Here is a 56,768-nt window from a genome sequence, read left to right as displayed (position 1 = left end):
CACAGGGTGGTGGAGATCGAAGCGCCGATCGCACCGAAGGTGATCCGCACGAAGTTCGACAGGCCCGACGCCGCCGGGATTTTCTCCGGCGGCTGGCCGGACAGGATGATCGACGTGAGCGGGATGAAGAACATCGCCATGGCCGCGCCCTGGATCAGCGTGGGGATCATCAGCGTGCGCGTGTCCACCTGCGTGGTGAATTCCGAGCGCATCAGGCTCACGATGCCGAACGTGATGAACGCGGCCGTGGCGACCCAGCGGGCATCCATCTTGGGCAGGTTTCGCCCGATCACCGGTGACAGCAGGATCGCGAAGATCCCCACGGGCGCCATCACGATGCCGGCATCGGTGGCCGTGTAGCCCACGATGGTCTGCAGCCACAGCGGCAGGATCACCAAGTTGCCGAAGAACAGCCCGTATGCCACGGAGATCGCCACCACGCCGGAGCTGAAGTTGCGCCCCTTGAACAGCGTGATGTCGACGATCGGATGCTTCTCGTAGCTCTCCCACACCAGAAAGAACAGGAAGCCGAGCACGGCCACCAGCGTGAGCACGACAATCTCGGTCGAGTGGAACCAGTCGAGCTCCTTGCCCTTGTCGAGCATGAGCTGCATCGAGCCCACCCAGATCACCAGCAGCGCCAGCCCGATGCGGTCGATCGGCAGCACCTTGGTCGGGGTTTCACGGTCCTTGTAGATCGCCCATGTGGCGTATGCGGTCAGCAGGCCCACCGGCACGTTGATGTAGAAGATCCACGGCCAGGTCATGTTGTCCGAGATCCAGCCGCCCAGCAGCGGCCCCATGATCGGCGCCACCAGCGTGGTCATGCCCCACAGCGCGAGCGCCATCGTGCTCTTCTGCGGCGGGTAGCTCGACAGCAGCAGCGACTGCGACAGCGGGATCATCGGCCCGGCCACCGCGCCCTGCAGGATACGTGCAGCCAGCAGCGTCTCCAGGTTCGGCGCCACGCCGCACAGCCACGACGACAGCACGAACAGCAAAATCGACGTGATGAACAGGCGCACGGCGCCGAAGCGCGTGGTAAGCCAGCCCGTCAGCGGCACCGATATGGCGTTGGCCACCGCGAACGAGGTGATGACCCAGGTACCCTGGTTGGGCGCCACGCCGAGGTCGCCGGAAATGGCCGGAATCGACACGTTGGCGATCGACGAATCCAGCACGTTCATGAACGTGGCCAGCGACAGCGCAATGGTGCCGACCACCAGCTTGCCGCCGCTCAGCGGCTGCAGATGCGCCGGGCGCGCCGGCGGCCTTGGCGCGGCGCCGGCGCGTTCACCCACGGTCAGTGTGTCCGCCATGATCAGCCGCGGTTCGAAGGACGCGCCACGGCGGCGCTGGCCGCCGCGTCGTCGGCCGGAACATTGTTGACCGGTGCACCCTTGGCCGGTACGCCATTGGCCGGGGCAGCCGGGCGGCCGCCGTTGTTCATGGCGACGATGCGCGCGATCAGCTGGTCGGCGTCCTGCGCGACCTTGTCGTAGACGTCGGTCTGCATCGGCCTGGCCGCGGTGGTGCTGACCATGGCGGCGCCTTCTTCCTTGCGCACGTCGACGGTGACGTTCATCGACAGGCCGACGCGCAGCGGGTGGTCCTTGAGCTGCTGCGGATCAAGCGCGATGCGCACCGGCAGGCGCTGCACCACCTTGATCCAGTTGCCGGTGGCGTTCTGGGCCGGCAGCAGCGAAAAGGCGGAACCGGTACCGGCCGAGAAGCCTTCGACCTTGCCCGTGTACTTCACCTTCGAACCGTACACGTCGGCTTCCAGCGTCACAGGCTGGCCGATGCGCATATGCGTGATCTGCACTTCCTTGAAGTTGGCATCGACCCAGACCTGGTCCAGCGGCACCACGGCCATCAGCGGGGCGCCGGCGGCCACGCGCTGGCCGACCTGCACCGAGCGCTTGGCCACGTAGCCCGTCACCGGCGCCGGCAGCGTCGAGCGCGCGAACGACAGGTAGGCCGAACGCAGGTTGGCCGCCGCCCGCTGCACGCTCGGGTGCTTTTCGACGGTGGTCTGGTCGGTCAGCACCTTGTTCGAGGCAAGCTGCTCGCGCGCGGCGAGCAGCGCGGACTGCGCGCCCTGCAGCGCGGTCTGGGCGTGCGCGATTTCTTCGCTCGACACCGCACCCGAACCCGCAATCGCCTGGCGGCGGCGCAGGTCTTCACGCGCCTTGGCAACGTCGGCCTCGCGCAGCGCCACGTTGGCGGCGAGCGAGCCGTTGTTGACGTAGAGCGTGCGCACTTCGCGCACGGCCTGGGCGAGCTGGGCTTCGGCCTGTTCCAGTGCCACCTGCGTGTCGGCGCGGTCGAGCTGGATCAGCGGCTGGCCGGCCGTGACGAGCTGCGTGTCGTCCGCGGCGATCGAGACCACCGTGCCGCCCACGAGCGGCGTTACCTGGACGACGTTGCCGGCGACGTAGGCGTCGTCGGTGCTTTCGAAGTGGCGCGCGTAGAGGCCCCAGTACACGCCGTAGCCGACACCGGCCACGACGATGGCTGCGGTCAGGGAAAGCAGCAGGCGCTTGCGCTTGCCATTGTTGTTGACGGATGCCGCCGGGGTGCTGGGAGTGCCGGCTTGCTGGTTGTCGCTCATATTGGTCTCTCGTAAATCTGTTCTGCAATGACGGGCGCGCGGATCAGCCGCGTGCGCCAGCCTGGCTGGTTGCCTGGTTCGATGCCGCGGCGGCGGGGGCATGGCCTTCGCCGCCTTCCTGCGGTTCTTCGTAGCCGCCGCCGAGTGCCTTCATCAAGGCCATCTGCAGGTCCAGCCGGCGGGCCTGCAGGTCGGTGGCCAGGCGGCGTTGCTGCAGCACGTTGCTTTCGGCGTTGAGCACGGTCAGTTGCGTGCCGAGGCCTGCCTTGTAGCGCGTCGTGGCGAGCGAGTACGCATGTTCGGCCAGGTCCAGCGCTTCGCGCTGCGTCTTGATCTGGTTGTCCACGCTGCGGATGCTCGTCATCGTGTCGGCGGTCTCCTTCAGCGCATCGACGAGCGTCTGGTTGTAGCTCGCCACGGCAATGTCGTAGCGTGCGTACTTGCCCTTGAGGTTGGCGCGCAGCCGGCCCCCTTCGAAGATGGGCAGGTGCAGCGCCGGGCCGAAGCCCATGGTGCGGCTGATGCCCATGAACAGGTCTTCCGGACGCAGCGAGGCCAGGCCGGCGAAGCCGGTCAGGGTGATGTCGGGCAGGAATTCCGCCTTGGCGACCTTGATTTCCTTGCCGCTGGCTTCCACGCGCCAGCGCGCTGCCACCAGGTCGGGGCGGCGGCCCAGCAGGCCGATGGTGAGGTCGTCCGGCAACGTCGGCGTTGCGTGGGCAAGCAGGACCGGCTTCTGGATCGCCAGGCCGCGATCCGGACCCTTGCCCAGCAGGGCAGCGATCTGGTTGCGCGACAGCGCGATATCTTCGTCGATGCGCTGCAGGTCAGTGCGGGCGGCAGCCACCGTGCCGCGCGCCTGGGTGGTTTCCACCTGGGTGTCGAGGCCGGCGGCCAGGCGCTGCTGCGACAGGGTGGTCAGGTCCTGGCGCTGGGTAATGGCGCGTTCGGCCACGTCGCGCTGCGCGTAGAGCGCAGCCAGGCGGGCGTAGGCCCGGGCGACGGAGGTGGTCAGGATCAGGCGCGAGGCCTGGCTTTCGGCCTCGATGGCACGGTCGTCGGAGAGGGCGGCTTCCAGGGCCGAGCGGTTCTTGCCCCAGAAGTCGAATTCGTACGACAGGCTGGCCTGCAGGTGCGACTGGTTCCACCAGCGGCCGGCCAGCGGGGTGCCGGCGAACAGGTCAGTCTGCGAGAAGATCTCGCGTGTGATGTCCGCGCTAAAGCCAATGGTGGGGTAGAGCGCACTGCGGGTCACGTCGGCCATGGCACGCGACGCTTCCACGCGCGCAAAGGCGACCTGCAAGTTGGGGTTGTCCTTGACCGCTTCGTTGACTAGCGCGCGCAGTTGCGGGTCCTGGAACTGATCGATCCAATCCATGCCAGGCCATTGGCCATGTTCCGCCGGCAGGGTCTGGCTGCTGGCCAGGGCGCCGGGTTCGGTCATGGTCTGGGTGCTGTGCGAATCGCCGAAGGCAGCGCAGCCGGCGAGCACGGCCACGGCCATGACCGTCAGTGCCAGCGTGCCGGCGCGGCGCCCCAGGGCGCGCGTGCGCGACGGGCTGGAAGGAGAATTTGAGTGCGCTTGGTTCATTGTTGATGCATCGGGCGACGGAAGCCCTGCGTGGTATCTGGATCGAAATTCGTGACGCAACCGGAAGCGAGCCAATGCACTAACCGGAGTTGTTGCAGATCACCCGGCCCAGCATGCCGCGCAGCGTTTCGATCTCATCCGCCGTGAAGCCGCGGAAATGCTTTGCCATGACCTTGCAGAACACGGCGGGAAGTTGTGCAGCGAGTGCATGCCCCGCTGGCGTGAGCGACAGGTCGAGCACGCGGCGGTCGTCGTCGCGGCGCGTGCGCTCGATCAGTCCGCGCTTTTCCATGCGGCTCAGGAGCCGCGTGATGGAGCCCATGTCGGTATTCAGTTCGCGCCCGAGGTCGGTGACCGTGCTTGCGCGTCCGGAAGACAGCATGATCAGGCAGCTCGCCTGTGCATGCGTGATGTCCAGGCTGCTCACCTCCTGCTCGATGCTGTGGGCGAGCGTGTTCCTGGCACGTGACATCAGGTAGCCAACGCTCTCGCACATGACATAGCGGGCGGGGTCGAACAGGTCAGGAGAGTAAGGGGTTGGGCGGTCCGGCGGCATCATTTGCCTCTGCAATATTTGCTTCGACAAATATATGTAGGTGTTTAACTATCCGCAAGGATGGAAATTCGTCATTTCTATTTTGGAAATAGTTAAGGCATGGCGGAGGCGGGATCAGCGCAAGGCATGCCGCGCTGCAGCATGCTATAATGTTGGGTTACCTCAGATTTCCGCACAGCGAGACGCTGCAATGACCCGCGCCATCCGAAATATCGCCATCATCGCCCACGTCGATCATGGCAAGACCACCCTGGTTGATCAGCTCCTGCGCCAGGCAGGTACCTTCCGCGACAACCAGCAGGTTGCCGAACGGGTGATGGACTCGAACGACCTGGAAAAGGAACGCGGGATCACCATTCTCGCGAAGAACTGCGCCGTCGAGTACAACGGCACCCACATCAACATCGTCGACACCCCGGGACACGCCGACTTTGGCGGCGAAGTGGAGCGCGTGCTGTCGATGGTCGACGGCGTGCTTCTGCTGGTGGACGCCGTCGAGGGCCCGATGCCCCAGACCCGCTTCGTCACGCGCAAGGCGCTGGCGCTGGGCCTGAAGCCGATCGTGGTCATCAACAAGATCGACCGCCCGGGCGCACGTCCGGACTGGGTGATCAACCAGACCTTCGACCTGTTCGACAAGCTGGGTGCCACCGACGAGCAGCTGGACTTCCCGGTCATTTACGCGTCGGGCCTGAACGGCTACGCCGGCCTGACCGAAGACGTGCGCGACGGCGACATGAAGCCGCTGTTCGAAACCGTGCTGGACAAGGTGCCGGTGCGTGACGACGATCGGGACGGCCCCCTGCAACTGCAGATCATTTCCCTGGACTACTCCAGCTACGTCGGCAAGATCGGCGTGGGCCGCATCTCGCGTGGCCGCGCCAAGCCGCTGCAAGACGTGGTGGTCAAGTTCGGCCCCGAAGGCAATCCGATCAAGGGCCGCATCAACCAGGTGCTGAAGTTCAGCGGCCTGGAGCGTGAGATCGTGCCCGAGGCCGAAGCCGGCGACATCGTGCTGATCAACGGTATCGAAGAACTGGGTATCGGCTGCACCGTGTGCGCGCCGGACGCCCAGGACGCGCTGCCGATGCTGAAGGTCGATGAGCCGACGCTGACCATGAACTTCTGCGTGAACACCTCGCCGCTGGCCGGCCGCGAAGGCAAGTTCGTCACCAGCCGCCAGCTGCGCGAGCGCCTGGACCGCGAACTGAAGTCGAACGTGGCGCTGCGTGTGGCCGATACCGGCGACGACACCATTTTCGAAGTGTCCGGCCGCGGCGAACTGCACCTGACCATCCTGCTGGAAAACATGCGTCGCGAAGGCTACGAGCTGGCCGTGTCGCGTCCGCGCGTGGTGTTCAAGGAAATCGACGGCGTCAAGCACGAGCCGTACGAACTGCTGACCGTGGACGTCGAAGACAGCCACCAGGGCGGCGTGATGGAAGAGCTGGGCCGCCGCAAGGGCGAACTGCTCGACATGGCTTCGGACGGCAAGGGCCGCACGCGCCTGGAATACCGCATCCCGGCCCGCGGCCTGATCGGCTTCCAGGGCGAGTTCCTGACGCTGACGCGCGGCACCGGCCTGATCAGCCATATCTTCGACGACTACGCGCCGGTGCGCGAAGGCGGCCTGGGCGAGCGCCACAACGGCGTGCTGATCTCGCAGGACGATGGCGATGCCGTGGCCTACGCGCTGTGGAAGCTGCAGGATCGTGGCCGCATGTTCGTGAAGCCGGGCGATGCGCTGTATGAAGGCATGATCATCGGCATCCACAGTCGCGACAACGACCTGGTCGTGAACCCGATCAAGGGCAAGCAGCTGACCAACGTGCGCGCTTCGGGTACCGACGAAGCCGTGCGCCTGGTGCCGCCGATCCAGATGTCGCTGGAATACGCGGTGGAATTCATCGCCGACGACGAACTGGTTGAGCTCACGCCCAAGAGCATCCGCCTGCGCAAGCGCCATCTGAAGGAGCACGAGCGCAAGCGTGCCGCGCGCGAAGGCGTGTAAGGCATAGCGTCACCGCAGGAAACAAAAACCGCGCCTTGAGCGCGGTTTTTGTTTGTGGGCCTCCATCAGGTCCTTGCCCGTGCTCGCGGGCTGCGCCATTCGGGTGGCTTCCACAGATAGCGCAGGTCACGGTCACGCCAGGCATCGGCGAACATGTCACGCCGGCGCGACCAGTACCATGCCTCCCAGCCGATGGTCAGCAGGAATGCCGGCGCGAACGCCAGCAGGATCAGTCCGGGATCGAGCGATTCGGTGTGCATGCGGCTAGTGTGCACGGGCCCTACGGAATTGCCAGGAGGGATTCCTCCAGGTGCGCGAATTGCGGCTTCCAAATGGTGACAAAAAGTCAGTTCTGTCAGTCGTCTTGCGGGGGTCAAAGAACGATCGGGCACGCCGTAGATCAGCAGGACGGCCGGCTGGGCCGTTCCTTTTATCCCGGAGAGCCCATGTTTCGCAACACTACCATCGGAACCAGATTGTGGTTCCTGATTATCGTCACCAACATTTTGCTGTTGATTGTCGGTACGGTTGGCATGGCTGGCATGTCGCGCAGCAATGATGCCGCGCACGAAATCTATGAACATCAGTTGACCGCTGCCATGCATCTGGCTGAAGCGCGTTCCAACCAGTTGCTGGTGCGTGTCTTGCTGGACCAGGCGGCCTTTGCCAAAGAGCCGGCCGACGCGCGCGCACGCGCCGAGACCGCGCAGGGCTTCGCCAGGAATTCGGAGGCCGCGTGGAAGGCCTACCTGGCATTGCCGCGTACGCCAGAGGAGGTCAGGATGACACAGGACGTGTCGGCCAAACGCGATGCCCTGTTTGCGCAGGGCGTCGCGCCGATGGTTGCGGCGCTGAATGCAGGCAACCGCGAGGCGATGATGAAGGCCGTGCTCGAAACCATCCCAAAGCTCGACATCGCCTTTACCGCTGCCAATGCCGAACTCAATCGTGCGCAGATGGCCAGCGCGCGTCGGATCTACGAGGAATCGCAGCAGCGTTATAGCACGCTTCTTGCGGGGTCCGCAGCGGTGCTGGTTGCCGGGCTGGTATTCAGCACGGTGGTGGCATGGCGCTTGCGCCAGTCCATCGTCAGGCCGCTGGACATTGCCATCGCTCGCTTCGAGCGCATAGCAGGCGGCGACCTGAGCGGCACGGCCAGCGACGCGGGCGTCATTGCCGGTGAACAGGCACGCAGCGAAACCAGCCGCATGCTCGGCATGCTCGGTCGAATGCAGGCCAGCCTGGTTGCCATGGTCGGGCAGGTGAACGGTGGCGCGGATTCGATTGCCGCAGCCAGCCGCCAGATTGCGAGCGGCAATGCGGACTTGTCGCAGCGCACGGAACAGCAGGCAGCATCACTGGAAGAGACGGCGTCGAGCATGGAAGAACTGACCGGCACGGTCCGCCAGAATGCCGACAGCGCGCGCGAGGCGGCCACGCTGGCCAACGACGCCACGACACTCGCCGAGCGCGGCAGCGAAGCGGTGGCGCGCGTGGTGCATACCATGCAGTCCATCGACGCGAGTTCGGGCAAGATCGTCGACATCATCGATGTGATCGAGAAAATCGCCTTCCAGACCAACATCCTCGCCCTGAATGCCGCGGTGGAAGCCGCGCGTGCGGGTGAACATGGCCGCGGCTTCGCCGTGGTGGCGGGGGACGTACGCGACCTCGCACAGCGCTGCGCCGGTGCTTCCAAGGAAATCCGCAGGCTGATCGGCGCATCGGTGGCCAATGTGCGCGAGGGCACCGGCCTGGTCGATGACGCAGGCCGTGCCATGCAGGACATCGTCGATGCCGTGCGGCGGGTCGGTGCAATCATCCGCGACATCAGCGCTGCGTCCGACGAGCAGTCCAACGGCATCGAGCAGGTGAACCTGGCGGTGTCCCATATGGACGGCATGACCCAGCAGAACGCAGCGCTGGTGGAGGAGGCCGCAGCGGCGGCAGCATCGCTGCAGGAACAGGCGCAGCGACTGATGGGGCTGGTGTCGACGTTCAGGCTGGCGTAATGACGAGATGACGTGATGGCAGGAAGGCGTGTGCGGGTGCCGCACACGCGGGCATTCCTGCGCGGGTGATCGGCGTAGAATCGCGGGTTGCATTTGCGTAGGAGAGCATCATGACTGACTTCGTCACGACAGAGGTCCAGGGTGGCATCGGCTACCTGACGCTGAACCGGCCGCAGGCGCTCAATGCGCTGTCGCTGGAGATGATTCGTGCCATGACAACGGCATTGCAGGCATGGGCCAATGCGCCGGAAGTCGTGGCCGTCGTTGTGGCCGGGGCGGGCGGCAAGGCCTTCTGCGCCGGCGGCGACATCCGCTATTTCCACAAGGCCGCGCATGAGGGCAATCCGCTGCTCGACCAGTTCTTTGTCGAGGAGTATGCGCTCAACTTCCTGATCCACCGCTACGCCAAGCCGTATATCGCGCTGATGGATGGCGTGGTCATGGGCGGTGGCATGGGCATTTCGCAAGGTGCGCGCCTGCGCATCGTCACCGACCGCACCAGGATGGCCATGCCCGAAACCAACATCGGGCTGTTCCCGGACGTGGGTGGCGGCTGGTTCCTGGCTCGCACGCCGGGCCGCATCGGCGAATACCTGGGACTGACCGGCACGGTGATCAGCGCGGCCGATGCACTGTATGCCGGGTTGGCTGATGCCTATCTGCCGGCCAATGTGCTGGCCCAGGTGGCGAGCGATCTGCGCAAGCGGACGTTCCACAACGGCCAGGCCGTGCTTGACCACATCGTCACGTTCACGCAGCAGTATCGCGACGCATGCGTGCCGGCGCAAAGCCAGTTCGCGGGGCTGTCGGTGGGGATCGATCGCATCTTTGCCGGCAACACCATGGTGGACATCCTCACCGCCATCAGTGACGCGCCTGGCGACTGGGCCGCCCACACGGCCGCGATGCTGCGCAGCCGCTCGCCGCTGATGCTGCATGTGTCGCTGGAGCAGATCCGGCGCGCGCGCACCATGTCGCTGGACGACGAACTGCGCATGGAACTCGACATGATGCACTACGTGTTCCGCAAGGGCGACGGCGTGGAGGGCATTCGCGCACTGGCGATCGACAAGGATCACCAGCCGCGCTGGCAGGATGCGCGCATCGACGAAGTGAGCCGCGAGAAGGTGCTGTCGTTTTTCGACAGCCCGTGGCGTGCGGAAGACCATCCGCTGAGAGGCCTCGGCAAGTAAGGGGAGAGTCATGCGGCTCTCCGGACTCGGGTAGAGTGAAGGCTGGATCGGCGCCAGGCATGCCACCATCCATGGCGGCCAGCGCCGTTCCGCTTCACTCGAACCACACAGTTGAAGGAGTCGTGATGAGCAATCCTCGAGATGTCGCTGTACTGGTGGGAAGCCTGCGCAAGGAGTCGTTCAACCGGAAGCTGGCCAAGGCGCTGATCGCGCTGGCGCCGCAGTCGCTGAAGCTGGAGATCGTCGAGATCGGCAACCTGCAGTTGTACAACCAGGACCTGGACGCCAGCCCGCCACCCGAGTGGACCGCTTTCCGCGACCGTATCCGCCGTGCCGATGCAGTGCTCTTCGTCACACCCGAATACAACCGTTCGGTGCCCGCACCGCTGAAAAACGCCATTGACGTTGGCTCTCGGCCGTATGGCAGCAGCGCATGGGATGGCAAGCCCGGCGGTGTCATCAGCGCTTCGCCCGGTGCCATCGGCGGCTTTGGCGCCAATCATCACCTGCGGCAGTCGCTGGTGTTCCTGAACGTGCCTGCCCTGCAGCAGCCCGAAGCCTATATCGGCGGGGCCGACAAACTGTTCGACGAACAGGGCGGCATCGCGAACGAGTCGACGCGCGGGTTTCTCGGCAAATACCTGACGGCCTACGCTGCGTGGATCGAGCGTAACGCAGCCGCTCGCTAAGGCGGCAACTGTCTCGCGGGACACAGGAGCACGGGGTGCAGCGCAAACGCACGCCGTGGCCTATACTCTTGTCCTTTCCCGCGTAGACCCGATGCCGGTGCCCGCAGAGCTGCCTGGGCCGGCACATGGGCGAGTGCCGCGACCGCTTTGCCGGTTGCGACCGGCCCTGCAGACAAGTCATCATTCCATGAAGCCAAGCCCACGCCGCATCTCGGTTGCACCGATGATGGACTGGACCGATCGCCATTGCCGGATGTTCCATCGACAACTCAGCCGCCATACGTGGCTGTACACGGAGATGGTGACGACCGGCGCGCTGCTGCATGGAGACGTGCCTCGGCACCTGGATTTCGATGCCGCAGAGCATCCCGTGGCCCTGCAACTGGGCGGCAGCGAGCCGGTCGACCTTGCCGTTGCGGCACGCCTCGGCCAGCAGTGGGGCTACGCCGAGATCAACCTGAATTGCGGTTGCCCGTCCGAGCGGGTGCAGCGTGGTGCATTCGGCGCTTGCCTGATGGCCGAACCGCAACTCGTGGCGGACTGCGTGAAAGCCATGCGCGATGCCGTGTCGATTCCGGTGACCGTCAAACACCGCATTGGCATCGACAAGGTCGAGCACTACGATTTTGTCCGTGATTTTGTCGGCACAGTGGCGCAGGCCGGCTGCGAGACATTTGTCGTGCATGCGCGCAATGCGGTCCTGAAGGGCCTGAGCCCGAAGGAAAACCGCGAGATTCCGCCGCTGCGTTATGAAGTGGCCTACCAATTGAAGAAGGATTTCCCGCAACTGGAAATCCTGATCAACGGCGGCATCGTCAGCTATGACGAGATGGCGGCCCATCTCGAGCACGTCGACGGGGTGATGATTGGCCGGGAAGCTTATCACCAGCCTTATGTGCTCGCCGAAATGGACGGCCGCTTCTACGCCGACGCAGAGGCACCGGTCCGGTCGCGGCTGGAAGTGGAACTGGCCATGCAGCGCTATATCGGTGACCTGGTGGAGCGCGGTGGCTATATGGGGGCGGTGACTCGCCACATGCTGGGCCTCTACCGTGGCGTAGCTGGAGGTCGTGGCTGGCGGCGCGTACTGTCGGACTCCAGGCGGATGTCGGCAGCCCGGACGCATGCCGATGTAAATGCGCTGTTTGAAGAAGCGCGCTCGCACCTGTGCTCCACGGATCCGATGGAGCCGGAGCATCGCGCAGCCGCATAGGCGATTACCGTGGGCGGCGCCAGGAAAATCGCGGAGTAAACGCTCTAATTCCGAATCGCGAATCTATGCCTGCGGGCAATAGGGGTAGCGCGTGCCGCACATGTTGCGAACCATCGCCCGGAAACCCGCACCAGGAAAGGGATTCCCCTAATTCGCCGAAGGCAGGCACTTTCTTACACTGTGCCTGCCCTCGAATACAGGGCTTTCTTCAACTGATTATTCAGCCCGCTTTGCGGGCTGCTTTTTTTAGTTGCACGACTGCGACTTTCGGTTTACCCGAATGGCGCCAGTCCTGACTGCCAGTTACAGTACAAATGCCTTCAGGGCATTTGAGATCGCTAAAGTTAAGAGTCCGCGCTGCGGGCTCTTTTTTTTGATCGAGCGTGCCGGGCAAGCACGTTGGATGGAACTGTGACGATAAAGTTCCTCGCTGCGGCACTATTTGCTGGTATGGCTGATACCGACATCCACCGTGCCGTAGGTGGTAATTCCCGAGTCGCCGCCTGACACGCCAGCGCATCCTAGCAGCGCAAGGCCCATCAGGGCTGCCATTGCCATCCTTGATAACTGTCTCACAACTGAACTCCTTGTTGTTACGGCAGTTTGGCAGGAGGGCAGGCCCACGAGTTCCGTGACGTTCCGCTTGTGTTATCCGGAGCCGAGATCGAATACTGGTCTCATGCAGGCCCGACTGCATTTCGTTGCGCGGTCAGGCAAGCCTGTGACCGTGATACGATCATCCGCGGCGCGGCACCGCCGTGCTTTCGTCCGATGAATCGCTGGAATGAGGTGGTTGTGGTGGATGATCAGGCGCCGTTCGGCGTTGTGTTCGAGGACTTCCGGTTGATATGGGTGGCGGAGCGCCTGCAGGACGGCAAATGGACCGCCCGCTATTGCTGGCACGCTGGCACCACCGAGGCAGCGGGCAGGGCGCTTCAGGAAGACGTGCTCAACGGCAAGTCGCGCCGGCTGCTGGGCCAGTACGACTCCGAGGCAGAGACCATCGAGGCCATCAAGCAGGCGGTGCTGCTGGAGGCCAAGTGGTCTCCTCGAAAGGCATGATGCCGGGACCTCGAAAAAATTTGTGCGGGATACTAGCCATGTCGGAAAGTTGTTTGTATAATCTTGTTTTTCGTCGATCAGCGCTTCGCTGATGACCTCTACGGTGGCTGTAGCTCAGTTGGTAGAGTCCAGGATTGTGATTCCTGTCGTCGTGGGTTCGAGTCCCATCAGCCACCCCAAAATTCCTTTGTAAAACAGCCGCTTAAATAAGCGGCTGTTTTGCTTTGGGGCCTCTTGTTACGACTCTTGGAAGATGGGTTCCGATTTTTGGAAGAAAATCGGCGAGCCGCCTTCACTTTCCGCTGTCAGCGGCGGTCATAAATCTTCACCGCCATTTGGCTATCGGCGCGGCCGGTCGCGTCGGTAATACGGTCGTCTTCCTCGTCTATCCGGTTAGTCTCAGGGCACTAGCGGCCGTGCGCAGGCAATGCCTTGATGGTCATGGTGCCATCCTTCTGGACATCCGCGCGCGCGAGTGCGTCGAGCGAAATCGTCTTGGTAGGCATCCTCGGCACGACAATGACCGCCTCGCCGTGGAGGTTTTTCACCCAGCAACCTGTGTCCCAGACACCGTGATATGACGCATAGAAGCGCATGTGATCGGCGCCGCTCAGCGGCAGGTCGCACTTCTTGTGCAGGTAGAGCACCGTCGGGAACGGGTTCCGCACTGTCTCCCCGACCCTCATATCGTCAAATGGATAGACATAGGCATCCTCCGCACCGGCTGCTGTGGCGGCGGCCAGCGCCGTGATCAATACCAGCTTCTTCATAGCGATCACCATCGACAGACGAGAGCGGGTAGAGGATCCCGAGGTAGTACTCCGGGAGGCATTCGTCGGCCTGCGTGCGGGGCATCGGACAGCCATGACCCGCGAGATGCAGTACCCATCTGGTGGAAATTGTAGGTTGACCTGGCGGATCAAGTCCGGCGGCAGGCGCCTGGATATGTTCGCCAGCCGCTGTATCAGGCGTCGCGCTGACTATCCGGCTTCCCTAAGGCTCGCCGCCTGAACGGGCGCCGTCGTCACTTCTTGATGACGGGCGCTTCCGGGTCAAACGAGTTCCTCTCATGGATCTGTCCGTCCCGGCCATGGATCAGCAGCTCAACCTTTGCCCGTCTTGCCTTCTCGGTGCCGGTGGCGATGGCGTGTTGCTGACAGGTGAAACGCTGCTCGCTTCCGGATCCCCCTTCGAGTTGAACGGCCCAGCCATTGTAGGTAGGCACAACGTGGATGTTCTTGCTGGCCATGGCCATCTCCTGGAGTCCATGGAGACAGTGTCGGCTTGGGCGTGCCGTGCTGGTATCGGTCGTTGTCCGACAAACGGGACGCCCACGCAGAGCATGGTGACGGAGGCAGGCGCCATGAGAAGTGCAGCGATTCTTTGCCTTACCTTTCGTCAATGTGCGGCAGGCGCCAATCCATCGGCTCAGGCCTAACCCTTGGTGTCCCGGAATGCAAAGCAATTGTCCCATGAGGTCAAACAACTCCGGGCTGGTTTCGCATACTGGTGTCGTAACAAACTTATCTGCATTGCCACCATGTTTGCCATTGCCTTCTGGTTCCTTTTCTCTTTCGCGGTCGGCCTGCTGGCGCACATGTTGGGCCGCTCCGGCGCAGTCTGGCTGATCTTCTCGATGATCTTCACCCCGTCTCTCGGCCTGGTCCTGATGGCCATCCTGGGCAAGAAAGCGAAGGTGCCGGAGCCTGCGATCTGAGTTTCGATCTCTTGCGACACCAGGCTTGCGACGCTATCCCGAACGGTCGTTCACGCAACGTGCGGCACTGCTGTCGTTGCAAGAGGCTGCGGGAGAATCGTTGCGGCGACATAGAGCGGATGCCTGGGGCTCCCATTCCGGTTCACCCCGAGGTGATAGAGCAGCGCGCCAAAGCCACGCATCCGGATTCTCCGCAAGACTTCCCCGGCTCGTGCCGGAGCCGCCTTATGCGCGCCCCATGCGCAAATCATCATCGCGCAGCATTCGATGGCATCCATGATGGCTTCATCATTGCGATCCGGTCGATCCTCAAGCGGGGCAGGATGCTTCAACAACACATCCGGGTTTGTTGAGCGCAGTGCAAACAGATTCACGACCTCCAGCCTGCCGTATCGAGCCATCCGAGCACGTTGCAGGCAGCGCGTGATCGTCGGATCGCAGACCAGATGGTCAGCCGTCGACGGATTCAGCATGATGAACCCAAGCCCCGGCCGGCTGCGATCCCATTCACGCCAGAGCCGATAACGATACTGCCCGCAGTCCGAGAGCAGGACGCCGGAATCGCCAGCGGCGGTCTGAGTGGTCAGGATCTTCATGCTACGATGGGTTGGGCACCGGGAGACCGCTATGGAATTTCGATACAAGAGCCGCGAAATCTCGATTCAGGCAATCAAGGCCCCAGGCGGGCAATGGGACTGGTCGTTTGTCATCCGTGGGCATGGGCATCGACATAACGCCGGCGCGCTCGCGGTGTCGGAAGACAGTGCGATCGATGCAGCCTATGCAGTTGCGAAGCATGAGATCGATCAGATCTCCGGCGACGCCAACGATTAGCCGTCGCATTCACCGTACTACACTTCCATCTCCCGCACGCGCAACCGCACCGCCGGGTCACCCAGCACCACATAGTTGCGCGCATCGTCCCGCGCGATCCATCGCAACGCGAGTTCCGTCTCGGAGATCTCCGCTCCCGCACTGCGATCGCGCAGCACGTCGGCCAGTTCGGTGCTGAGCGCTGCCCAGCGAATATTGAAGCGGTCGGTGGCCTGGCCCACGCGCTGCCCGCGCAGCAGGCTGCCTATCACGTCGCGGAAGCCCTGGGTTTGCGGATCGGCGCGCTCGGATTGGAAGCTGTAGGCCCAGGCCCGGTCGACGTGGCCCAGGACGGCCAGTGCGCCGCCATGCGGATGGGCAAGCAGGCGCTGGGGCAAGCGTGCTGTGAACGGGCAGGGGGCGATGCGGTGGCTGTCGCCGCCGGGCGCGCCGAAGTTGTCCAGTTCGGGCGAGCCCGCGCCGAAGCACGCAAAGCAGAAGTGGATCAGGCCATGGCATTGCGCGTCGGCGGGGATGTCGCTGGCGGCAAACCAGTGGCTGGCGTCGATGGCGCCATAGCCTGGCCAATCCTGGCAGACGAGCGCGCCCTGTATCTCGGCAATCCGGTTGTCGTCGGCACGCAGGCACATGCCGTGCGATCCGGTCAGCAGTACGGCAGGCGCGCCGTCCGGCCCGCCGCCGCGCAGCAGGCCGGACAGTGCAGCCTTGGTCGCCGCATCGCCGAGCAAGGCCCGCATGGCAAAGCCTTGCCGTTCGCCGAGCGGCTTGATCTGCTCCGTGCCCATGGTCAGCGGCGTGGCAAGCTGGCGTGTCAGCATCTGCGTAGCGCGGTCGAAGTCGTGGCAGGTGGCGAAGAGGGCGACGTTGCGGCGCGACGGCACCGTCGGGGCGCTTTCGTAGGCGACGATGCTATCGGCATAGCGCCGATAGTCTTCCAGCTCGGAAAAATCCATCCGGCCGACTGCCCAATAAAGGTCCAGCGTGTACTGGAAGGCGAACGGGATCTTGCCGGGCGGGCCGACCAGGGCCAGGTAATACGGTACGCCCAGCGCCGGGTCGACGACATTCAGCGATACCTTGTGCCGCGCCAGCCAGGTCGCGGCGGTATCGCCGGGCAAGCATCCGTCCGTGCCGTGGAAGATCTTGATGTCGCCTGCTTCCGCGCGCCGTCGTTCGATCAGCGGTGACAAGGCTTCGAGGTAAGGCGCCGGATCGGTGTCCGCGGCAAACAGCAAGCCCCAGCCGGCTTCCGCGAGATTGTCGGCATCCACATCGCCCATGACCGCATACGTATCGACCTGGCGTGCCTTTTCCGCGGCGCGCTCCGGGGCGCGGCGGCCCGCCTGTTCGCGTGTGCAGAAGGCATTGATGCCGGCTTCATCGAGGTCCGGCAGCGGCTGTCCGGTGTCGGCATAAACGCCCAGTGCAATGGGCAGGGCGTTGTCGCTCATGGTGCCTCCGTGGCGCTTGCCTGCGCGGCCTGCCAGATCAGGTGCGCGACCTGCGGCCCGCTGATGTCGTTGTGCGCGCCCGAGATGCCGGACTTGTGGCAGATATAGTCGCTGGCCTCGACATTCAGCACGCGCCCGCCGGGCATGACGTAGCGCCCGTCGATATCGAGCATGGCGGTGTCGGCTGCGGTGCCCACGCCCTGGATGCCGAAGGCGCCGATCGCGCCGAACGTGGGATAGGCCTGCGCTGCCTCGAACGCAACCTGTCCCGCTACGCCCGCGGCCCACGGATACAGCTCGCACACCGCGGTGTCGTGCCGCGAGCGCGTGACGACCAGCGGCCCGCGGAGCTTGCCGTCCGGCAGCAGGCGATGGCAATAGCCTGCCGAGTCCGGACGTACCGGGATCGATGGGGCATAGGCCCACAGCGACATTGCACCTTGCACGAGCACGCACGAATCCACCGGCCGGCGCAACGCGGCGGTGCCGCCGGGCCCGCCCAGAGCCGCCGACATGACGATGCAGCCGAAGCTGTGGCCCATCAGGTGCACGCGGGCATCGGGCAGGCTTTCGAGCAGGCGATTGACGAGGGCGTGCACGCCTTGTTCGCCCACCGTCTGTGCGCGCTTTTTCATGGTCCAGAACGAAAGCTGGCGCAGTGGCGCGAGGATGCCGCCCAGCGAAGGCGCGCCGAATGCGGCGCTGAGCTGGCTGGCCTCGGTGAATGAGGCATCGGGGTCGAACGGCAGCCGGTCGGCGCCGGCATCGCCATCCGCGCCACCGGCGCCCAGCGCAAGCGCCTGGTCGAGCTTCAGGTAGGCTTGCCGCACCTCGGGCGGCAGCCGCGCCGCATCGGCCCCGGTGCGCGCGGCTTCGACGATGACAGCGAGCGCTTCGCGCATTTGTGGCGTGTCGCCAAGGCGCTGCGCGTAGGCGTCGATCATCGCGTCCTTGCCTGCGTGCGCGGGTGCGGCGAAGCTTGCGGTATCGCCCAGTTCCTCGTCGCCCCAAGGCAGGCTTGGCCAGTGCACGCCGATATGGGCCAGCGCAAGGCCGGGCCGCAGTGCGCGCATTTCCTGCTCATCCACGGCGCAGGCGCTGAATGCGCCGATCCAGCGGTCATACTGGCTGCGTGCGGCCGGGATGTCGCCTTGCCAGCCGTGGCTCCACAGGAAGATGTCCGTTGGCGCGGGGCCGCCGCGCCACTGCGCCAGCAGGCGGTCGGACAAGCGGCCGGGCTGGCCGCCAGCGGCATCTGGGTCGTCGTTACGCTCGCTGCCGTCGGTGTCCAGCGCGATCAGGGCGTATGTGGTGCCGGTGGCGGCGATGGTCTGGATTGGCATGGCGGGCCTCCTCTTGCATGCACTGGGATCAGCGCGTCTCGCACGCATCCGGCTGCGGCGTGTCGGCCTTGAAGTAATCGGCCTTCTGCCGCGCCGTGAAGCCGCCCCCGACGATCGCGCAGGCTTGCCGGCGCCACGCGTCGAGGTCGAGATCCCACACGGCGGCGACTTCAGTGCCGGCGGCATAGAGCCAGCGTCCGTCGTCGCTGACGGAAAGCTGGGCGACGGGCTGGCGCGGATCGTGGTACAGCGCCTGGGGAATCGGGAGCGGACGGTCGGCATGGCTGTCGAGCAGGAACAGGTTGCCGTGGTCGTCGCCTGCCACGACGAACGGTGCGTCCGGCACGGCAAGCGAGGTGATGACGCCGGACGCGTCCTGCTTGAGGAGTACGGGCGCACCCGCTGTCCGGGCGGGGTCCGACGGCGCCTGCCCAAGCGCCAACCGGAATACCTTGCCGAGGTAGTTGCCCGCGACCAGCGCATCGCCCTGGTGGCTGAAGGCCAGGCTCGTGATCTGGCCCCGCGGCAGGTCCTGGAACTGGAGCACCGGCGTGGCCCGCGCGCTGGCGCAATCGGGGCCGGAGGTTTCGATGCGCCACAGGCTGAGCCGGTCGTCGTCGGAGACGGCCAGCTCGCTGCTGCCCGGGCGGAACACGGCATTGGTGGCGCGGGCGAGATCGTCGGGCAGCGGCACCTGGCACGGCGGTGCGGCGTCGGCCTTGCCTGCCGCGGGGATGCGCCATATCTGCAGGCGACGGCCACTGCCGGCCTCGCCAGAGCGGATCGCGAGCAGGTCGGCGCCTGCGCTGAGCGCGAGGCGGGCCTGGGTGCCAGCCCTTGCCTCAGGCAGGAGCCGGCCGGTGCCGTCCGTACCGACGATCCACACATTTCCGCCTGCATCGGCAAGTGCCAGGCGTTGCGCCCCGCGTGCCCATGCCAGCGCGGCGACGGGCGCCTGGAACTGCCCGGGCAGGCGGCGCACGGCTGGTTGTGCGCCTTCGGCCTGAAGCATCGTCAGGCCCTGGCTATCGCTGGCGGCGGCCTGTGAAGGGGAACTGCCGCCCAGGGCCAGCAACTGCGGGGGCGCGCCATCCTGTTTGCGCGCCACAATGCGCGCGACCGGATTGCGTGGCGTATCCACGCGCATCTGCAGCAGTTCGCCCTGTTCGGTGGAGGCCAGCAGTTGCTGGTGTCCGCCTGGCGCCAGGCCGGTGATCTGGGCGGGCAGGTCGATCAGCTCGTGGCGCACGACTTGCATGCCTTCGGGGTCGAGCTGCCATTTGATGACGCGGCCATCCCACCCGCCGGAAAGCAGTTGCCGCGCGTTCGTGAATACCAGCCGCGCAACGGCATCGTCGTGACCGGACAGCGGGCGCGGCCAGCGTCCGCCATCCGCCGCGCGCCAGACATCGATACGGCCGCCCCGGGTACCGGCTACGACCAGGCTGCTGTCAGGGCTGACGGCCACGCTGTGGTAGCCGGAGAACCAGTCGGCATTTCCCGGTGGGGAAGGCAATTCCTGCGCCGGGCCAGCGAGCAGCGCTGGCCCGGGCGCCGAATTCTCCGGCAAGCGCCAGAGCCGCGCCTTGCCATCGCGCGATACGGTGGCGAGCTGGCGGCCATTGTCGAACAGTGCCAGGCCGGTGACGCGCATGGCGTGCGCACGGCCGGTCGCGACGGGTTGCTGCCAGTTGCCGCCTGCACGGGCCAGGTCCCACATGACCACGCGCCCGCCTTCGAAGCCGGCCACCAGCCGGCGGCCGTCGCTGGCCAGCGCGGAAACCGGACCCCATCCACTCTCGGGGCGTGCACCGCGCGGCAGCGCAAGCCGCGTGGCCCGCCCCGGCTGCGCGATGCTCCATAAGGCCACGCTGCCATCCTGCCCGCCCGTGGCGAGCGTTCCGGCGCCCGCCAGCGCGAACGCACGCACGCCTTGCGGATGCTGGTTGCGCAGTTGCGTTTCGTCGAGCCTGGCGCTGCGTCCGCCCGGCGCCAGTTCCGTGATCTCGACGGTCCAGCGTCCGGCTTCCAGGCGTGCCGTGACGCGGTGCGTGGCATCGGCCTGGACTTCGGTCATGCGGCCGTCGGCGCGGGCCAGGTAGGCCTCGATGTGGCGCGCGCGGTGCAGTGTGCCAAGCAGCGGGCGGCGGAAGTCGAAGGCATTGCCGGGGCGATCGTGCCCGTGCTGGCCGCGCGTGCCTTCCACCGCCGCCAGTAATGCGGCATCCGGGGCAGGGCGAGAATTGAGCAAGGAAAACAGCGCGTTCTGGCGCGCCAGATCCTGCTTGGTCGATCGCAGCTGCCACGCCGACAGCACGAAGCCGATCAGGAAGAACAACGTTACCAGGCCCAGCGCATAGCCCAATATGCGCCATTTGCGCGCGCGGGCGCGCGATTCGCGGTTGCGCCGGTAGGCGGCCAGGAAGCGGTTCTCGGCTTCGCTGTGCATGTCTTCCGGTTCGAGCAGGGTGTCGTCGAGCTCTTCGGTGGACGTGAGCTTGCCGAATACGCCGGGGTTCTCGCCCGATAGCGCCCATGCGCGCGCGAGCTGTTTCCAGTGCGGCAGGTACTGCGCCCGCCATTGGGCATTGCTGGCGCGCAGCGGTTCGGTCAGCCGGTCATGCGTGAGTTCATACCATTGCGCATCCTGGCGGCTCTGCGCGCGCACGAGGTGGTATTGCTGCAGCACGCCAAGTTCCGCCGCCGTTGGCGATGCGCGCACGCCGGCGTCGAGCGTGGCCTGCGCGCGCATATTGGCGGCCGTGATCAGCCGGCTCTCGATCCATTCGCGCACCACGCGCTGCCGCGCGCGGGTCGGTGCCGCGGCGTCCAGGGCCAGGTTGCAGTACGACGCCAGCGCGGCGCCGGTGTCGAGTTGCTGTACCTGGTCGAGCGTGATGGCGGCGCCCGCGGGCGGCGTGCCGGCATCGCCGAAGCATTGCCGCCACAGGCTCAGGCCCACCACTTGCAACTGGACTGGCTCGACGAAGCGCCCCTCGCGCATGACGGCCTGCCCGTTGGCGTTGCGCGTACGGATTTGCGCCAGGTCGTGCACGAGCCGTTGCGCGGCGTCTTCGCGGAAATCCACGCCCACGGCCGCAGCAGGGCCGATCAGCGCCTGCAGGGCCTGCTCACGCGTCAGCAGGTCGATGCGCATGGTGTTGGTGAGCCGCGTCGGGACCAGGTCGCGGTAGGCATCGAGCCATGAAAAGTATTCCTCGCGCATCGACACCAGCGCCCAGACCGGGCTGGCGCCATGCTCGAGCACGTCGCCGAGCTGGGTGAAGAACTCGCGCTTCTGCGCGGTGTCGTCGTTGTCCAGCGTGAAGATCTCCTCGAACTGGTCGAGCACGATCATCAGCCGTCTTGGCCTGGCGCCGGTGGCCTGGTTCTGCAGGCGGGACAGGCACGATAGCAGGGTGTCGTCTGCTCGCGGCTTCACGCCGGTGCGCGTGGCCCAGCAATGCAGCACGCTCGTGACGTAGCGGTTGGCGCCGCCGTAAGGTGCGCTGACACGCGCGGTGGGCAGCACGTCGAAGCGGTCGGCCAGCCGCGGGCGCAGCCCGGCTTCGATCAGCGAGGTCTTGCCCGCGCCCGAGGGCGAGTACAGCAGCACGATGCGGTCGGCGATCAGGCGGTCGCGCAGCTCTTCGATCTCGGCATCGCGCCCGAAGATCGGATCGGTTTCGTCGAGCGGGGTCGGGCCGATGTAGGGGCCGGGGCTGGCGTGTGCCATGTCATGGCTCCATGCGCTGCAGCAGCTCTGCGGTGAACATGCCGACATCGCCCCAGTACAGCTTGAGCCTGGCCTTGTCCTGGAAATAGCGTTCGAGGTAGCGGCGCGCACTGACCGGGTCGACGATGCTGTTGGGGTCGAGCTGCGCCGACAGGTGCTGGTATTCCTGGCGCAGGTCGGCGCCTTCCAGGTTCAGGATGCTGCGGAACAGGATGCGGAATTCCCACGACTGCACGTCGAAGCCGACAAAGAGCAGGGCACTGTCGTTCAGGCGCGCGCGCACCGCGAGCGGAATCGCATTGCGGTTGACCGACACGGTGGTGAGGTAGTCGAAGTACTGGTCTTCGGTGAGCACCAGCGAGCCCGGTTCGCGCAGGTCGCCGAAGAGCTTGAGTACCATTGGTGCTTGCGCGGTCGGCGCCGCGCGCTTGCGGCCTTCGGCCAGCGCATCGTCGCAGGCTTCGGCCTGGCGGTTCCAGCGGCATAGCCGGACGCTCGGGTCGGCGCCGTTCTCGCGCAGGGCGTCGGCCAGCAGGTCGCTGGGGTCGGTGCTCAGATAGACCGGCAGCTTCAGCCGTGCCATGGCACGGTAGGGGCTCTGCGGCTCGCGGTCGCGCTGCGCGCGGCCCATGGCGCTCACCACGTCGCCAAGCTGCGCGATGATGTCCTCGTTCTTCAGCGCCAGCAGTTCAGGGGGCAGCAGGTCGCGGTATTGCTGCACGATATGCTGGTACGCGAACTTGTAGAACAGGCGCCGCGGGAGTACGCCCTGCTGCGAGACCGCCAGGTACTGGGCGACCTGCGGCAGCTCGTCGCGTTCATGCGGGGCCATCGGGAAATGGTAGGCCTCGGCCCACATCTGCGCGAGCAGCAGGCGCGAGCCGAACACCGTCTCGCTCATCGCGGGGCCGAGGATCGGTGTGGTCTCTCCGTGGCGGATGTTCTCGATGACGGCGCGCCAGGCGTCGCCGCCATCGCCTTCATCGGGTGCAAAACCGGGCGGATAGAAGATGCGGCCGCTGTCCAGCCGCGTGAATACTGCGGGCATCCACCAGTCCGGATACTCGCTGACCGCCGCGCGCGCCACGCCGGCGGCGCGGTCCACTTCGCCGTGTTCGCGCAGTTCGGCAAAGAACAGCGGCAGGAAGGCGTTCATGGTGGCCACGCCGACATTGCCTTGCATCGCCAGCACGGCGGGCACGCCGGCCTGTGCGAGCTGCGGGCCCAGCGCCATCAGCGTGCTGGCACTGCGCGCAGCACCGGCGCCGGCGCTCTGGCAGGAGCACAGCACCACCAGGCTGGGCGGGCGCTCGAGCGTGCCGATGCGGTTGACCAGCACGCTGCCGCCCACGAGGTCGCGGCTGCCGTCGGCCTGTTCGAACCAGAGCATGGGCTGGTCGTCCACGAGCGCGCCATGGCACACCAGGCAGAACACATCGGCGCCTTCCTGCAGTGCCGCGAAGATGCGGTCAATGGTGGCGTGGCCGGGCGCTGCCAGCGCCTTGGCCGGGATCGGCGCCAGCGCAGCGATGGCGCGCGCCGCTTCCGCTGGGGCGTCGATCGGCTTGAGTTCGGGCCCGAGCCCGCTCGGGTTTGCCACCACCACCAGCGCGCTGACGTCGCTCTTCGCACGCAGACGGGGCAGGCGCATTTCACGCGAGAACAGGTAGCGCGAAAAGAAGCAGCGCTGGGTGATGAACAGCGCGTGCTCGCCGGCGGGGTCGTACAGCGTTTCCCACGGCAGTGCGTGCAGTTCGCGCGCGTCGACGCCAATGCGCAGGCGCACGCGCAGGTCCAGATGGCGCTCCTCGGCGGATGTCTGTGCGCGGACAAAGGCATCGCGCAGCGGTGGCGCGGCAAACAGGCTTGCGGCCAGCGCGCGGCCGCACACCTGCGGGTCTGCGTCGCGCAGGGCCGGGTCGTCGGGCGACAGTTGCAGCGGCACGCGCGGGGTGATGACATCGCCTTCGGGCACGCGGTGCCTGGCCTCGGCCTCATAGCTGCCTGTGGCATCCGTGCCGATCACGATTTCCAGTTCGGAATAGTTGCGTGGCATGGGCGGTCGGGGGCCTGGGCGGGAGCTATGCCGCGGAGCGCGGGTCGCCCGGCAGGTAGTGCCCGGTCACGGCGCGAAAGGCCGCGGAAGTACGCTTGCCTGGATAGCCATCAAGCTTGACGAAGACGCCGGCGTAGGTATTCAGCCAGCGTTGCAGCGCGTCGGCTTGCGCAGTCACGGCGGGATCGGTGGGCTTGCGCGCGGCATAGCGCACGATCAGCGGCCCGTCGGACACGGTGCGCGCCAGCTGGTCAGCAAAGCCGATGGCGCCGGTCTCGGCCAGGCGCCGCAGCAGCACCGCGACGCCACACTGGCGCGACACCGCCGTATCGGACCACGTGCCATCGGCCACGTACTTGCCTCGGACGTAGTGGTTGGAAAAGCTCCACAGGTAGGGCGTCGGCACCTGCGGATGGTAGGAACGGTAGCCAAAGCCGTTGTACCGTTCGGCCTGGTAGAGCAGGCCGGCCAGGCTCCAGTCAGTGGCCGCGCCAAGGCCCTTGACGGCCAGCGCATCGGCCGCGCTGTCTTCCCAGGTGAACGGCGGCGGGCTCCCGCGCGGGCGCCCGGCAGGTACGTGCGTGGTGCGCGCGCTCAGGGGGTCGCCATTGTGCAGGTGGCAGTCGAAGCGCTGGCCGCATTCCATGTTGTGGATCACCGCGATGAAGTGCCACGGCACGCCAGAGATGGCACTCGCCGCCTCGTAGCGGGGTTGGTTGCGCACCAGCGTCCTGACGAGCCCGTCGACCTCGGCCGCGCGTGCGGCGCTGATGACGCAGCTGTTGAACAGCGACTCGTAGTCCCGGCGCAAGGCGTCCGTTAGCGCAATGGTGGCCATGATGCCTCCCATGCGGATTCGCTGACGGCGCCGTCGGCGCCGCGGGCGTTCGCAAATACCCCCGGCAACGCAAGACGGGCGGCCGGCGGCAATGCGCGCGAGCCGGCCCGGTTCGACCGCGCGCCGTGCTGCGGTTGGGCCGCTCTCCGACGGCTCCGGGGCGCGCTGTGCCTGCTATCTGAAGGCTAGAAGCTCGCACCCGTGATGGAAAGGTGCGGCAGACAAAACAAATGAAGATGAGATATGCAGAATATGCAATTCTCGATGAATCTGCCATCAACGAGGGGCGTGGCGCCCCTCCTGATTCCCGTCGGCGCGGATCAGGCCAGGAGCTTGGTCGGCTCGGCCAGTTCCAGCATCCGGCAGATGGCCGCCATGCTGCCAACCATGGTGCGGCGCTGCGCGCCCTGGTAGATGCGGACGCCCTTCGATTGCCGGAACGGTACCGGCTTGACCGGCTGGCGGGCGGCGGCAATGTGGTTGGTTTGCGGCATGGCTACACCTCTCGATTGGCAAAAGCGGGGTCAACACCCGTCAGGCGGGCGGCGTCGGCACAGCAAGGGGAGAGCGGCCAGCGCGCGGCTGGCCGCGCTGGTCAGAAGCCCGAGGAGCGGATCAGCCCGACGGCAATGCCTTCGAGCGAAAATTCTTCTCGCCCGGGCGTGACCACGATGTTCGGGAAGTCCGGGTTCTCTGCGATCAACTCGATGGCGCCGCCACGGCGCTGCAGGCGCTTGACGGTCACGTCATCGCCCAGGCGGGCCACGACGATCTTGCCGTTGGGCGCTTCGCTGGCCTTGCGCACGGCTAGCAGGTCGCCGTCGAGGATGCCGGCGTCGCGCATGCTCAGACCGCGCACGCGCAGCAGGTAGTCGGGGCGTTCGTCGAAGACGGAGGCGTCGACCTGGTATTGGCGGTCGATATGCTCGGCGGCGAGGATCGGGCTGCCGGCGGCCACGCGGCCCACGAGCGGCAGCGTCAGCTGCATGATGCCGGACACTGGCAGCGAAAACTGGTCGGGTGTTTCGGAGTCGCTGCGCGCTACCTTCAGGCGGATGCCGCGCGACGCGCCCGGCGTCAGTTCGATCACGCCCTTGCGCGCCAGCGCACGCAGGTGTTCTTCCGCGGCATTGGGCGACGAGAAGCCGAATTCCGCGGCGATCTCGGCGCGCGTGGGCGGGAAGCCGGTGCCGCGGATCGTGTTGCGGATCAGGTCGAAAATCTGCTGCTGCCGGGGTGTCAGGGTCGCCATGGAAGCGCTTCCGTGATGAGTGCCCCGGTGCGATACGGCTGCCAGCCAGGCGGGCACTGTATGTTTAAACAGTATGACTGTGATTTTATACAGTATCGGCGCAAGCGCAAGCAGAATTTCGGAAGCGTCTCCTCGACTTCCGGTTTGACGGCATGCCGCGGGTACAATCGGCGGACTTCGGTTCCCCGGCGTCCTGCCTTCCTGCCCATGCCCCAGTTTCCCCGCATCGTCGTCCTTGCCACCGGCGGCACCATTGCCGGCGGCTCCGCCAACCCGGCCAGCAGCGCGCGCTACCAGGCTGCCACCGTGCCCGTGGCAACGCTGCTGGCGGCCGTGCCGGCGCTGCAGTCGGTGGCCAGGATCGAGGCCGAGCAGGTGGCGCAGGTCGACAGCAAGGACATGGTATTTGCGTTCTGGTCGGCGCTGGCGGCACGCGTGCGGCACTGGTCTGGCGAGCCGGATGTGGCCGGCATCGTCGTTACGCACGGCACCGACACGCTCGAGGAGACCGCCATGTTCCTGCACCTGACGCAGGCCTGTCCGGTGCCCGTGGTGCTGACTGCCGCGATGCGGCCGTCCACATCGCTGTCGGCTGACGGGCCGCTCAATCTGCTCGATGCCGTGCGGGTGGCCGCCCATCCGGATGCGCGCGGCAAGGGCGTGCTGGTGGTGCTGAACCAGCAGGTCCATGCGGCGCGCGACGTGACCAAGGCGCATACGTCGGCGGTCGATGCTTTTGTGTCGCCATCGTGTGGGCCGCTGGGCTTCGTGCAGGATGACCTGGTGCGCATTCCCCGCGTGCCGGTGCGGGCCGACAACGCAGCTTTGCCGGCGCCGCAGCAATGGCCGGAGGTGGAGATCATCGCCAGCTATGCGCAGCCCGGTCGTGTCGCGGTGGATGCCATGGTCGCCGCCGGCGTGCGCGGCCTGGTTGTGGCGGCGGCGGGCAATGGCTCGGTGCATGAGACGCTGGTCGCTGCGCTGAAGGATGCCGCGGCCACCGGCGTCGCCGTGGTGCGCAGTTCGCGTACCGGGGCGGGCCATGTGGCGATTCCGCCGGTTGCGGACCCTGTTGCCGGCGTGTTCGTATCCGCCGCAGACCTCAATCCATACAAGGCGAGGGTGTTGCTGTTGCTGGCTCTGGCGCAGGAGCCAGGCCTGGCCGCCGAGCCGGATCGGTTGCAGGCGCTATTCGCCTCTGTATGACAGCAGTTGCGCATTTGTCAATGGTCGGGCTATAATTTAAGGCTATTCAACCTTGCCACACTGGACGTGACGCCCAGGTGGCTCATCCCAAAAGGAGCGTCAATGCGTCATTACGAAATCGTCTTCATCGTCCATCCGGACCAGAGCGAGCAAGTGCCGGCCATGATCGAGCGTTACAAGTCGCTCGTGACGTCGCAAGGCGGCCAGGTTCACCGCGTGGAAGACTGGGGCCGTCGCCAGATGGCTTACATGATCCAGAAGCTGGCCAAGGCTCACTACGTTTGCTTCAACATCGAATGCGGCAAGGACACCCTGGCCGAGCTGGAACACGCCTTCAAGTTCAATGACGCCGTGCTGCGTCACCTGATCGTGCAGACCAAGAAGGCCGAGACCGCTCCTTCGCCGATGATGAAGGAAGTGCAGCGCGAAGAAGCCCGCAAGGCCGCGCAAACGACCACCGAAGGCCAGGCCGCCTGAGTGCGGACTGCGGTGCCAGTCGTGGCCGGCAGGACTGACCACGGCGGCATGGGCAACACACTGCAAGGGGCCGCGCGTTGAACCAGCTTCGGCTAGCCGCCACATTGGCGGAGCGCGATGCCCTCAGGTACACCCCGGCCGGCGTGCCCGTCGTGAACTGCATCCTGCAGTACAGCGGCGCGGCGACCGAGGCGGATACGCCGAGGCAGGTCGAGTTTGCCATTGCAGCGATGGGGATCGGCCAGGTTGGCCAGCGTCTGGAGCGGTTGCCGCTCGGCACGCTGCTCGACTGCGAAGGATTCCTGGCTCGCAAGCACCGCAACAGCAAGGCCCTCGTCTTTCACATCACTGGATGTAAAGCATTCGTAAAGGATTGAATCATGGCATTCATCAAACGTGACAACAAGAACAAGAAGCGCTTTCAGCAACAGAACCCGCTGTTCAAGCGCAAGCGCTTCTGCCGCTTCACCGTGGCTGGCGTGGAACAGATCGACTACAAGGATCTGGACACCCTGAAGGACTTCATCGGCGACAACGGCAAGATCACGCCGGCTCGCCTGACCGGTACCAAGGCTCACTATCAGCGTCAGCTGGACACGGCCATCAAGCGCGCCCGCTTCCTGGCGCTGCTGCCGTACACCGACCTGCACAAGAACTGATAGCCCAGGCCATAGGTCCGTAAAGGAGAGAACACGATGCAAGTTATTCTGCTGGAAAAAGTGATCAACCTGGGCAACCTGGGTGATATCGTCAAGGTGAAGGATGGTTACGCCCGTAACTTCCTGATCCCGAGCAAGAAGGCCCGCCGCGCCACGCAAACCGCGATCCAGGAATTCGAAGTGAAGCGCGCCGAGCTGGAAAAGGCCGCAGCCGAGAAGCTGGCCGCCGCGCAAGCCGAAGGCGAGAAGCTGAACGGCCTGACCGTCCAGATCACCCAGAAGTCGGGTGTGGACGGCCGCCTGTTCGGTTCCGTGACCAACGCCGACATCGCCGTTGCCCTGGATACCCAAGGCTTCAAGCTGGAAAAGGCCCAGGTTCGTTTGCCGAATGGCCCGCTGAAGACCGTCGGTGACCATCCGGTCAGCGTCGCGCTGCACACTGACGTGGTGGTCGACGTGACCGTCGCCGTCGTGGGCGAGCAGGTCTAAGCAAGACCTTGCCTGGTCGGCGCGTCCGGCCCAAGCAAGCGAAAAGGCAGGAGCCAGGCTCCTGCCTTTTTTGTTTGTCTGCGGCAGTCGTTTCAGGACGGTTTTTTTGCTGCACACCCGGAGCTGTCAAGGCCCGATGCCGAATTGTTGCCGCTCAAATGTCAGGCGGGCAGCGTCCGCCCGCCGGTATAATCCCACCCCATGAACGCGCCCGTCGCCGACCCCCAACTCGACAGTCTCAAGGTACCGCCGCATTCGATCGAGGCCGAGCAATCGGTGCTCGGTGGCCTGCTGCTGGACAATTCCGCCTGGGACCGTATTGCCGATTTCATTTCCGAGGCGGATTTCTACCGCTTCGATCACCGCCTGATCTTCCAGGGCATCGCGAAGCTGATCTCGGCCACCAAGCCCGCGGACGTCATCACCGTCTACGAGATGCTGCAGGTGGCGGGCAAGGCAGAGGAGGTGGGCGGACTGGCCTACCTGAACTCGCTCGCGCAGAACACGCCCAGCGCCGCCAATATTCGCCGCTACGCGGAGATCGTGCGCGAGCGCGCGGTGCTGCGCAAGCTGGTGACGGTGGCGGACGACATCGCATCGTCGGCATTCGCGCCGCAGGGCCGCGAGGTCCGCGAACTGCTGGACGCGGCCGAATCCAAGGTCTTCGCCATTGCTGAAGAAGGTTCGCGCGGCCAGAAGGGTTTCCAGGAAATCCAGCCGCTGCTGACGCAGGTGGTCGAGCGTATCGACGAGCTCTACCACCGTGACTCGACCACCGACGTGACCGGTGTGCCGACCGGCTTCATCGACCTCGACAAGATGACCAGCGGCATGCAGGCCGGTGACCTGATTATCGTCGCGGGACGCCCGTCGATGGGTAAGACGGCATTTTCGCTGAACATCGGCGAACACGTGGCCGTGGAGCAAGGGCTGCCGGTCGCGGTGTTCTCCATGGAAATGGCGGGCACCCAGCTGGCCATGCGTATGCTGGGCTCGGTCGGCCGCCTGGACCAGCACCGGCTGCGCACCGGCCGCCTGCTCGACGAAGACTGGCCGCGCCTCACCCATGCCATCCAGCGCATGAACGACGCGCAGCTCTTCATCGACGAGACCCCGGCGCTGAACCCGATGGAACTGCGTGCGCGCTCGCGCCGACTGGCGCGCCAGTGCGGGCAGCTCGGCCTGATCATCATCGACTACCTGCAGCTGATGTCCGGCTCCGGCGGTGGCGAGAACCGGGCGACCGAGATCTCGGAAATCTCGCGTTCGCTCAAGGGCCTGGCCAAGGAACTGAACTGTCCCGTGATCGCGCTGTCGCAGCTCAACCGAAGCCTGGAACAGCGTCCGAACAAGCGCCCCGTGATGTCCGACCTGCGCGAATCGGGCGCCATTGAACAGGATGCCGACGTGATCCTGTTTATCTACCGCGACGAAGTCTACAACCCGGATTCGCAGGACAAGGGCACGGCCGAAATCATCATCGGCAAGCAGCGTAACGGTCCGATCGGCACGGTGCGGCTGACCTTCCTGGGCCAGTTCACCAAGTTCGACAACTTCAGCGGCGGCCCGGCCTTCTTCGACAACGACACCTGAAGTCAAGCCCGCCTGCCGCCGAACGTCTCGTTTGCGACATATGGCAGGCATTGAGGCCACAACCCTGTAAAATATTGCGCTTTGATGACAGCGGCCGGAAATGCCGCTGTCGCGCGACGCATTCGCATTCCCTCAGCAACAAATCAGGCAGCGCCACTGCGCTGCGACAAGGAACATTCCATGTTCGGCCGATTCATGCCCACCGAGGGCAAGTTCTTCGAATACTTCAACCAGCATGCCGATTGCGCGGTGACCGCCGCCCACGAATTGCAGGCGCTGGTCAACGACTTGCCCAATGCCGAGGCGCATGCCCGCCGTGTCCAGGCGACCGAAAAGAAGGCCGACCGGATCACGCACGACACCATCGACCTGCTGCACAAGACCTTCATCACGCCGCTGGACCGCGACGAGATCCACAACCTCATCACGACCATGGACGACATCCTGGACCTGATGGAAGACGTGGCGGAAACCATCTCGCTGTACGACGTGACCAGCCTGACCGACGAGGCGCTGCGCCTGGCCGCGATCTGCGTGCAGTGCTGCGACCAGGTCAAGATCGCGGTGGGCCTGCTCGAGGACATGGGTAACGCCAGCACCATCCTGAAGACCGCCCAGCAGATCGACCAGCTCGAGTCGGAAGCCGACCGCGTGATGCGCTCGGCCATGTCCAAGCTGTTCCGCGACGAGACCGACGTCAAGCGCCTGATCAAGCTGAAGGCCATCTACGAGCAGCTCGAAACGATTACCGACAAGTGCGAGGACGTGGCCAACATCATCGAAGGTATCGTCCTGGAAAACGCCTGAGCGGAATCGGCAATGCATACCATTCAAATGAGCCTGTGGGTGATCGGCCTGCTGGTGGCGCTCGCGCTGCTGTTCGACTTCATGAACGGCTTCCACGACGCGGCCAACTCGATCGCCACGGTGGTGTCCACGGGCGTGCTCAAGCCGCACCACGCGGTGGCGATGGCGGCAATGTGCAACGTTATCGCGATCTTCATCTTCCATCTGAAGGTGGCAGCCACTGTGGGTACTGGCACCGTAGACGTCAATATCGTTGACCACTACGTGATATTCGGTGCGCTGGTCGGGGCCATCGCCTGGAATGGGATCACGTGGTACTACGGTATCCCCTCGTCGTCCTCGCATGCGCTCATCGGCGGCCTGGTTGGCGCCGCGGTGGCCAAGGCAGGCACCGGCGCGCTGGTGGGTAACGGGCTGCTGAAAACGGTGGCGTTCATCGTGATCTCGCCGCTGCTGGGCCTCATCCTCGGGTCGCTGATGATGGTGATCGTGGGCTGGACCTTCTTCCGCACGCCGCCCTCGCGCGTGGACCGCTGGTTCCGCCGGCTGCAGCTGGCGTCGGCTTCGCTGTACAGCCTGGGCCACGGCGGCAATGACGCGCAGAAGACCATTGGCATCATCTGGATGCTGCTGATCGCCAGCGGCCATGTCGCCGCCGGCGGCGAGCCGCCGATCTGGGTGATCGTGAGCTGCTATGTGGCCATCGGCATGGGCACGCTGTTCGGCGGCTGGCGGATCGTGCGGACCATGGGCCAGAAGATCACGAAGCTCAAGCCAGTTGGCGGCTTCTGCGCCGAAACCGGCGGTGCGCTGACGCTGTTCTTCGCGTCGGCGCTGGGCGTGCCCGTGTCGACCACGCACACGATTACCGGCGCGATCGTCGGCGTGGGCTCGGCGCAGAAGATGTCGGCGGTCCGCTGGGGCGTGGCCGGCAATATCGTCTGGGCCTGGGTGCTGACGATTCCGGCTTCCGCGTTCATGTCCGCGATTGCGTGGTGGGTTGGCCGCCAGATCCTGTAAGGCAGCTCGGATCCTCTACGCATGACAAAGAGCCAGGCAAGTGCCTGGCTCTTTGTCGTTCAGGGCGTCGCTATTTGTTGGCGAAGGCGGCGATCGGATCGTCGTCGACAGCAGGTGCGGGTTCGGGCGGCGCAGCCGGCGGAGGCACTTGCACCGGGGTGGGGCTGGCTGGCAGCGGCTGGTTGACGGCTGCCACCACGCGCCGCGCGCCGTTGTACCGCGACGCCCAGTAAGGCTTGCCCATGTCTTCGAGCCGCACGGTGCCGCCGCTGGACGGTGCGTGCACGAAGCGGTTCTGGCCGACATAGATGCCGACATGGGAATTGGCGCGCCCCGTGGTGTTGAAGAAGACCAGGTCGCCCGAGGCCACCTCGCTGCGGTCCAGCGCCGAGCCGCGCGTGCCCATGGCTTCGGTGGTGCGGGGCAGGTTGACGTTGGCGGCGCGCCCGACCACGTACCGGACCAGGCCGCTGCAGTCGAAGCCGCTGTCGGGCGTATTGCCGCCATAGCGGTAGGGCGTGCCGACCAGCGACATGGCCTGGATGGAGATTTCCTCGAGCCCCGCGCTTGGATCGATCATGGGCTTGCCCGGCGTGCGGGGCAGGCCCGCATGGCGGGAAGTCGGCGCGCCGGCGCAGGCCGCCAGCAGCAGCGCGGCGGCGAAAACCAGCGGCAGCCGCGCCGTGGCGGGAACCGCGGGCAGGCGCAAGCGGATGGCGCAGGAGGGGAGGAAACGGCGCGAAGGCATCCTTACTGGGTCGGTCACCAGCCCTGACCCCGATCACGCCACTACCAGCGCAACTGAGCGTCGCGGCTTCCGGTGCCGATATTGATGGTCTTGGTCTGGCCCTTGTAACTGGCCTCGATATTGTAACTGCCTTCTGGCGCACGTATGAGGCAGCGTGGGCCGGCGGCGTGGAAGGCGGCAACTTCTTGCTCGTCGCGCAACAGCCGTACGGCGACATCCGAAAGGAATTCGCCGTTGCTCCCCTGCGTGAACAGGATGCCCATATTGAAGTTCTTTTCCAGGCCGGCCAGCTCCTTGCGCTCGTCTTCGGCAATGCCGCCACAGACATAGCTCACCGGGCCCATGGTGCGGATCACCATCTCGTCGGCCGCGTGCGCGGGCCGCCAGACGGTACTCAGCGCCATGCCCACGGCGGCCAGTGCAGCGAGTGCCAGCATGCGCTTGTGGCGCCACGGACCAGGCACGGCACGCGCGCGCAGCGCGTCCGGCTGACACTGCCAGCCGGGCGGTTGCTGATGGCTCATCGACGCCTCCTGTCGAGCGATCCCAAAGCAAACGGAATGCGCGCCCACGGCCCGAAAGCCGCAGGCACGAACCATGTCCGCCGGCCCGGCCGCGAGGGCAGGCCGGCGGAACGCCTTACAGTACGTCGCCGGCGTGATCGGCCAGGCGTGAACGCTCGCCGCGCGCCAGCGTGATATGGCCGCTGTGGCTCCAGCCCTTGAACCTGTCCACCACATAGGTCAGGCCCGACGAACCTTCGGTCAGGTACGGCGTATCGATCTGCGCGATATTGCCCAGGCAGATGATCTTGGTGCCTGGGCCCGCGCGCGTGACCAGGGTCTTCATCTGCTTCGGCGTCAGGTTCTGCGCTTCGTCGATGATGACGAACTTGTTGACGAAGGTGCGGCCGCGCATGAAGTTCATGCTCTTGACCTTGATGCGCGAGCGGATCAGCTCCTGTGTCGCCGCACGGCCCCATTCGCCGGCGCTGTCGTCGCTCTTCTGCAGGACTTCGAGGTTGTCGTCGAAGGCGCCCATCCACGGCTGCATCTTCTCTTCCTCGGTGCCAGGCAGGAAGCCGATGTCCTCGCCGACCGGCACGGTGGCTCGGGTGACGATGATCTCGTTGTACAGTTTCTGGTCCAGCACCTGCTCCAGGCCCGCGGCCAGCGCCAGCAGCGTCTTGCCGGTACCGGCCTGGCCGAGCAGCGTGACGAAGTCGATGTCCGGGTTCATCAGCAGATTGAGCGCGAAGTTCTGCTCGCGGTTGCGGGCGGTCACGCTCCACACGTTGTTCTTGTGGTGTGTGTAGTCCTTGAGCGTCTGCAGCAGCGCGGTCTTGCCGTTGATCTCCTTGACCTGTGCGTAGAGCGGCAGACTGCCGTCCACCGGCTCCAGGTAGACGAACTGGTTGACCAGGAAGGACGGCACCAGCGGACCGGTCAGGCGATAGAACATGGCGCCGGTCTTCGGGTCCTGCCAGCTCTCGACGCCCTTGCCGTGCTTGGCCCAGAAGTCGCCGGGCAATTGCAGCACGCCTGCGTACAGCAGGTCCTTGTCTTCGAGGACCTGGTCGTTGTAGTAGTCCTCTGCGGGCAGCCCCAGTGCGCGCGCCTTGATGCGCATGTTGATGTCTTTCGACACCAGCACGACCTGGCGCTCAGGGTACTGCTGCTGCAGCGCGCTGACCACGCCCAGGATCTGGTTGTCGGCCTTGCCCTGCGGCAGGCCCTCGGGCAGCTTGATGTCGTTGAGCTTCGTCTGGAAGAACAGCTTGCCCTGCGCGTCGCGGTTGCCCAGCTTGGCCAGCGGCAGGCCTTCATCGAGCACGCCGCCGGTGCCGCTCACCAGCGAATCGAGCGTGCGGCTGACGGTGCGGGCGTTGCGCGCGACTTCGCTCATGCCCTTCTTGTGGTTGTCCAGCTCCTCGAGCGTCATCATCGGCAGATAGACGTCGTGCTCTTCGAAGCGGAAGAGTGAGCTCGGGTCGTGCATCAGCACGTTGGTGTCCAGCACGAACAGCTTGCTCGGGCCTTCGGCCTTGCGCGCGCGGCGAGTCGGGCCGGCTGCGGGTTTGACCAGGCTGACCGGGGCTGTGGCGACCGGCGTGGCCGGCACGGATGGCGTCGGTGTCGAGCGGGCGCGGGTACCGGTGGCGGCGCGCGCCTTGACAGCGGGCGCCTGCGTTTCACCGGTTTCCAGCAATGCCACGCGCTCGAGTGCCGGCACAGGTTTCTTCCCCTGTGCGACGGCTTTGGCCTTGGGCACCGCGGTGACCGGAGCGAACTCGCTCGGATCCAGCAATTGGGCAGGCTTGGCGGGCATGGTGGGCAGCGGCATGCTTGGCTTTCCTTTCAGGGGGACAAGATTGGGACGGATCTATCCGTGCGGCAACTCGCAAGGAGAATGCCAGCGGCCACCGGAGCATGCACGCGCGAGGCACCCGGGGCAGCGGATAAACAAAAAAGCCGCCAGCCCTGCGGTACAGGTTTGGCGGCTTGCTTGCGGACCGGCGACACGGCAGGTCCGCCACCGGCCTGCGGCGCGAACCGCCTGGGCCGGGAAGTCGAATCAGCGTGGCATCCGGAATCTGAACTCATTACGGGCCAATGTATCCGAAGGTTTTCGGTTTGGCAATTGCCAGTCACGCGGGGTGTGCGCGGTGTCGCGGCAATGCCAATCTGGCTCGTCTTGCCGCAGCGCTGCCGGCAAAGGGAAGGATGATGGTGGATGGCGTTTCAGAGACCGCGCACGATCTCCAGCACCTCGTCCACGTGGTTGGGCACCTTGATGCCGCGCAGTTCGTGGCGCAGGATGCCCTTGCTGTCGAGGATGAAAGTACTGCGCTCGACGCCGCGGTGCTCCTTGCCATACAGCTTTTTCATCTTCATGACATCGAAGAGATTGCACACTGCCTCGTCCGGGTCCGAGATCAGTTCGAACGGCAGTTCGAGCTTTGCCTTGAAGTTCTCGTGCGAGCGCAGGCTGTCACGCGAGATGCCGAACACGACCACGCCGGCCTTGACGAAGTCGTTGTACTGGTCGCGGAAGTTCATGGCCTCGGTGGTGCAGCCGGGGGTGTTGTCCTTTGGGTAGAAGTACAGCACCACGGTCTTGCCGCGCTGTTCGGAGAGGCGGAAGGTGCCGCCGTCGCCGGTAACCGGCGCGCTGAAGTCGGGTACGGCCTTGTTGAGACTGACTGTCATTGTTATGGCTCCAGGGGAGGGGCGGTGTCGGAGAGGCTGCGAGGGTCCGGACGAAGGCTGCAGGGGTAGTGCGCCTGTGTCACGAGGGGAGCAGATTGGGGCGCTCGACCGGACTTCAAGCGTGGCGCCTCCTTAACTTTCCTGTCCGGCCAATGACAGCTCAGCCGGCCGCGGCTTCCGGCTCCAGCAGCAGCACGGCGGCCACTTTGCGGCCTTCGGCCATCAGGATATTGTAGGTGCGGCATGCGGCCTGCATGTCCATGGCGTCTACCCCCACGTGCTTGCGGGCCAGGGAGGCGGTCAGCCGTGGATGCGGGAAGCGCAGGCGCGCACCCGTGCCCAGCAGCACGACTTCGGGCCCCAGTTCGGCCAGTGCCTCGAAATGCGCGGGTTCGAGGTCTTCGAAGCGGTCCACGGGCCACGGACGGACCTCGCCCTCCGGAAGCACCAGGATGGAGTTGGTGTGACGTATCAGGTTGATTTCAATGTAGCCCGGCCCATAGGCCGTGACCGTATTGAGCGCCTGTGGCTGGTCGGCGTGAAGTTTCAATTGGGGGCCCCGGAGGCCGCCTGGCTGGCGCAGCGACGCCTTCCGCGGGGCGGATGGCCGGCAGCGCGGGCAGGCAGCGGGTTGACGGCGGGATGCAGGCGCCGGCGGCGGGTTCCCCCGAGGCACGCTGCAATGCAAGAATTGCTGCCGAAGTCTGTCATAATCCGATAAATTATAGCTTTTGCCTCCGTGTCTGCCACATTCGCGGCAAGACTGCATTGCATCGCAGCGGACGGCGCCCCGAGACACTCCATCCGGATTCCCATGTTCGCTGCCGCCGACGCGGCAGTTTTCGCCTCCGCCGATATCGCCGTGAAACCCATCCAGAAATCCAACAAACTCAATAACGTTTGCTACGACATCCGCGGCCCGGTGCTGGAAAAGGCCAAGCAGATGGAGGAAGAGGGACACAAGATCATCAAGCTGAATATCGGCAACCTGGCCGTATTCGGTTTCGATGCCCCGGAGGAAATCCAGCAGGACATGATGCGCAACCTGCCGAATTCGGCAGGGTATTCGGATTCCAAGGGCATTTTCGCCGCGCGCAAGGCGATCATGCATTACACCCAGCAGAAGAATATCCAGGGCGTCGGCCTGGAAGACATCTATGTGGGCAACGGCGCCTCGGAACTGATCGTGATGGCGGTCAACGCGCTGCTGAACAGCGGCGACGAGGTCCTGGTGCCGGCACCGGACTACCCGCTGTGGACGGCTGCGGTGAGCCTGTCGGGCGGCACGCCGGTCCACTATATCTGTGACGAGTCCAACGAGTGGATGCCTGACCCGGATGACATCCGCGCCCGCATCACGCCGCATACCAAGGGCATCGTCATCATCAACCCGAACAACCCGACCGGCGCGCTGTACTCGGACGAACTGCTGCTGGAGATCGTCGCCATCGCGCGCGAGCACGGGCTGATCATCTTTGCCGACGAGATCTACGACAAGGTCCTGTACGACGGCAATACCCATACGTCGATCGCCTCGCTGTCGACCGACGTGCTGACGGTGACGTTCAACGGCCTGTCCAAGAACTACCGCTCGTGCGGCTACCGCGCGGGCTGGATGGTGGTGTCGGGCGACAAGCGTCCGGCGCTGGACTATATCGAGGGCCTGAACATGCTGTCCTCGATGCGCCTGTGCGCCAACGTGCCGGGGCAGTGGGCCATCCAGACCGCACTGGGCGGCTACCAGAGCATCAACGACCTGGTGGCCGAGGGCGGCCGCCTGCGCCGCCAGCGCGACCTGGCCTACGAGCTGATCACAGCGATTCCCGGCGTCAGCTGCGTCAAGCCCAAGGCTGCGCTGTACCTGTTCCCGAAGCTGGACCTGTCGATGTACCCGGTGCAGGACGACCAGGAGTTCATTTATGAACTGCTGCAGGAGTCCAAGGTGCTGCTGGTCCAGGGCTCCGGCTTCAACTGGGCCAAGCCGGATCATTTCCGGATCGTATTCCTGCCGCATGAGGAAGACCTGCGCGAGGCGATCAACCGCATCGCGCGCTTCCTGGAGGCGTACCGAAAACGCCACGGCAAGGTGGCTGCCTGATCGGGCGGCCGCTGCAACTCATCCTTAGCAACCTAGAGTCAGATTGTCCATGAACCCCATCAAAGTTGGCCTGCTCGGCATCGGTACCGTCGGTAGCGGCACGTTCAACGTGCTCAAGCGCAACCAGGAAGAAATTCGCCGCCGCGCCGGCCGCAGCATCGAGATCGCCGTGGTGGCCGATCTCAACACCGAGCGCGCACGCGAGCTGACCAACGGCGAAGTCGAGATCGTCAACGACGCCAACCTGGTGGTGACCCGCCCGGACATCGACATCGTGGTGGAGCTGATCGGCGGCTATGGCATCGCGCGCGAGTTGGTGCTCAAGGCCATCGAGAACGGCAAGCACGTGGTCACCGCCAATAAGGCGCTGCTGGCCGTGCACGGCAACGAGATCTTCGAAGCCGCGCGCCGCAAGGGCGTGATCGTCGCGTTCGAAGCAGCGGTGGCCGGCGGCATCCCCATCATCAAGGCGCTGCGCGAAGGCCTGACCGCCAACCGCATCCAGTGGATCGCCGGCATCATCAACGGCACCACCAACTTCATCCTGTCCGAGATGCGCGACAAGGGCCTGGATTTCGATACGGTCCTGAAGGAAGCGCAGCAGCTCGGCTATGCCGAGGCCGACCCGACCTTCGACATCGAGGGCGTCGACGCCGCGCACAAGGTCACGCTGATGAGCGCCATCGCCTTCGGCATGCCGGTGCAGTTCGACAAGGCCCACGTGGAAGGCATCACCAAGCTGGCCGCGACCGACATCAAGTATGCCGAGGAACTGGGCTACCGCATCAAGCTGCTGGGCATTACCCGCCGCCGCGACGACGGCGTGGAGCTGCGTGTGCACCCGACGCTGGTGCCGGCCACGCGCCTGATCGCCAACGTGGAAGGTGCAATGAACGCCGTGCTGGTGCAGGGCGACGCCGTGGGCGCCACGCTGTACTACGGCAAGGGCGCCGGCGCCGAGCCGACCGCCTCGGCCGTGATCGCCGACCTGGTCGACGTGACCCGTCTGCACACCGCCGACCCGAACCACCGCGTGCCGCACCTGGCGTTCCAGCCGGACGAGCTGTCGAACGTGCCGGTGCTGCCGATCGAGGAAATCAACAGCGCCTACTACCTGCGCATGCGCGTGGCGGACGAGACCGGCGTGCTGGCCGAGATCACGCGCATCCTGGCCGAAGGGGGCATCTCCATCGACGCGATGCTGCAGAAGGAGTCGCGCGAGGGCGAGCCGCAGACCGACATCATCATCCTGACCCATGTGACGCGCGAGAAGCACGTCAATGCCGCCATCGCGAAGATCGAGTCGCTGCCGACCGTGCTGTCCGCGGTCACGCGCCTGCGCATGGAAGAACTGAACTGAGCGGCAGGATATTCCGGACCCATGAAATACCAGTCGACCCGCGGCCATGAAGTGCCGCAATCCTTCTCCGAGATCCTGCTGGGCGGCCTGGCGCCGGACGGCGGCCTGTACCTGCCCGTGCAGTATCCGCAGGTCACCGCCGATGAGCTGGAGGCCTGGCGCAAGCTCTCGTACGCCGACCTGGCGTTCGAGATCCTGAGCAAGTTCTGCGACGACATCCCGGCCGAGGACCTGCGCGCGCTGACGCGCAAGACCTACACCGCCGAGGTGTACTGCAATGCCCGCCCCGGCGACAACACCGCCGACATCACGCCGCTGCGCACGCTCGGCGAAGAAGGCGGCGCCAAGCTGCAACTGCTGGGCCTGTCCAACGGCCCGACGCTGGCCTTCAAGGACATGGCCATGCAGTTGCTGGGCAACCTGTTCGAGTACGCGCTGGGCCGCGCCGGGCTGGAGCTCAACATCCTGGGCGCCACCTCGGGCGATACCGGCAGCGCCGCCGAATACGCGATGCGCGGCAAGCACGGCATCCGCGTGTTCATGCTGAGCCCGCACCGCAAGATGAGCGCGTTCCAGACCGCGCAGATGTTCAGCCTGCAGGACCCGAACATCTTCAACCTGGCGGTGGAAGGCGTGTTCGACGACTGCCAGGACATTGTCAAGGCGGTCTCGAACGACCTGGAATTCAAGGCACGCCAGCGCATTGGCACGGTCAATTCGATCAACTGGGCGCGCGTGGTGGCCCAGGTGGTGTACTACTTCAAGGGCTGGCTGCTCGCGACGACGGGCCCGGGCCAGAAGGTGTCGTTCTGCGTGCCGTCGGGCAACTTCGGCAACGTCTGCGCCGGCCATATCGCGCGCATGATGGGTCTGCCGATCGACAAGCTGGTGGTGGCCACCAACGAGAACGACGTGCTGGACGAGTTCTTCCGCACCGGCGCGTACCGCGTGCGCAAGTCGGCCGAGACCTACCATACGTCGAGCCCGAGCATGGATATCTCGAAGGCTTCGAACTTCGAGCGCTTTATTTTCGACCTGCTCGGCCAGGACGCCGGCAAGCTGGCGGCGCTGTTCCGCGACGTCGAAGAGAAGGGCGGTTTCGACCTGTCCGGTACGCCCGAATTCGATCGTATCCGCGGCCAGTTCGGCTTTGTCTCGGGCCGCAGCACACACGAGGACCGCGTGGCGACCATCCGCGACCTGTCGGCGCGCTATGGCATCACCATCGATACCCATACCGCCGATGGCATCAAGGTGGCGCGCGAGCATCTCGGCGCGGGCGTCCCGATGGTGGTGCTGGAAACCGCGCTGCCGGCCAAGTTTGCCGACACTATCCGCGAAGCGCTGGGCCATGAACCGGAGCGTCCGGCGGCCTTCGAAGGCATCGAGAAGCTGCCCCAGCGCTTCGAGGTGATGGCCAACGACGTCAGCCAGATCAAGGCCTTCATCGCCGGCCATACTGGCCTGTAAGCGGGCGCTTCCAGGTGGCTGCGGCGCCGCCGCATGCCTTGGCGGCGCCAACTCGCTACAATCAGGCTAGCCGTGGCCCAGACCCGGCCCCCGGATTGCCCGCCCGATCGACAGAGCGTGTGCGGTGCAATGCGCGGGCCGTTTTTCATGGGCGCTCAGAACCCACACATCTCACCATGACCCAAGCTGCAGCGTCTTCCCGCCCCCCGATGCTGACCATGGCCCAGGCGCTCGACGCCCTGCTGGCCGCCGCCCGTCCGCTGGCTCAGGTCGAGCACGTAGACACCCTGGCCGCCAACGGCCGCGTGCTGGCCGCGCCGGTCACCAGTTCCCTGCAGGTGCCGCCCGCCGATAATACGTCGATGGACGGCTATGTGATGCGCGCCGCCGATGTGCCCGCCGTGGGTACGCGCCTGCCCGTGTCGCAGCGCATTCCGGCCGGCCATGTCGGCACCGAACTGGCGCCCGGCACCGCCGCGCGCATCTTCACCGGCGGGCTGATTCCGCCCGGTGCCGATGCTGTGGTGATGCAGGAGCAGTGCGTGGCCGATGGCAACGACGTCATCGTCAACCACGTCCCGCAGTCCGGCGAGTGGATCCGTCGCGCCGGCGAGGATATCGAGGCCGGCAGCGTGATCCTGCCCGCCGGCACGCGGCTCACGCCGCAGGCGCTGGGCCTGGCCGCCTCGGTGGGCCAGGCGCGGCTGGACGTGGTGCGGCGCGTGCGTGTCGCCGTGTTCTTCACGGGCGATGAACTTGCCATGCCCGGCGAGCCGCTCAAGCCCGGCGCCATCTACAACTCGAACCGCTTCACGCTGCGCGGCCTGCTCGAGAACCTGGGCTGCGAAGTGAATGACCTCGGCATCGTGCCCGATACGCTGGCCGCTACCCGCGAGACCCTGCGCAAGGCCGCGCAGGGCCACGACCTGATCATCACCTCGGGCGGCGTTTCGGTCGGCGAGGAAGACCACATCAAGCCCGCCGTGGAAGCCGAGGGCCGCCTGGACATGTGGCAGATCGCCATCAAGCCGGGCAAGCCGCTGGCGTTCGGGCAGGTCAACAATGGCAGCAGCGATCCGGCGTTCTTCCTGGGCCTGCCGGGCAACCCGGTGTCCAGCTTCGTTACCTTCCTGCTGTTCGTGCGGCCCTTCATCCTGCGCCTGCAGGGTGTGGCCGACGTGACGCCGCGGCGCCTGCCGTTGCGCGCGGACTTCGAACTGAAGAAGGGCGACCGCCGCAATGAATTCCTGCGCGCGCGCCTCAATGCCAATGGCGGCCTGGACCTGTTCCCGAACCAGAGCTCGGGCGTGCTGACCTCCACGGTGTGGGGCGACGGCCTGATCGACAACCCGCCCGACCGGGCGATCGCGCACGGCGATACCGTGCAGTTCATTCCGTTTGACGGCCTGCTGGCATAGCGGGCGGTGCATACGGTGCAAGAAGTCGTGATGAACATCGAACTACGTTTCTTTGCCAGCGTGCGCGAACAGCTCGGCGTTGCCGGGGAGCGCGCGGAAGTCCCGGGCGACGTGCGCACGGTGGGCGAGCTGCGCCAGTGGCTGCGCACCCGCGGCGGTGCCTGGGCCGAGACCCTGGCCGAGGGCCGCGCGCTGCGCATGGCTGTGGACCACGCCGTGGCGCGCGCCGATACGGCCATTGCCGACGGCTGCGAAGTGGCCTTCTTCCCGCCGGTAACCGGAGGCTGAAATGAGCGTCAGAGTACAGCGCGAGGATTTTGACCTCGGCGCCGAAGTGGCGGCGCTGCGGGCCGGCCGTCCCGGCGTGGGCGCGGTGGCAAGCTTCATCGGCACCGTGCGCGATGTCAGCGAGGGCAGCGCCGTCAGCGCGATGGAGCTCGAGCACTATCCGGGCATGACCGAGAAGGCGCTCGTGCAGATCGAGGCTGCCGCCTGCGCGCGCTGGGAACTGCTGGGCGTGACCATCATCCACCGCGTCGGGCCGCTGCTGCCGCTGGACCAGATCGTGATGGTGGCCGTGGCGTCCGCCCACCGCGGCAACGCATTTGCGGCGTGCGAATTCATCATGGACTACCTCAAGTCCGAAGCGCCATTCTGGAAGAAGGAAGAGACGCCGGAAGGCGCACGCTGGGTCGATGCCCGCGTGACCGACGAGGCCGCCCTGAAGCGCTGGGGGATCCCGTCCTTCAATGCCAGCGGCGCTGACGTCGGCAGCGACGGCGGGAACTGATGGGGCCGCTAGGGTTCGTGGCGGTCGGCGTCGGCGCAGCGCTCGGCGCCTGGCTGCGGTGGGGGGTCTCGGTCATGTGGAACACCCTGAATCCGGCCTTGCCATACGGCACCCTGGCCGCGAACCTGCTGGGCGGCTACCTGATCGGGCTGGCCGTCGGTTTCTTTGATTCCCATCCCGGGCTGCCGCCCGAATGGCGGCTGCTGGCCATCACGGGCTTTCTCGGCGGCCTGACCACGTTCTCCACCTTTTCCAGCGAGGCGCTGGCCAACGTGATGTCCGGTGACTACGGCTGGGCCTTGCTGCACGTAGTCACCCATCTGGGCGGTTCGCTGCTGCTCGCTGCGCTGGGTTTGTGGACCTACCGTTTCCTGGCCTGAGCGCCGTAGCGGAAACGGGGCGGCACTGCAGGCTGGCGGGCAGCCGGGCCGCATGCTACGGGAAAGCCATGAATTGACATCTGCCTCCGGCCCTCTATACGATGAAACATGAATCAGTCATCATGTTTCGCGGTGCCGCTCCGGGCAGAGGAGGCTGGACGGCGGGCAGGTCGCGGGACGCTGGTATCACACGGTGGTATCACACACAGAGGGCGCCCGAGCGCCACAGTGGAGACACGATGTCCCAGACCGAATCCGGCAGGACTGACTCCGGCCTCTGCCCGCCCAAGACCGCGCGCGGGCAGAAAACGCGCGAGTCCCTGCTGCGTGCCGCCGAAAAGGTGTTCGGCGAGAAGGGCTACTACGTTGCATCGATTTCCGAGATCACGCAGGAAGCCAAGGTGGCCATGGGCACCTTCTACCTGTACTTCAAGGACAAGGAAGACGTCTTCCGCGCGCTGGTCCAGCACATGCTCGAACTGCTGCGCACCCATCTGCGCAAGCACGTGGCGCCAGCCACCAGCCAGATCGAGGCCGAACGGCTGGGCCTGAAGGCCTTCCTGTCCTTCGTTTCCCGACACAAGAATCTCTACCGGATCGTGCTCGACTCGTATTCGGTGGACGAGACCATCTACAGCGGCTACTTCCAGGTCTTTGCCGATCTCTACAGCCGGCGCCTGAGCCGCGCGGCGGAGCAGGGCGAGGTTCGCCCCGGCGATGCCGAGGTGCGCGCCTGGTGCCTGATCGGCATCAGCAACTTCCTGGGCATGCGCTATGCGCTGTGGAAGCGGCCCGCCTCGATGGAGAAGGTGGTCGATGCCGCCGTCGACATGATCACGCACGGCCTGCAGGCACGTTGACGGCCGCCTTCGGCGGACCGGCCGGGCGAGGTTTCAGGCAAGAACAGAAACAAGAAGCTGGAAGGACCGACGAGACCGAGAGACCGAAAAAAGGAGGAGACAACCATGCAACGCCGCACTATCGCCGTCCATGCCGTGGCGCTGGCCGCCAGCCTGCTCGCCAGTGCCGGTGTGCTGGCCAGGGATATCCGCATTGCCCACGTCTACGACAAGACCGGCGCGCTCGAAGCCTATGCCAGGCAGACCCAGACCGGCCTGATAATGGGCCTGGAGTACGCCACCAACGGCACCATGACCGTCAACGGCAACAAGCTCGTGGTGATCGAAAAGGACACCCAGGGCAAGCCTGACGTGGCCAAGGCCCAGCTTGCCGCTGCCTACAGCGATGACCGCGCCGATATCGCGCTGGGGCCGACGTCCTCCGGCACGGCGCTGGCCATGCTGCCTGTGGCGGAGGAGTACAAAAAGATCCTGCTGGTCGAGCCGGCCGTGGCCGACTCCATCACCGGCGACAAGTGGAACCGCTATATCTTCCGCACCGGCCGCAATTCCTCGCAGGACGCCATTTCCAATGCCGTCGCGCTGGACAAGCCCGGCGTGCAGATCGCCACGCTGGCGCAGGACTACGCCTTCGGCCGCGACGGCGTGAAGGCGTTCAAGGGCGCGCTGAAGAACGCGAAGATCGTCCATGAGGAATACCTGCCAACCAGCACCACCGACTTCACCGCCGGTGCGCAGCGCCTGTTCGACGCGCTCAAGGACAAGCCGGGCCGCAAGGTGATCTTCATCATCTGGGCCGGCGCGGGCAACCCGTTCAAGATCGCGGACCTCGACCCGAAGCGCTATGGCATCGAGATCGCCACCGGCGGCAATATCCTGCCGGCCATGGCCAGCTACAAGAACTTCCCGGGCATGGAGGGCGCCACGTACTACTACTTCGGCATCCCGAAGAACAAGGCCAACGAGTGGCTGGTGTCGAACCACTACAGCAAGTTCAAGTCGCCGCCTGACTTCTTCACGGCCGGCGGCATGTCGGCTGGCATCGCGCTGGTGGAAGCGCTCAAGAAGACCGGTGGCGACACCAACTCGGAAAAGCTGATCACGGCCATGGAAGGCATGGCGTTTGAAACGCCCAAGGGCAGGATGGTCTTCCGCAAGGAAGACCACCAGGCCATGCAGTCGATGTACCACTTCAGGATCAAGGTCGATCCGGCCTTTGCCTGGGGCGTGCCCGAGCTCGTGCGCGAGATCAAGCCCGAAGAGATGAACGTGCCGATCCGCAACCACCGGTGACGGGCGTGGCAGCCACCGCGGCACAGCCGCCGATGCTGGAAACGCGCGGACTGACCATCCGTTTCGGCGGCCACGTGGCCGTCAACGCGGTGTCGTGCGCGTTCCGGCCGGGCGAGCTGACCTGCATCGTCGGCCCCAACGGCGCGGGCAAGACGACGTACTTCAACCTGATCTCGGGGCAGTTGCCGGCCAGCGCGGGGCAGATCCTGCTCGATGGCGAGGACGTGACGCACCTGCCGGTCTCGCAAAGGGCACGCCGCGGTATCGGGCGTGCCTTTCAGCTGACCAGCCTGTTCCCGAACCTGCCGGTGCTGGAAAACGTGCGCCTGGCCGTGCAGGCGCGCCAGCAGCGCGGCATCGACCTGCTGTCGATGTGGACCAGCCACCGCGGCGCGCGCGCGCAGGCAGAGGCCTGCCTGGAGCGCGTGGCGCTGGCCGGCAAACGCCACCTGCCGGTGGCCGCGCTGCCGCATGGCGACCAGCGCAAGCTGGAGGTAGGCATCCTGCTGGCGCTGCAGCCGCGCATCTTCATGTTCGACGAGCCCACTGCCGGCATGAGCGTGGACGAGGTACCGGTGATCCTCGACCTGATCCGCGAAATCCGGCAGGACAGGAGCAAGACCGTGCTGCTGGTGGAGCACAAGATGGACGTGGTGCGCTCGCTGGCCGACCGCATCATCGTGCTGCATAACGGCACGCTGATGGCGGACGGCAACCCGGCGGAGGTCATTGCCTCGCCGATCGTGCAGCAGGCGTACCTGGGGATGGCGGAACCCGGCGCGGAGGCGATCCATGCGTGAATCCCCGACGGCAGGCCCGATCCTGCGGCTGCGTGACGTGCAGACCCATATCGGTCCGTACCACATCCTGCACGGCGTGAGCATCGACGTGCCGCGCGGCGGTGTGACCATGCTGCTGGGGCGCAATGGCGCGGGCAAGACCACCACGCTGCGCACCATCATGGGCCTGTGGCGGGCCAGCGCCGGTGCGGTAGAGTTCGATGGCGCCGACATCACCGGACACGGCACGCCGGCCATCGCGCAGGCGGGCATCGCGTACGTGCCCGAGAACATGAGCGTGTTTTCCGACCTGACGGTGGCCGAGAACATGCGGCTGGCCGCTCGCAGCGGGGCCATCGACGCCCGGCGCCTGGACTGGGTGTTCCGCATGTTCCCTGCGCTGAAGACGTTCTGGCACCAGCGCGCCGGCGTACTGTCGGGCGGCCAGAAGCAAATGCTGTCGGTGGCGCGCGCCATCGTCGAGCCGCGCAAGCTGCTGATCGTGGACGAGCCGACCAAGGGCCTGGCGCCGGCCATCATCCAGAACATGATCGCCGTGTTCCGCGAACTGAAGCAGACCGAGGTGTCGATCCTGCTGGTGGAGCAGAACTTCCATATGGCGAAGTCGGTGGGCGACACGGTGGCGGTGATGGATGACGGGCGCATCGTGCATGCCGGCGACATGGCGGCACTGGCGTGGGACGAGGCATTGCAGCAGCGGCTGCTGGGGTTGTCGCTGGCAGCGCATCAGTGACGACGCAGGCAATGGCGACGTTTTGCTCCCCTCTCCCGCGAGCGGGAGCAAACAGGCAGCATGGCGAGAGACATGACAACTTCCACAACCTTACCGACGTCAGGCCCCGCAGACCTGCCCAAGGTCCGCCTCGACTGGACCCCGCTGGCCCTCGTGCCCTTCCTCATGCTGCTGGCGTTCCCGCTGGTGGGCAGCGGCTCGACATGGCTGACGCTGACCATCGCCGGGCTGGCCATGGGCATGATCATCTTCGTGGTGTCGTCGGGCCTGACGCTCGTGTTCGGGCTGATGGACGTGCTCAACTTTGGCCATGGCGCCTTTATCGCGCTCGGCGCGTACGTGGCAGCGTCGGTGCTCCTGCCGCTGTCAGGGTGGGTGCAGGCCGACAGCCTGGCGCTGAACCTGGCGGTGTTCGCGCTGGCGATCCTGGCGGCCATGGCGGCGGCCGGGGCGGTGGGGCTGTTCTTCGAGCGCGTGGTGGTGCGCCCGGTCTACGGCCAGCACCTGAAGCAGATCCTGATCACCATGGGCGGCATGCTCGTCGCCGAGCAGCTGATCAAGGCGATCTGGGGGGCGGAGACCATCGCGCTGGAGGTGCCGGCGGCTTTCCGTGGGGCGGTGCTGCTGGGCGATGCCGCCATCGAAAAGTACCGGCTGGTGGCCATGGTGCTCGGGCTGGCGGTCTTCATTGCCATGCTGCTGTTGCTCAACCGCACGCGCATCGGTCTGCTGATCCGGGCCGGTGTGGAGAACCGCGAGATGGTGGAGGCACTGGGCTACCGTGTACGGCGCCTCTTCATCGGCGTGTTCGTGGCCGGCGCCGCGCTCGCGGGCATGGGCGGCGTGCTGTGGGGCCTGTACCAGCAGAACATCACGGCGGCGATCGGCGCGCAGGTCAATGTGCTGATCTTCATCGTCATCATCATCGGCGGGCTCGGCTCCACCACCGGCTGCTTTGTCGGCGCGCTGCTGGTGGGGCTGATGGCCAACTACACGGGTTTCCTGCTCCCGAAGGTCGCGCTGTTCTCCAACATCCTGCTGATGATGCTGATCCTGCTGTGGCGGCCGCAAGGGCTGTTCCCGGTGGCCAGGCGCTGACAAGGGGCACGCGACATGATCCGACTGCTTTCCGGCGACCTGCCGCGCAGCCGCGCACTGACCGCGCTGCTGCTGCTGATCGTGCTGGCCCTGGCGTGCGCGCCGTTCCTGTTCCCGGGCGCCCGCGCGCTGAACATGGCGGCCAAGATCTGCATTTTCGTGGTGCTGGTGGCCAGCTATGATTTGCTGCTCGGCTACACCGGCATCGTTTCCTTCGCCCACACGATGTTCTTTGGCATTGGCGGCTACGGCGTCGCCATCGCCATGTCGCGCATGGAGCCGGGCTGGGGCGCGCTGCTGGCTGGCTCGGTGGCGGCGCTGGCGGTATCCGCGTTGCTGGCCTTCCTGGTCGGCCTGTTCTCGCTGCGCGTGCGGGCCATCTTCTTCGCCATGATCACGCTGGCCGTGGCGACGGCCTTCGCCACGCTGGTCTCGCAGCTCTCCGAATGGACCGGCGGCGAGGACGGCCTGACCTTCAAGGTGCCCGAGGCGCTGCGCCCCGGTTTCTCGCTCGGCGATGCCGAATGGTTCGGCGTGCCGCTCAATGGCAAGCTGCTGAGCTACTACCTGGTGTTCGCCGGCGCGGTGGTGCTGTTCCTGTTGCTGCTGCGCATCGTCAACTCGCCGTTCGGCCGCGTGCTGCAGGCCATCCGCGAGAACGACTTCCGTGCGGAAGCGATCGGCTACCGGACCGTGGTCTTCCGCACAGTCTCCACCGTGCTGTCTGCCATATTCGCTACCATGGCCGGCGTGCTGATGGCGGTCTGGCTGCGCTACAACGGGCCGGACACGTCGCTGTCGTTCGAGATCATGGTCGATATCCTGCTGATCGTCGTGATCGGCGGCATGGGTACGCTCTACGGCGCGGTGATCGGCACGACGTTGTTCCTGCTGGCGCAGACCTACCTGCAGGACGTGATGAAGCTGGCGAGCGAAGCCACCGCGGCCGTGCCGCTGCTTTCCGGACTGCTGCACCCGGACCGCTGGCTGCTGTGGCTGGGGCTGCTGTTCATCCTCAGCGTCTACTATTTCCCGCAGGGCGTGGTCGGGCGCTTGCGCGGTGCCGGCAAGGCGCATGACGTGGCATCCTGACCCGGACCACACGGAGGCCGTATGCCATGTATGTGATCGACTGGCTGCACAAGAATGCACAGCATTACCCGGACAAGGTCGCGCTGGTTGACGTGGAAAGCGGCCGGCGCGTGACGTACCGCCAGTTCGACGAGCGCGCAAGCCGGTTTGCCGAGTACCTTTCGCTGCACCTCGGGCTGCCTGCGGGTACGCGCGTGGCAGTGCTCGCGCACAACGGCTCGGACTATTTCGAGATGCTCTACGGCTGCGCCAAGGCAGGCATGGTGATGGTGTGCCTGAACTGGCGGCTGCCCGCGGCCGAATTGCTGCCCATCCTGCAGGATTGCGCACCACAGGTGCTGGTGGCCGGCGATGGGTTCCTCGGCGTAGCCGCCGAACTGAGCCGCGCCATGCCGATGCGCGCGGTGCTGCATCTTGCCGATGACGAGGCCGCCGACGTACCGGCGGGCTGGACGGAGTACGAGGCCGTGCTGGCCGCGGCCAGCGGCCGCATCATCGAGATGCCGCCGCGCGACGAGCATGAGGTGTGGCACCTGCTGTACACCTCCGGGACGACCGGGCGGCCCAAGGGCGTGATCCAGACCTACGGCATGGCGTTCTTCAATGCCGTCAACGCCATGCTGGCCAACAAAATCACGCGCGACGACGTGTTCCTCAGCGTGCTGCCGTTCTTCCACACGGGCGGGCTGAACCTTTACGCGAATCCGGTGCTGCATGCCGGCGGCACCGTGCACATCCTGCGGCAGTTCGATCCGCAGGTCGTGCTGGACAAGCTCGATCGCCACTCAGGCGAAGGCATCACGATGTTCTTCGCGGTGCCGGCGGTGTACCTGTTCCTGAGCCAGCACCCCCGCTTCGGGCAGGCCGATTTCTCGGGGGTGCGCAACATGTCGGCCGGCGGCTCGCCGGTGCCGCGCCCGCTGCTGGAGACCTACCTGGCCAAGGGCGTGACCATCTGCTTCGGCTTCGGCATGACCGAGACCGGGCCCACGGTCTTCGTCTGCGACGAGGTCACCGCGCGCCGCAAGATCGGCACCATCGGCAAGCCGGTCGGGTCGATGCTGACGCGTATCGTCGATGCGGCGGGCGTGGATGTGGCGCCGGGCGAGCGTGGCGAACTGCTGATCAAGGGACCGGGCGTGACACCGGGCTACTGGAACCTGCCGCAAGCCACGGCCGAGGCGATCCGCGACGGCTGGCTCTACTCGGGCGACATTGCCTGGATGGACGAAGACGGTGACTACTACATCGTCGACCGCGCCAGAGACATGTTCATTTCCGGCGGCGAGAACGTCTATCCTGCCGAGGTGGAGAACGTGCTGTTCCAGCTCGCCGGCGTCGCCGAGGCTGCGGTGATCGGCACGCCGGACCCGCAGTGGGGCGAGGTCGGCATGGCGCTGGTGGTACTGCGGCCCGGTGCCGCGCTGGATGCCGATGCCGTGATCGCGCATTGCCGGGCCAGACTGGCCGGCTACAAGGTTCCGCGTCATGTGCGGCTCATCGACGCATTGCCGCGCACGCCGTCCGGCAAGGTGGAAAAGCACAAGCTGCGCGCACGCTTCCCGGGCCCCGGGTAAGCGGCAGGTGGCCCGGCAGTTTGCAGTTCGGAAGTCTTCTCGGCATGAGCGGATAGTCAGCAAACCAGGAGGGTCCCATGCAGCACGATCACTTTCATCGCCTTGGCAAGACCACGGTCGCCGCTGCGGCGGCACTGCTGGCCGTGTCCTGTGGCGGTGGCGACAGCAACGACGGCAACACCAACCCGAACATCAAGCCTGCCAATATCGGCACCGTGACGGTCAAGGCCTACGACGGCACGACCGATGACCTGCTGACGGCCGGCCTGGGCAAGGACGGGCTGGCAAGCGCCACGGCACCGGTGCCGGCGGACCCGAACACGCCGACCGCAGCCGAACTGCGCCGCTACGCGATCTACAACAACTACCGTGCCATCGTGGACACCACGGCGGGCGGCGGCTTCGGCTCGCTCTATGGCCCCAACGTGGACGCACAGGGCAACGTCACCACGGGGCAGGGCAAGATTGCCGGGGTCGAGTATCTTGCCTTCTCCGACGACGGCAGTGGGCAGGAGAACGTGACGATGCTGGTGCAGATCCCGAACACGTTCGATACCAGCAAGCCTTGCATGATCACGGCGACGTCGTCGGGCTCGCGCGGCGTATATGGCGCGATCTCCGTGGGCGAGTGGGGGCTCAAGCGCGGCTGCGCGGTGGCCTATACCGACAAGGGCACCGGTGCTGCACCGCACGACCTGGACACCGACACCGTGCCGCTGATCGACGGCACGCGCGCCACGCGGAGTGCCGCCGGCATTAACGCCCAGTTCGCGGCGCGGCCGGGCATCCTGTCGCTGGCCGATTTCACTGCACAGGCACCGCATCGCCTGGCGTTCAAGCACGCGCATTCGCAGCGCAACCCGGAAAAGGACTGGGGCAAGTTCACGCTGCAGGCGATCGAGTTCGGCATCTGGGCGATCAATGACCGCTTTGGCCTGGTCGCCGGAAACGGCGTGCGCCAGCGGACCCTCAGCAAGGACGGGATCCTCGTGATCGCCTCCAGTGTTTCCAACGGTGGCGGTGCGGCGATCGCGGCGGCAGAGCAGGATACCGACGGACTGATTGACGGTGTGGCCGTGGCCGAGCCCAACCTGAACCTGCCTCCCAATGCCGACATCCTCGTCAAGCGTGGCAGCAAGCCGGTCAATGCCTCTGGTCACTTGCTGTACGACTACATCTCCACGGCCAACCTGCTGCAGCTATGTGCGTCCCAGGCGACCTCGCTGGTCAACGCTCCGGCATTTGCCACCAATGCGTTCTACATCGCCCGGTGCCAGACGCTGGTGGACAACAACATGATTTCCGGCACCACGGTGAGCGACCAGGCGGCAAGCGCGCTTGATCAACTGCATCAGGCCGGCTGGGAGCCGGAATCGGATGCGCTGCATCCGTCGCTGGCCTTCTTCGACACGGCGGCCTCGATTTCCGTGACCTACGCCAATTCGTACGCCAGGGCCAGCGTGACCGACCGGCTGTGTGGCTACAGCTTCGCCGCCACGCTGGCTGACTTCAAGCCGGCGGCGATTGCGCCATCCGTGCTGGCGTCGATGTTCGCGACCGGCAACGGCGTACCGCCGACCAGTACGGTGCAACTGATCAATGACCGGGACCTGCAGCATGGTCCGTTCCTGAATGGCCAGTCGGTATCGGCCTCCAGCAACCGGGCCGATGCCAACTTCGACGGTGCCAGGTGCCTGCGCGACCTGTTGACTGGCACGGATTCCCAGGCGCAGGCGCTGCAGGCGGGCGTGGCCCAGACGCAGCGCTCCGGCAACCTGCGTGGCAAGCCCGCGCTGATCGTGCATGGCCGCAGCGATGGCCTGCTGCCCGTCAATCACACATCGCGGCCGTATCTCGGATTCAACCGGCAGCAGGAAGGCGCGGCCAGCAGGCTCTCGTATATCGAGGTCGAGAACGCCCAGCACTTCGATGCATTCATCGGGGCGGTATCGGGGTACAGCAACCGCTACGTGCCGCTGCACCTGTACCTGATCCGCGCGCTGGATGCCGTCTTTGACAACCTCACTACCGGCAAGGCGCTGCCGCCGTCGCAGGTGGTGCGGACCATCCCGCGCGGCGGTGCCACCAATACCACGACCGCGCCGACGCTGCTGCCGGCCAACGTGCCGCCGATCTCGCCAAGTCCGGACATCGCCAACCAGATTGCGGCCAGCACTGGCTCCGTAGACGTGCCGGATTGATCGGATTGATGCGTGCCACGAGCGTCGTGCAGGAAGAGGCGCTTGGGCTGGTGCGCAACCTCCGGAACAAGGGCAAAGCCAGGGGCAGCCTGGCCGCATAGCCGGCGTATCGCACGCTTCACTTTCGATCGCGCCAAGATCGCGTCGGCATGGTCTTGAAATGTCAAGCCCAAGCCTTATCTTTCGGAAAGACATCCAGTGTCCGGCCGGGCGAGCTCCCTAGCATCAGGACACTCACAGAGAGAGGGAATCCTATGCGTCTTGACAAACTGACTACCCGGTTCCAGGAAGCGCTGGCCGATGCGCAAAGCCTTGCACTGGGCAATGACAACCAATATATCGAACCGCAGCACCTGCTGCGTGCGCTGATTGCGCAGAACGACGGCGCCGCCAAGGCCCTGCTGCAGCGCGCCGGTGTGAATGTGAACGGCCTGCAGACCGCGCTGGACGCGGCCATCAAGCGCCTGCCGCAAGTGCAGGGCACCAGCGAGGTCCAGGTGGGCCGCGAGCTGGTCAACCTGCTCAATGCCGCTGAAAAAGAGGCCATCAAGCGTGGCGACCAGTTCATCGCGAGCGAACTGTTCCTGCTTGCCGTGTCGGAAGACAAGGGCGAGGCCGGCCGCATTGCGCGCGAGAACGGGCTGAACCGCAAGCCGCTGGAGGCTGCCATCCAGGCCGTGCGTGGCGGTGAATCGGTCAACAGCGCCGAGGCCGAAGGCCAGCGCGAGGCCCTGAAGAAATACACCATCGACCTGACCGAGCGCGCCCGCATGGGCAAGCTGGACCCTGTGATCGGCCGCGACGACGAGATCCGCCGCGCGATCCAGATCCTGCAGCGCCGCACCAAGAACAACCCGGTGCTGATCGGCGAGCCGGGCGTGGGCAAGACCGCCATCGTGGAAGGCCTGGCGCAGCGCATCGTCAACGGCGAGGTGCCCGAGAGCCTGAAGAACAAGCGCGTGCTGGTGCTCGACATGGCCGGCCTGCTGGCTGGCGCGAAGTACCGCGGCGAGTTCGAGGAACGCCTGAAGGCCGTGCTGAACGACGTCGCCAAGGACGAAGGCCAGACCATCGTCTTCATCGACGAAATCCATACCATGGTCGGCGCGGGCAAGGCCGAAGGCGCCATCGACGCGGGCAACATGCTCAAGCCGGCGCTGGCGCGCGGCGAGCTGCACTGCATCGGCGCGACGACGCTGGACGAATACCGCAAGTACATCGAGAAGGACGCCGCGCTCGAGCGCCGCTTCCAGAAGGTGCTGGTGGACGAGCCCACGGTGGAAGCGACCATCGCCATCCTGCGCGGCTTGCAGGAAAAGTACGAGCTGCACCACGGCGTCGAGATCACCGACCCGGCCATCGTCGCCGCGGCGGAGCTGTCGCACCGCTATATCACCGACCGCTTCCTGCCCGACAAGGCGATCGACCTGATCGACGAGGCGGCCGCGCGCATCAAGATGGAAATCGACTCCAAGCCGGAGGCGATGGACAAGCTCGAGCGCCGCACCATCCAGCTCAAGATCGAGCGTGAAGCGGTCAAGAAGGAGACCGACGAAGCCTCGCTCAAGCGGCTGGATCTGATCGAGCAGGAAATCACGCGCCTGGAGAAGGAGTACGCGGACCTCGACGAGATCTGGAAGGCCGAGAAGGGCGCCGCGCAGGGCACGGCCGCGCTGAAGGAAGAGATCGAGAAGGTCAAGCTCGAGATCGCCAGGCTGCAGCGCGAAGGCAAGCTCGACAAGGTGGCCGAGCTGCAGTACGGCAAGCTGCCGGGCCTGGAAGGCAAGCTCAAGGCTGCGACCGATGCCGAAGCCAGCGAGCAGAAGCAGCCCAACAAGCTGCTGCGCACGCAGGTGGGGGCCGAGGAAATCGCCGAAGTGGTGAGCCGTGCGACCGGCATCCCGGTGTCGAAGATGATGCAGGGCGAGCGCGAGAAGCTGCTGAAGATGGAAGACCGCCTGCACAACCGCGTGGTCGGCCAGGACGAAGCCGTGCGGCTGGTGTCCGATGCCATCCGCCGTTCGCGTGCGGGCCTGGCGGACGAGAACAAGCCGTATGGCTCGTTCCTGTTCCTGGGGCCGACCGGCGTCGGCAAGACCGAGCTGTGCAAGGCCCTGGCCGAGTTCCTGTTCGATTCGGAAGAGCACCTGATCCGCATCGACATGAGCGAGTTCATGGAGAAGCACAGCGTGAGCCGCCTGATCGGCGCGCCGCCGGGATATGTCGGCTACGAGGAAGGCGGTTATCTGACCGAGGCCGTGCGCCGCAAGCCGTACAGCGTGGTGCTGCTCGATGAAGTCGAGAAGGCCCACCCGGACGTCTTCAACGTGCTGCTGCAGGTGCTCGACGATGGCCGCCTGACCGACGGCCAGGGCCGCACCGTGGACTTCAAGAACACGGTGATCGTGATGACGTCCAACCTGGGTTCGCAGATCATCCAGTCGATGGTGGGCGAGCCGCAGGAAGCGGTGAAGGGCGCGGTCTGGCAGGAGGTGCGCACGCATTTCCGGCCTGAGTTCCTGAACCGGATCGACGAAGTCGTGGTGTTCCACGCGCTTGACCAGAAGAATATCGAGTCGATCGCGCGCATCCAGCTGCAACGCTTGCAGGCCCGCCTGGCCCGCATGGACATGACGCTGGAGGTCAGCGAGCTGGCGCTGGAGAAGATCGCCAGCGCGGGTTACGACCCGGTGTTCGGGGCGCGTCCGCTCAAGCGGGCGATCCAGCAGCAGATCGAGAACCCGGTGGCTCGCGCCATCCTGGAAGGCAAGTTCGCCGCCAAGGATGTGGTGCCGGTGGATTATGCCGATGGCGAATTCACCTTCGGCCATGCGGTGCATTGATGCAGCGTGACTGAGAAGGGCGCCCCGCGGGGCGCCCTTCTTGTTTGTGGCGAATGCTGCGCCCCGGGGTGTGGCGGAGGCCGGGTTTTCGACAACTGCTTGCCCACTTGACTTTCGTCAAGCCGGAGTCCACGGCGGGTCGCTAACATTCATCCTGTCATGGAGATGCGGGGGCGCTCTTCATGACTTGTCTACCCGTTTCCGAATGGAAACTTGGCCCGCACCGGTAATACGGTGTGGGCGTTTTCTTTTGGGCGTTCGGTAAACCCATTGCATTACACACAAGTCACTCGTGACCAATCTCCCTGGCGTACTTGATTCCGGCGGCGAAGTCCATGACGCGCTGCAAGCCCTGCCAGATTGTCTTGACCCCCGGTTC

At 65.6% G+C, this 56,768-nt stretch carries 51 protein-coding genes, 1 tRNA gene and 1 pseudogene (1 of these 53 running past the window's edge); 33 read left to right on the top strand and 20 right to left on the bottom strand.

The genetic code is table 11. The features are described from left to right. From LDO29_RS21835 to LDO29_RS21820, 4 genes are all read right to left on the bottom strand, one after another. Positions 1–1,319, bottom strand: the 5' portion of a protein-coding gene (locus LDO29_RS21835; protein WP_224081826.1) for a DHA2 family efflux MFS transporter permease subunit. The gene continues 283 nt to the left of window position 1, outside the view; only the first 1,319 of its 1,602 coding nucleotides appear in the window; it begins with the start codon at positions 1,317–1,319; its stop codon lies beyond the left edge, outside the window. Between the two features lie 2 nt (positions 1,320–1,321). Beyond that, positions 1,322–2,614 (bottom strand): HlyD family secretion protein, encoded by a 1,293-nt coding sequence (locus LDO29_RS21830; protein ID WP_224081825.1) that lies wholly within the window; start codon positions 2,612–2,614, stop codon positions 1,322–1,324. 43 nt (positions 2,615–2,657) lie between these two features. Further along, entirely contained in the window at positions 2,658–4,205 is a 1,548-nt protein-coding gene (locus LDO29_RS21825) for an AdeC/AdeK/OprM family multidrug efflux complex outer membrane factor (RefSeq protein ID WP_224081824.1), read from the bottom strand. Between the two features lie 79 nt (positions 4,206–4,284). Then, on the bottom strand, positions 4,285–4,764 hold the full coding sequence (locus tag LDO29_RS21820; RefSeq protein WP_224081823.1) for a MarR family winged helix-turn-helix transcriptional regulator: 480 nt from the start codon (positions 4,762–4,764) through the stop codon (positions 4,285–4,287). A gap of 187 nt (positions 4,765–4,951) precedes the next feature. Here LDO29_RS21820 and typA point away from each other — a divergent pair, with 187 nt between their 5' ends. Continuing rightward, the gene (gene typA / locus LDO29_RS21815; protein WP_224081822.1) at positions 4,952–6,772 is read left to right on the top strand and encodes a translational GTPase TypA; all 1,821 of its coding nucleotides are present in this window, start codon (positions 4,952–4,954) and stop codon (positions 6,770–6,772) included. A gap of 65 nt (positions 6,773–6,837) precedes the next feature. On the opposite strand, the pseudogene LDO29_RS21810 reads toward typA, so the two are convergent. Continuing rightward, positions 6,838–6,933: pseudogene (locus LDO29_RS21810) on the bottom strand (sterol desaturase family protein); the annotation flags it as partial. Between the two features lie 285 nt (positions 6,934–7,218). Between LDO29_RS21810 and LDO29_RS21805 the strand changes: the two are divergent. The 6 genes from LDO29_RS21805 (at position 7,219) to LDO29_RS21780 (ending at position 13,120) form a co-directional block, all read left to right on the top strand. Further along, positions 7,219–8,784 carry a methyl-accepting chemotaxis protein gene (locus tag LDO29_RS21805; RefSeq protein WP_224081821.1) on the top strand — a complete coding sequence of 522 codons (1,566 nt, stop codon included), beginning with the start codon at positions 7,219–7,221 and terminating at the stop codon, positions 8,782–8,784. 110 nt (positions 8,785–8,894) lie between these two features. Then, positions 8,895–9,977, top strand: a complete 1,083-nt coding sequence (locus LDO29_RS21800; protein WP_224081820.1) for an enoyl-CoA hydratase/isomerase family protein — start codon at positions 8,895–8,897, stop codon at positions 9,975–9,977. Positions 9,978–10,102: 125 nt separating this feature from the next. Next, positions 10,103–10,666, top strand: coding sequence for an NADPH-dependent FMN reductase (locus LDO29_RS21795; protein ID WP_224081819.1), 564 nt, complete (start codon positions 10,103–10,105; stop codon positions 10,664–10,666). 187 nt (positions 10,667–10,853) lie between these two features. Beyond that, positions 10,854–11,879, top strand: coding sequence for a tRNA dihydrouridine(20/20a) synthase DusA (gene dusA, locus LDO29_RS21790; RefSeq protein WP_224081818.1), 1,026 nt, complete (start codon positions 10,854–10,856; stop codon positions 11,877–11,879). Between the two features lie 771 nt (positions 11,880–12,650). After that, complete coding sequence (locus tag LDO29_RS21785; protein ID WP_224081817.1) at positions 12,651–12,941, top strand: hypothetical protein; 291 nt, start codon at positions 12,651–12,653, stop codon at positions 12,939–12,941. A 103-nt stretch (positions 12,942–13,044) separates the two neighbouring features. After that, positions 13,045–13,120 (top strand) — tRNA-His (locus tag LDO29_RS21780). A 228-nt stretch (positions 13,121–13,348) separates the two neighbouring features. Here the strand turns inward: LDO29_RS21780 and LDO29_RS21775 are convergent. Both LDO29_RS21775 and LDO29_RS21770 read right to left on the bottom strand, forming a co-directional pair. Beyond that, on the bottom strand, positions 13,349–13,711 hold the full coding sequence (locus LDO29_RS21775; protein ID WP_224081816.1) for a hypothetical protein: 363 nt from the start codon (positions 13,709–13,711) through the stop codon (positions 13,349–13,351). A 254-nt stretch (positions 13,712–13,965) separates the two neighbouring features. Then, positions 13,966–14,190 carry a DUF2188 domain-containing protein gene (locus LDO29_RS21770; protein WP_224081815.1) on the bottom strand — a complete coding sequence of 75 codons (225 nt, stop codon included), beginning with the start codon at positions 14,188–14,190 and terminating at the stop codon, positions 13,966–13,968. Positions 14,191–14,481: 291 nt separating this feature from the next. Here LDO29_RS21770 and LDO29_RS21765 point away from each other — a divergent pair, with 291 nt between their 5' ends. Beyond that, positions 14,482–14,658 carry a hypothetical protein gene (locus LDO29_RS21765; RefSeq protein ID WP_224081814.1) on the top strand — a complete coding sequence of 59 codons (177 nt, stop codon included), beginning with the start codon at positions 14,482–14,484 and terminating at the stop codon, positions 14,656–14,658. Between the two features lie 50 nt (positions 14,659–14,708). Here LDO29_RS21765 and LDO29_RS21760 read toward each other — a convergent pair whose 3' ends face one another. Then, positions 14,709–15,254 carry a DUF1643 domain-containing protein gene (locus LDO29_RS21760; protein WP_224081813.1) on the bottom strand — a complete coding sequence of 182 codons (546 nt, stop codon included), beginning with the start codon at positions 15,252–15,254 and terminating at the stop codon, positions 14,709–14,711. Between the two features lie 31 nt (positions 15,255–15,285). Here LDO29_RS21760 and LDO29_RS21755 point away from each other — a divergent pair, with 31 nt between their 5' ends. Further along, the gene (locus tag LDO29_RS21755) at positions 15,286–15,492 is read left to right on the top strand and encodes a hypothetical protein (RefSeq protein WP_224081812.1); all 207 of its coding nucleotides are present in this window, start codon (positions 15,286–15,288) and stop codon (positions 15,490–15,492) included. A 17-nt stretch (positions 15,493–15,509) separates the two neighbouring features. On the opposite strand, the gene LDO29_RS21750 is transcribed toward LDO29_RS21755, so the two are convergent. From LDO29_RS21750 to lexA, 7 genes are all read right to left on the bottom strand, one after another. Further along, positions 15,510–16,943, bottom strand: coding sequence for a C25 family cysteine peptidase (locus LDO29_RS21750; protein ID WP_224081811.1), 1,434 nt, complete (start codon positions 16,941–16,943; stop codon positions 15,510–15,512). Continuing rightward, positions 16,940–18,286 (bottom strand): hypothetical protein, encoded by a 1,347-nt coding sequence (locus tag LDO29_RS21745; RefSeq protein WP_224081810.1) that lies wholly within the window; start codon positions 18,284–18,286, stop codon positions 16,940–16,942. Before LDO29_RS21745 ends, LDO29_RS21750 begins: the two co-directional genes overlap by 4 nt. A gap of 28 nt (positions 18,287–18,314) precedes the next feature. Next, positions 18,315–22,022 carry an nSTAND1 domain-containing NTPase gene (locus LDO29_RS21740; protein WP_224081809.1) on the bottom strand — a complete coding sequence of 1,236 codons (3,708 nt, stop codon included), beginning with the start codon at positions 22,020–22,022 and terminating at the stop codon, positions 18,315–18,317. A 1-nt stretch (position 22,023) separates the two neighbouring features. Beyond that, positions 22,024–24,078, bottom strand: coding sequence for a CHAT domain-containing protein (locus LDO29_RS21735; RefSeq protein WP_224081808.1), 2,055 nt, complete (start codon positions 24,076–24,078; stop codon positions 22,024–22,026). A gap of 25 nt (positions 24,079–24,103) precedes the next feature. Continuing rightward, positions 24,104–24,916: a hypothetical protein gene (locus LDO29_RS21730; protein WP_224081807.1), complete on the bottom strand. Its 813-nt coding sequence runs from the start codon at positions 24,914–24,916 to the stop codon at positions 24,104–24,106. 320 nt (positions 24,917–25,236) lie between these two features. Continuing rightward, complete coding sequence (locus LDO29_RS21725; RefSeq protein WP_224081806.1) at positions 25,237–25,410, bottom strand: hypothetical protein; 174 nt, start codon at positions 25,408–25,410, stop codon at positions 25,237–25,239. Between the two features lie 101 nt (positions 25,411–25,511). Further along, positions 25,512–26,168 (bottom strand): transcriptional repressor LexA, encoded by a 657-nt coding sequence (gene lexA, locus LDO29_RS21720; protein ID WP_224081805.1) that lies wholly within the window; start codon positions 26,166–26,168, stop codon positions 25,512–25,514. Positions 26,169–26,375: 207 nt separating this feature from the next. Here lexA and LDO29_RS21715 point away from each other — a divergent pair, with 207 nt between their 5' ends. The 8 genes from LDO29_RS21715 to LDO29_RS21680 all read left to right on the top strand — a co-directional run bounded on the left by LDO29_RS21715 (position 26,376) and on the right by LDO29_RS21680 (position 32,419). Next, entirely contained in the window at positions 26,376–27,374 is a 999-nt protein-coding gene (locus tag LDO29_RS21715; RefSeq protein WP_224081804.1) for an asparaginase, read from the top strand. 102 nt (positions 27,375–27,476) lie between these two features. After that, positions 27,477–27,851, top strand: a complete 375-nt coding sequence (rpsF, locus tag LDO29_RS21710; RefSeq protein ID WP_224081803.1) for a 30S ribosomal protein S6 — start codon at positions 27,477–27,479, stop codon at positions 27,849–27,851. Between the two features lie 77 nt (positions 27,852–27,928). Continuing rightward, complete coding sequence (priB, locus tag LDO29_RS21705) at positions 27,929–28,228, top strand: primosomal replication protein N (protein WP_224081802.1); 300 nt, start codon at positions 27,929–27,931, stop codon at positions 28,226–28,228. Between the two features lie 3 nt (positions 28,229–28,231). Continuing rightward, the gene (gene rpsR / locus LDO29_RS21700) at positions 28,232–28,510 is read left to right on the top strand and encodes a 30S ribosomal protein S18 (RefSeq protein WP_022535681.1); all 279 of its coding nucleotides are present in this window, start codon (positions 28,232–28,234) and stop codon (positions 28,508–28,510) included. Positions 28,511–28,546: 36 nt separating this feature from the next. Beyond that, complete coding sequence (rplI, locus tag LDO29_RS21695; RefSeq protein WP_224081801.1) at positions 28,547–28,999, top strand: 50S ribosomal protein L9; 453 nt, start codon at positions 28,547–28,549, stop codon at positions 28,997–28,999. 201 nt (positions 29,000–29,200) lie between these two features. Beyond that, entirely contained in the window at positions 29,201–30,592 is a 1,392-nt protein-coding gene (locus LDO29_RS21690; RefSeq protein ID WP_224081800.1) for a replicative DNA helicase, read from the top strand. A 180-nt stretch (positions 30,593–30,772) separates the two neighbouring features. Then, a complete protein-coding gene (locus tag LDO29_RS21685) occupies positions 30,773–31,399 on the top strand; it encodes a DUF47 domain-containing protein (protein WP_224081799.1) in 627 nt (208 codons plus the stop codon). Between the two features lie 12 nt (positions 31,400–31,411). Then, positions 31,412–32,419 carry an inorganic phosphate transporter gene (locus LDO29_RS21680; RefSeq protein ID WP_224081798.1) on the top strand — a complete coding sequence of 336 codons (1,008 nt, stop codon included), beginning with the start codon at positions 31,412–31,414 and terminating at the stop codon, positions 32,417–32,419. Positions 32,420–32,489: 70 nt separating this feature from the next. Here LDO29_RS21680 and LDO29_RS21675 read toward each other — a convergent pair whose 3' ends face one another. The 5 genes from LDO29_RS21675 to LDO29_RS21655 form a co-directional block, all read right to left on the bottom strand. Further along, positions 32,490–33,167, bottom strand: a complete 678-nt coding sequence (locus LDO29_RS21675; RefSeq protein WP_224081797.1) for a C40 family peptidase — start codon at positions 33,165–33,167, stop codon at positions 32,490–32,492. Between the two features lie 41 nt (positions 33,168–33,208). Continuing rightward, entirely contained in the window at positions 33,209–33,691 is a 483-nt protein-coding gene (locus LDO29_RS21670; RefSeq protein ID WP_224081796.1) for a hypothetical protein, read from the bottom strand. 115 nt (positions 33,692–33,806) lie between these two features. Continuing rightward, positions 33,807–35,510 (bottom strand): PhoH family protein, encoded by a 1,704-nt coding sequence (locus tag LDO29_RS21665; RefSeq protein WP_224081795.1) that lies wholly within the window; start codon positions 35,508–35,510, stop codon positions 33,807–33,809. Between the two features lie 398 nt (positions 35,511–35,908). Further along, positions 35,909–36,376 carry a peroxiredoxin gene (locus LDO29_RS21660; protein WP_224081794.1) on the bottom strand — a complete coding sequence of 156 codons (468 nt, stop codon included), beginning with the start codon at positions 36,374–36,376 and terminating at the stop codon, positions 35,909–35,911. A 160-nt stretch (positions 36,377–36,536) separates the two neighbouring features. Continuing rightward, positions 36,537–36,926, bottom strand: coding sequence for an Mth938-like domain-containing protein (locus LDO29_RS21655; protein ID WP_224081793.1), 390 nt, complete (start codon positions 36,924–36,926; stop codon positions 36,537–36,539). A 312-nt stretch (positions 36,927–37,238) separates the two neighbouring features. Here LDO29_RS21655 and LDO29_RS21650 point away from each other — a divergent pair, with 312 nt between their 5' ends. The 16 genes from LDO29_RS21650 (at position 37,239) to clpB (ending at position 56,389) form a co-directional block, all read left to right on the top strand. Further along, entirely contained in the window at positions 37,239–38,474 is a 1,236-nt protein-coding gene (locus tag LDO29_RS21650) for a pyridoxal phosphate-dependent aminotransferase (protein WP_224081890.1), read from the top strand. Positions 38,475–38,523: 49 nt separating this feature from the next. Further along, positions 38,524–39,834 carry a homoserine dehydrogenase gene (locus LDO29_RS21645; RefSeq protein WP_224081792.1) on the top strand — a complete coding sequence of 437 codons (1,311 nt, stop codon included), beginning with the start codon at positions 38,524–38,526 and terminating at the stop codon, positions 39,832–39,834. A gap of 21 nt (positions 39,835–39,855) precedes the next feature. After that, on the top strand, positions 39,856–41,304 hold the full coding sequence (gene thrC, locus LDO29_RS21640) for a threonine synthase (RefSeq protein ID WP_224081791.1): 1,449 nt from the start codon (positions 39,856–39,858) through the stop codon (positions 41,302–41,304). 176 nt (positions 41,305–41,480) lie between these two features. Then, positions 41,481–42,722 carry a molybdopterin molybdotransferase MoeA gene (locus LDO29_RS21635; protein WP_224081790.1) on the top strand — a complete coding sequence of 414 codons (1,242 nt, stop codon included), beginning with the start codon at positions 41,481–41,483 and terminating at the stop codon, positions 42,720–42,722. 30 nt (positions 42,723–42,752) lie between these two features. After that, the gene (gene moaD, locus LDO29_RS21630; RefSeq protein ID WP_224081789.1) at positions 42,753–43,010 is read left to right on the top strand and encodes a molybdopterin converting factor subunit 1; all 258 of its coding nucleotides are present in this window, start codon (positions 42,753–42,755) and stop codon (positions 43,008–43,010) included. Between the two features lies 1 nt (position 43,011). After that, on the top strand, positions 43,012–43,512 hold the full coding sequence (locus LDO29_RS21625; protein WP_224081788.1) for a molybdenum cofactor biosynthesis protein MoaE: 501 nt from the start codon (positions 43,012–43,014) through the stop codon (positions 43,510–43,512). Next, entirely contained in the window at positions 43,512–43,892 is a 381-nt protein-coding gene (crcB, locus tag LDO29_RS21620) for a fluoride efflux transporter CrcB (RefSeq protein ID WP_224081787.1), read from the top strand. The genes LDO29_RS21625 and crcB overlap by 1 nt, the downstream gene beginning before the upstream one ends. A gap of 239 nt (positions 43,893–44,131) precedes the next feature. Further along, positions 44,132–44,752, top strand: a complete 621-nt coding sequence (locus LDO29_RS21615; protein WP_224081786.1) for a TetR/AcrR family transcriptional regulator — start codon at positions 44,132–44,134, stop codon at positions 44,750–44,752. A 105-nt stretch (positions 44,753–44,857) separates the two neighbouring features. Continuing rightward, positions 44,858–46,045 (top strand): substrate-binding domain-containing protein, encoded by a 1,188-nt coding sequence (locus tag LDO29_RS21610; protein ID WP_224081785.1) that lies wholly within the window; start codon positions 44,858–44,860, stop codon positions 46,043–46,045. Positions 46,046–46,077: 32 nt separating this feature from the next. Then, positions 46,078–46,845, top strand: a complete 768-nt coding sequence (locus tag LDO29_RS21605) for an ABC transporter ATP-binding protein (protein WP_224081889.1) — start codon at positions 46,078–46,080, stop codon at positions 46,843–46,845. Beyond that, positions 46,838–47,578 (top strand): ABC transporter ATP-binding protein, encoded by a 741-nt coding sequence (locus tag LDO29_RS21600; protein ID WP_224081784.1) that lies wholly within the window; start codon positions 46,838–46,840, stop codon positions 47,576–47,578. Before LDO29_RS21605 ends, LDO29_RS21600 begins: the two co-directional genes overlap by 8 nt. Before the next feature lie 72 nt (positions 47,579–47,650). After that, positions 47,651–48,676 (top strand): branched-chain amino acid ABC transporter permease, encoded by a 1,026-nt coding sequence (locus LDO29_RS21595; protein ID WP_224081783.1) that lies wholly within the window; start codon positions 47,651–47,653, stop codon positions 48,674–48,676. Between the two features lie 15 nt (positions 48,677–48,691). Next, positions 48,692–49,768, top strand: a complete 1,077-nt coding sequence (locus tag LDO29_RS21590; RefSeq protein WP_224081782.1) for a branched-chain amino acid ABC transporter permease — start codon at positions 48,692–48,694, stop codon at positions 49,766–49,768. 26 nt (positions 49,769–49,794) lie between these two features. Beyond that, positions 49,795–51,345 (top strand): acyl-CoA synthetase, encoded by a 1,551-nt coding sequence (locus LDO29_RS21585; protein ID WP_224081781.1) that lies wholly within the window; start codon positions 49,795–49,797, stop codon positions 51,343–51,345. A 77-nt stretch (positions 51,346–51,422) separates the two neighbouring features. Beyond that, positions 51,423–53,546, top strand: coding sequence for a D-(-)-3-hydroxybutyrate oligomer hydrolase (locus LDO29_RS21580; protein WP_224081780.1), 2,124 nt, complete (start codon positions 51,423–51,425; stop codon positions 53,544–53,546). Positions 53,547–53,800: 254 nt separating this feature from the next. Then, positions 53,801–56,389, top strand: coding sequence for an ATP-dependent chaperone ClpB (gene clpB, locus LDO29_RS21575; RefSeq protein WP_224081779.1), 2,589 nt, complete (start codon positions 53,801–53,803; stop codon positions 56,387–56,389). Positions 56,390–56,768: the final 379 nt, after the last annotated feature.

This window comes from Cupriavidus laharis, assembly GCF_914271435.1.
Classification (GTDB): domain Bacteria; phylum Pseudomonadota; class Gammaproteobacteria; order Burkholderiales; family Burkholderiaceae; genus Cupriavidus; species Cupriavidus laharis.
Note: the sequence above shows the minus strand (reverse complement) of the source record. Positions and strands in the feature narration are given on the sequence as shown.

Coding starts and splice junctions, on each gene's coding strand:
- LDO29_RS21715 (WP_224081804.1), top strand. CDS start 26,376: ATGCCCCAGTTTCCCCGCATCGTCGTCCTTGCCACCGGCGGCACCATT.
- LDO29_RS21680 (WP_224081798.1), top strand. CDS start 31,412: ATGCATACCATTCAAATGAGCCTGTGGGTGATCGGCCTGCTGGTGGCG.
- LDO29_RS21765 (WP_224081814.1), top strand. CDS start 14,482: ATGTTTGCCATTGCCTTCTGGTTCCTTTTCTCTTTCGCGGTCGGCCTG.
- LDO29_RS21625 (WP_224081788.1), top strand. CDS start 43,012: ATGAGCGTCAGAGTACAGCGCGAGGATTTTGACCTCGGCGCCGAAGTG.
- LDO29_RS21675 (WP_224081797.1), bottom strand. CDS start 33,167: ATGCCTTCGCGCCGTTTCCTCCCCTCCTGCGCCATCCGCTTGCGCCTG.
- LDO29_RS21660 (WP_224081794.1), bottom strand. CDS start 36,376: ATGACAGTCAGTCTCAACAAGGCCGTACCCGACTTCAGCGCGCCGGTT.
- LDO29_RS21645 (WP_224081792.1), top strand. CDS start 38,524: ATGAACCCCATCAAAGTTGGCCTGCTCGGCATCGGTACCGTCGGTAGC.
- LDO29_RS21820 (WP_224081823.1), bottom strand. CDS start 4,764: ATGATGCCGCCGGACCGCCCAACCCCTTACTCTCCTGACCTGTTCGAC.
- LDO29_RS21730 (WP_224081807.1), bottom strand. CDS start 24,916: ATGGCCACCATTGCGCTAACGGACGCCTTGCGCCGGGACTACGAGTCG.
- lexA (WP_224081805.1), bottom strand. CDS start 26,168: ATGGCGACCCTGACACCCCGGCAGCAGCAGATTTTCGACCTGATCCGC.
- LDO29_RS21775 (WP_224081816.1), bottom strand. CDS start 13,711: ATGAAGAAGCTGGTATTGATCACGGCGCTGGCCGCCGCCACAGCAGCC.
- LDO29_RS21725 (WP_224081806.1), bottom strand. CDS start 25,410: ATGCCGCAAACCAACCACATTGCCGCCGCCCGCCAGCCGGTCAAGCCG.
- LDO29_RS21595 (WP_224081783.1), top strand. CDS start 47,651: ATGACAACTTCCACAACCTTACCGACGTCAGGCCCCGCAGACCTGCCC.
- LDO29_RS21830 (WP_224081825.1), bottom strand. CDS start 2,614: ATGAGCGACAACCAGCAAGCCGGCACTCCCAGCACCCCGGCGGCATCC.
- LDO29_RS21755 (WP_224081812.1), top strand. CDS start 15,286: ATGGAATTTCGATACAAGAGCCGCGAAATCTCGATTCAGGCAATCAAG.
- dusA (WP_224081818.1), top strand. CDS start 10,854: ATGAAGCCAAGCCCACGCCGCATCTCGGTTGCACCGATGATGGACTGG.
- LDO29_RS21615 (WP_224081786.1), top strand. CDS start 44,132: ATGTCCCAGACCGAATCCGGCAGGACTGACTCCGGCCTCTGCCCGCCC.
- typA (WP_224081822.1), top strand. CDS start 4,952: ATGACCCGCGCCATCCGAAATATCGCCATCATCGCCCACGTCGATCAT.
- clpB (WP_224081779.1), top strand. CDS start 53,801: ATGCGTCTTGACAAACTGACTACCCGGTTCCAGGAAGCGCTGGCCGAT.
- LDO29_RS21825 (WP_224081824.1), bottom strand. CDS start 4,205: ATGAACCAAGCGCACTCAAATTCTCCTTCCAGCCCGTCGCGCACGCGC.
- LDO29_RS21580 (WP_224081780.1), top strand. CDS start 51,423: ATGCAGCACGATCACTTTCATCGCCTTGGCAAGACCACGGTCGCCGCT.
- LDO29_RS21805 (WP_224081821.1), top strand. CDS start 7,219: ATGTTTCGCAACACTACCATCGGAACCAGATTGTGGTTCCTGATTATC.
- rpsF (WP_224081803.1), top strand. CDS start 27,477: ATGCGTCATTACGAAATCGTCTTCATCGTCCATCCGGACCAGAGCGAG.
- LDO29_RS21670 (WP_224081796.1), bottom strand. CDS start 33,691: ATGAGCCATCAGCAACCGCCCGGCTGGCAGTGTCAGCCGGACGCGCTG.
- LDO29_RS21760 (WP_224081813.1), bottom strand. CDS start 15,254: ATGAAGATCCTGACCACTCAGACCGCCGCTGGCGATTCCGGCGTCCTG.
- rpsR (WP_022535681.1), top strand. CDS start 28,232: ATGGCATTCATCAAACGTGACAACAAGAACAAGAAGCGCTTTCAGCAA.
- LDO29_RS21590 (WP_224081782.1), top strand. CDS start 48,692: ATGATCCGACTGCTTTCCGGCGACCTGCCGCGCAGCCGCGCACTGACC.
- LDO29_RS21735 (WP_224081808.1), bottom strand. CDS start 24,078: ATGCCACGCAACTATTCCGAACTGGAAATCGTGATCGGCACGGATGCC.
- rplI (WP_224081801.1), top strand. CDS start 28,547: ATGCAAGTTATTCTGCTGGAAAAAGTGATCAACCTGGGCAACCTGGGT.
- LDO29_RS21605 (WP_224081889.1), top strand. CDS start 46,078: ATGCTGGAAACGCGCGGACTGACCATCCGTTTCGGCGGCCACGTGGCC.
- LDO29_RS21750 (WP_224081811.1), bottom strand. CDS start 16,943: ATGAGCGACAACGCCCTGCCCATTGCACTGGGCGTTTATGCCGACACC.
- LDO29_RS21600 (WP_224081784.1), top strand. CDS start 46,838: ATGCGTGAATCCCCGACGGCAGGCCCGATCCTGCGGCTGCGTGACGTG.
- moaD (WP_224081789.1), top strand. CDS start 42,753: ATGAACATCGAACTACGTTTCTTTGCCAGCGTGCGCGAACAGCTCGGC.
- LDO29_RS21690 (WP_224081800.1), top strand. CDS start 29,201: ATGAACGCGCCCGTCGCCGACCCCCAACTCGACAGTCTCAAGGTACCG.
- LDO29_RS21610 (WP_224081785.1), top strand. CDS start 44,858: ATGCAACGCCGCACTATCGCCGTCCATGCCGTGGCGCTGGCCGCCAGC.
- LDO29_RS21635 (WP_224081790.1), top strand. CDS start 41,481: ATGACCCAAGCTGCAGCGTCTTCCCGCCCCCCGATGCTGACCATGGCC.
- LDO29_RS21745 (WP_224081810.1), bottom strand. CDS start 18,286: ATGCCAATCCAGACCATCGCCGCCACCGGCACCACATACGCCCTGATC.
- LDO29_RS21795 (WP_224081819.1), top strand. CDS start 10,103: ATGAGCAATCCTCGAGATGTCGCTGTACTGGTGGGAAGCCTGCGCAAG.
- LDO29_RS21785 (WP_224081817.1), top strand. CDS start 12,651: ATGAATCGCTGGAATGAGGTGGTTGTGGTGGATGATCAGGCGCCGTTC.
- LDO29_RS21800 (WP_224081820.1), top strand. CDS start 8,895: ATGACTGACTTCGTCACGACAGAGGTCCAGGGTGGCATCGGCTACCTG.
- thrC (WP_224081791.1), top strand. CDS start 39,856: ATGAAATACCAGTCGACCCGCGGCCATGAAGTGCCGCAATCCTTCTCC.
- LDO29_RS21665 (WP_224081795.1), bottom strand. CDS start 35,510: ATGCCGCTGCCCACCATGCCCGCCAAGCCTGCCCAATTGCTGGATCCG.
- LDO29_RS21585 (WP_224081781.1), top strand. CDS start 49,795: ATGTATGTGATCGACTGGCTGCACAAGAATGCACAGCATTACCCGGAC.
- LDO29_RS21770 (WP_224081815.1), bottom strand. CDS start 14,190: ATGGCCAGCAAGAACATCCACGTTGTGCCTACCTACAATGGCTGGGCC.
- LDO29_RS21740 (WP_224081809.1), bottom strand. CDS start 22,022: ATGGCACACGCCAGCCCCGGCCCCTACATCGGCCCGACCCCGCTCGAC.
- LDO29_RS21685 (WP_224081799.1), top strand. CDS start 30,773: ATGTTCGGCCGATTCATGCCCACCGAGGGCAAGTTCTTCGAATACTTC.
- crcB (WP_224081787.1), top strand. CDS start 43,512: ATGGGGCCGCTAGGGTTCGTGGCGGTCGGCGTCGGCGCAGCGCTCGGC.